The sequence below is a fragment of the Streptomyces sp. NPDC093544 genome, from assembly GCF_040683495.1.
GTDB lineage: Bacteria > Actinomycetota > Actinomycetes > Streptomycetales > Streptomycetaceae > Streptomyces.
Window position 1 is genome coordinate 1 of record NZ_JBFBEA010000027.1, and the last position, 56,178, is coordinate 56,178.

Annotated in this window: 53 protein-coding genes, 1 tRNA gene, 1 pseudogene and 1 riboswitch (1 of these 56 only partly in view); of the genes and pseudogenes, 26 read left to right on the forward strand and 29 right to left on the reverse strand. The window is 69.7% G+C overall.

From position 1 onward, the window contains the following. The 7 genes from AB0N66_RS33160 to AB0N66_RS33190 form a co-directional block, all read right to left on the reverse strand. The coding region (locus AB0N66_RS33160) for a response regulator transcription factor (protein ID WP_365442007.1) at positions 1–617 on the reverse strand (617 nt) is incomplete at its 3' end. Positions 618–878: 261 nt separating this feature from the next. Then, positions 879–2,153: a VWA-like domain-containing protein gene (locus tag AB0N66_RS33165; protein WP_365442009.1), complete on the reverse strand. Its 1,275-nt coding sequence runs from the start codon at positions 2,151–2,153 to the stop codon at positions 879–881. Then, a complete protein-coding gene (locus AB0N66_RS33170) occupies positions 2,150–3,523 on the reverse strand; it encodes an AAA family ATPase (RefSeq protein WP_365442011.1) in 1,374 nt (457 codons plus the stop codon). The genes AB0N66_RS33165 and AB0N66_RS33170 overlap by 4 nt, the downstream gene beginning before the upstream one ends. Positions 3,524–3,603: 80 nt before the next feature. Beyond that, positions 3,604–5,055 (reverse strand): hypothetical protein, encoded by a 1,452-nt coding sequence (locus AB0N66_RS33175; protein WP_365442013.1) that lies wholly within the window; start codon positions 5,053–5,055, stop codon positions 3,604–3,606. Positions 5,056–5,230: 175 nt separating this feature from the next. After that, complete coding sequence (locus AB0N66_RS33180; protein ID WP_365442015.1) at positions 5,231–5,986, reverse strand: LysM peptidoglycan-binding domain-containing protein; 756 nt, start codon at positions 5,984–5,986, stop codon at positions 5,231–5,233. Between the two features lie 4 nt (positions 5,987–5,990). After that, a riboswitch (cyclic di-AMP (ydaO/yuaA leader) is annotated at positions 5,991–6,141 on the reverse strand. A 324-nt stretch (positions 6,142–6,465) separates the two neighbouring features. Further along, the gene (locus AB0N66_RS33185) at positions 6,466–8,484 is read right to left on the reverse strand and encodes a CocE/NonD family hydrolase (RefSeq protein WP_365442017.1); all 2,019 of its coding nucleotides are present in this window, start codon (positions 8,482–8,484) and stop codon (positions 6,466–6,468) included. 17 nt (positions 8,485–8,501) lie between these two features. Next, a complete protein-coding gene (locus tag AB0N66_RS33190; RefSeq protein ID WP_365442019.1) occupies positions 8,502–10,010 on the reverse strand; it encodes a peptide MFS transporter in 1,509 nt (502 codons plus the stop codon). A gap of 356 nt (positions 10,011–10,366) precedes the next feature. Between AB0N66_RS33190 and AB0N66_RS33195 the strand changes: the two genes are divergently transcribed. The 4 genes from AB0N66_RS33195 (at position 10,367) to AB0N66_RS33210 (ending at position 15,014) form a co-directional block, all read left to right on the forward strand. Beyond that, positions 10,367–11,377 carry a polyprenyl synthetase family protein gene (locus AB0N66_RS33195; RefSeq protein ID WP_365442021.1) on the forward strand — a complete coding sequence of 337 codons (1,011 nt, stop codon included), beginning with the start codon at positions 10,367–10,369 and terminating at the stop codon, positions 11,375–11,377. A gap of 385 nt (positions 11,378–11,762) precedes the next feature. Beyond that, positions 11,763–12,986: a DUF2092 domain-containing protein gene (locus AB0N66_RS33200; RefSeq protein WP_365442023.1), complete on the forward strand. Its 1,224-nt coding sequence runs from the start codon at positions 11,763–11,765 to the stop codon at positions 12,984–12,986. Positions 12,987–13,030: 44 nt separating this feature from the next. Further along, a complete protein-coding gene (locus AB0N66_RS33205) occupies positions 13,031–14,131 on the forward strand; it encodes an ABC transporter ATP-binding protein (protein ID WP_365442025.1) in 1,101 nt (366 codons plus the stop codon). A gap of 4 nt (positions 14,132–14,135) precedes the next feature. After that, positions 14,136–15,014 (forward strand): ABC transporter permease, encoded by an 879-nt coding sequence (locus tag AB0N66_RS33210; protein WP_365442027.1) that lies wholly within the window; start codon positions 14,136–14,138, stop codon positions 15,012–15,014. A gap of 17 nt (positions 15,015–15,031) precedes the next feature. Here the strand turns inward: AB0N66_RS33210 and AB0N66_RS33215 are convergent, their stop codons facing one another. Beyond that, entirely contained in the window at positions 15,032–15,613 is a 582-nt protein-coding gene (locus AB0N66_RS33215; RefSeq protein WP_365442029.1) for an NAD(P)H-dependent oxidoreductase, read from the reverse strand. Positions 15,614–15,948: 335 nt separating this feature from the next. Here AB0N66_RS33215 and AB0N66_RS33220 point away from each other — a divergent pair, with 335 nt between their 5' ends. Beyond that, complete coding sequence (locus AB0N66_RS33220) at positions 15,949–17,271, forward strand: tetratricopeptide repeat protein (protein WP_365442031.1); 1,323 nt, start codon at positions 15,949–15,951, stop codon at positions 17,269–17,271. Between the two features lie 209 nt (positions 17,272–17,480). Here the strand turns inward: AB0N66_RS33220 and AB0N66_RS33225 are convergent, their stop codons facing one another. Next, positions 17,481–18,422 (reverse strand): M28 family metallopeptidase, encoded by a 942-nt coding sequence (locus AB0N66_RS33225; RefSeq protein WP_365442033.1) that lies wholly within the window; start codon positions 18,420–18,422, stop codon positions 17,481–17,483. A 156-nt stretch (positions 18,423–18,578) separates the two neighbouring features. Then, the gene (locus AB0N66_RS33230; protein WP_365442035.1) at positions 18,579–19,037 is read right to left on the reverse strand and encodes a VOC family protein; all 459 of its coding nucleotides are present in this window, start codon (positions 19,035–19,037) and stop codon (positions 18,579–18,581) included. A 37-nt stretch (positions 19,038–19,074) separates the two neighbouring features. Between AB0N66_RS33230 and AB0N66_RS33235 the strand changes: the two genes are divergently transcribed. After that, positions 19,075–19,668, forward strand: coding sequence for a CGNR zinc finger domain-containing protein (locus AB0N66_RS33235; protein WP_365442197.1), 594 nt, complete (start codon positions 19,075–19,077; stop codon positions 19,666–19,668). Positions 19,669–19,801: 133 nt separating this feature from the next. On the opposite strand, the gene AB0N66_RS33240 is transcribed toward AB0N66_RS33235, so the two are convergent. Beyond that, on the reverse strand, positions 19,802–20,242 hold the full coding sequence (locus tag AB0N66_RS33240) for a helix-turn-helix domain-containing protein (protein ID WP_365442037.1): 441 nt from the start codon (positions 20,240–20,242) through the stop codon (positions 19,802–19,804). 86 nt (positions 20,243–20,328) lie between these two features. On the opposite strand from AB0N66_RS33240, the gene AB0N66_RS33245 reads away from it, so the two are divergent. Next, positions 20,329–21,816 (forward strand): MFS transporter, encoded by a 1,488-nt coding sequence (locus AB0N66_RS33245; protein ID WP_365442039.1) that lies wholly within the window; start codon positions 20,329–20,331, stop codon positions 21,814–21,816. Here AB0N66_RS33245 and rarD read toward each other — a convergent pair. Next, positions 21,801–22,601: pseudogene (gene rarD / locus AB0N66_RS33250) on the reverse strand (EamA family transporter RarD); the annotation flags it as partial. The gene AB0N66_RS33245 and the pseudogene rarD overlap by 16 nt on opposite strands. Positions 22,602–22,741: 140 nt before the next feature. Beyond that, the gene (locus AB0N66_RS33255) at positions 22,742–23,596 is read right to left on the reverse strand and encodes an NmrA family NAD(P)-binding protein (protein ID WP_365442041.1); all 855 of its coding nucleotides are present in this window, start codon (positions 23,594–23,596) and stop codon (positions 22,742–22,744) included. A gap of 87 nt (positions 23,597–23,683) precedes the next feature. Here AB0N66_RS33255 and AB0N66_RS33260 point away from each other — a divergent pair, with 87 nt between their 5' ends. Beyond that, positions 23,684–24,055, forward strand: coding sequence for a helix-turn-helix domain-containing protein (locus AB0N66_RS33260; RefSeq protein WP_365442043.1), 372 nt, complete (start codon positions 23,684–23,686; stop codon positions 24,053–24,055). A gap of 68 nt (positions 24,056–24,123) precedes the next feature. On the opposite strand, the gene AB0N66_RS33265 is transcribed toward AB0N66_RS33260, so the two are convergent. From AB0N66_RS33265 to AB0N66_RS33275, 3 genes are all read right to left on the reverse strand, one after another. Then, positions 24,124–25,203, reverse strand: a complete 1,080-nt coding sequence (locus tag AB0N66_RS33265) for a 2-oxoacid:ferredoxin oxidoreductase subunit beta (RefSeq protein ID WP_365442045.1) — start codon at positions 25,201–25,203, stop codon at positions 24,124–24,126. Continuing rightward, on the reverse strand, positions 25,196–27,127 hold the full coding sequence (locus AB0N66_RS33270) for a 2-oxoacid:acceptor oxidoreductase subunit alpha (protein WP_365442047.1): 1,932 nt from the start codon (positions 27,125–27,127) through the stop codon (positions 25,196–25,198). Before AB0N66_RS33270 ends, AB0N66_RS33265 begins: the two co-directional genes overlap by 8 nt. A gap of 362 nt (positions 27,128–27,489) precedes the next feature. Further along, positions 27,490–28,149, reverse strand: coding sequence for a response regulator transcription factor (locus AB0N66_RS33275; RefSeq protein WP_365442199.1), 660 nt, complete (start codon positions 28,147–28,149; stop codon positions 27,490–27,492). Between the two features lie 290 nt (positions 28,150–28,439). Between AB0N66_RS33275 and AB0N66_RS33280 the strand changes: the two genes are divergently transcribed. Continuing rightward, on the forward strand, positions 28,440–29,513 hold the full coding sequence (locus tag AB0N66_RS33280) for a zinc-binding dehydrogenase (RefSeq protein ID WP_365442049.1): 1,074 nt from the start codon (positions 28,440–28,442) through the stop codon (positions 29,511–29,513). A gap of 222 nt (positions 29,514–29,735) precedes the next feature. Here the strand turns inward: AB0N66_RS33280 and AB0N66_RS33285 are convergent, their stop codons facing one another. Both AB0N66_RS33285 and AB0N66_RS33290 read right to left on the reverse strand, forming a co-directional pair. After that, entirely contained in the window at positions 29,736–31,091 is a 1,356-nt protein-coding gene (locus AB0N66_RS33285; RefSeq protein ID WP_365442050.1) for a sensor domain-containing protein, read from the reverse strand. A gap of 391 nt (positions 31,092–31,482) precedes the next feature. Next, entirely contained in the window at positions 31,483–32,757 is a 1,275-nt protein-coding gene (locus tag AB0N66_RS33290) for a sensor domain-containing protein (RefSeq protein WP_365442052.1), read from the reverse strand. Positions 32,758–33,125: 368 nt separating this feature from the next. On the opposite strand from AB0N66_RS33290, the gene AB0N66_RS33295 reads away from it, so the two are divergent. The 15 genes from AB0N66_RS33295 (at position 33,126) to AB0N66_RS33365 (ending at position 46,818) form a co-directional block, all read left to right on the forward strand. Beyond that, positions 33,126–33,554: an NADH-quinone oxidoreductase subunit A gene (locus AB0N66_RS33295; RefSeq protein ID WP_365442201.1), complete on the forward strand. Its 429-nt coding sequence runs from the start codon at positions 33,126–33,128 to the stop codon at positions 33,552–33,554. Positions 33,555–33,577: 23 nt separating this feature from the next. Next, positions 33,578–34,213, forward strand: coding sequence for an NADH-quinone oxidoreductase subunit B family protein (locus AB0N66_RS33300; RefSeq protein WP_365442203.1), 636 nt, complete (start codon positions 33,578–33,580; stop codon positions 34,211–34,213). Continuing rightward, entirely contained in the window at positions 34,210–35,685 is a 1,476-nt protein-coding gene (locus AB0N66_RS33305; protein WP_365442054.1) for an NADH-quinone oxidoreductase subunit C, read from the forward strand. Before AB0N66_RS33300 ends, AB0N66_RS33305 begins: the two co-directional genes overlap by 4 nt. Continuing rightward, positions 35,682–36,650, forward strand: a complete 969-nt coding sequence (locus tag AB0N66_RS33310; protein ID WP_365442056.1) for a complex I subunit 1 family protein — start codon at positions 35,682–35,684, stop codon at positions 36,648–36,650. The genes AB0N66_RS33305 and AB0N66_RS33310 overlap by 4 nt, the downstream gene beginning before the upstream one ends. 2 nt (positions 36,651–36,652) lie before the next feature. After that, the gene (locus AB0N66_RS33315; protein WP_365442058.1) at positions 36,653–37,303 is read left to right on the forward strand and encodes an NADH-quinone oxidoreductase subunit I; all 651 of its coding nucleotides are present in this window, start codon (positions 36,653–36,655) and stop codon (positions 37,301–37,303) included. Between the two features lie 14 nt (positions 37,304–37,317). Then, the gene (locus tag AB0N66_RS33320; protein ID WP_365442205.1) at positions 37,318–38,040 is read left to right on the forward strand and encodes an NADH-quinone oxidoreductase subunit J; all 723 of its coding nucleotides are present in this window, start codon (positions 37,318–37,320) and stop codon (positions 38,038–38,040) included. Beyond that, complete coding sequence (gene nuoK, locus AB0N66_RS33325) at positions 38,040–38,483, forward strand: NADH-quinone oxidoreductase subunit NuoK (RefSeq protein ID WP_365442060.1); 444 nt, start codon at positions 38,040–38,042, stop codon at positions 38,481–38,483. The genes AB0N66_RS33320 and nuoK overlap by 1 nt, the downstream gene beginning before the upstream one ends. Further along, positions 38,480–40,471, forward strand: a complete 1,992-nt coding sequence (locus AB0N66_RS33330) for an NADH-quinone oxidoreductase subunit L (RefSeq protein ID WP_365442062.1) — start codon at positions 38,480–38,482, stop codon at positions 40,469–40,471. The genes nuoK and AB0N66_RS33330 overlap by 4 nt, the downstream gene beginning before the upstream one ends. Before the next feature lie 6 nt (positions 40,472–40,477). Next, positions 40,478–42,055: an NADH-quinone oxidoreductase subunit M gene (locus AB0N66_RS33335; RefSeq protein ID WP_365442064.1), complete on the forward strand. Its 1,578-nt coding sequence runs from the start codon at positions 40,478–40,480 to the stop codon at positions 42,053–42,055. After that, positions 42,052–43,575 (forward strand): NADH-quinone oxidoreductase subunit N, encoded by a 1,524-nt coding sequence (locus AB0N66_RS33340; RefSeq protein WP_365442066.1) that lies wholly within the window; start codon positions 42,052–42,054, stop codon positions 43,573–43,575. Before AB0N66_RS33335 ends, AB0N66_RS33340 begins: the two co-directional genes overlap by 4 nt. A 179-nt stretch (positions 43,576–43,754) precedes the next feature. Further along, the gene (gene htpX / locus AB0N66_RS33345) at positions 43,755–44,618 is read left to right on the forward strand and encodes a zinc metalloprotease HtpX (RefSeq protein ID WP_365442068.1); all 864 of its coding nucleotides are present in this window, start codon (positions 43,755–43,757) and stop codon (positions 44,616–44,618) included. Beyond that, positions 44,615–45,007 carry a YccF domain-containing protein gene (locus AB0N66_RS33350; RefSeq protein WP_365442070.1) on the forward strand — a complete coding sequence of 131 codons (393 nt, stop codon included), beginning with the start codon at positions 44,615–44,617 and terminating at the stop codon, positions 45,005–45,007. Before htpX ends, AB0N66_RS33350 begins: the two co-directional genes overlap by 4 nt. Positions 45,008–45,022: 15 nt before the next feature. Continuing rightward, positions 45,023–45,760 carry a hypothetical protein gene (locus tag AB0N66_RS33355; RefSeq protein WP_365442072.1) on the forward strand — a complete coding sequence of 246 codons (738 nt, stop codon included), beginning with the start codon at positions 45,023–45,025 and terminating at the stop codon, positions 45,758–45,760. Positions 45,761–45,847: 87 nt separating this feature from the next. After that, the gene (locus tag AB0N66_RS33360; RefSeq protein ID WP_365442207.1) at positions 45,848–46,180 is read left to right on the forward strand and encodes a barstar family protein; all 333 of its coding nucleotides are present in this window, start codon (positions 45,848–45,850) and stop codon (positions 46,178–46,180) included. Positions 46,181–46,251: 71 nt separating this feature from the next. Continuing rightward, entirely contained in the window at positions 46,252–46,818 is a 567-nt protein-coding gene (locus tag AB0N66_RS33365; RefSeq protein ID WP_365442074.1) for an SMI1/KNR4 family protein, read from the forward strand. Between the two features lie 144 nt (positions 46,819–46,962). Here the strand turns inward: AB0N66_RS33365 and AB0N66_RS33370 are convergent, their stop codons facing one another. After that, entirely contained in the window at positions 46,963–48,264 is a 1,302-nt protein-coding gene (locus AB0N66_RS33370) for an APC family permease (protein ID WP_365442076.1), read from the reverse strand. Positions 48,265–48,459: 195 nt separating this feature from the next. Between AB0N66_RS33370 and AB0N66_RS33375 the strand changes: the two genes are divergently transcribed. Further along, positions 48,460–48,726, forward strand: coding sequence for a GlsB/YeaQ/YmgE family stress response membrane protein (locus AB0N66_RS33375; protein ID WP_365442078.1), 267 nt, complete (start codon positions 48,460–48,462; stop codon positions 48,724–48,726). A 155-nt stretch (positions 48,727–48,881) separates the two neighbouring features. Here AB0N66_RS33375 and AB0N66_RS33380 read toward each other — a convergent pair whose 3' ends face one another. After that, the gene (locus AB0N66_RS33380; protein ID WP_365442080.1) at positions 48,882–49,370 is read right to left on the reverse strand and encodes a YajQ family cyclic di-GMP-binding protein; all 489 of its coding nucleotides are present in this window, start codon (positions 49,368–49,370) and stop codon (positions 48,882–48,884) included. Between the two features lie 201 nt (positions 49,371–49,571). Between AB0N66_RS33380 and AB0N66_RS33385 the strand changes: the two genes are divergently transcribed. After that, positions 49,572–49,653, forward strand: a tRNA-Tyr gene (locus tag AB0N66_RS33385). Between the two features lie 174 nt (positions 49,654–49,827). Here AB0N66_RS33385 and AB0N66_RS33390 read toward each other — a convergent pair. The 9 genes from AB0N66_RS33390 to AB0N66_RS33430 all read right to left on the reverse strand — a co-directional run. After that, a complete protein-coding gene (locus AB0N66_RS33390) occupies positions 49,828–51,207 on the reverse strand; it encodes a tyrosine-type recombinase/integrase (protein WP_365442082.1) in 1,380 nt (459 codons plus the stop codon). 61 nt (positions 51,208–51,268) lie between these two features. After that, positions 51,269–51,460, reverse strand: a complete 192-nt coding sequence (locus AB0N66_RS33395) for a helix-turn-helix domain-containing protein (RefSeq protein WP_365442084.1) — start codon at positions 51,458–51,460, stop codon at positions 51,269–51,271. A gap of 182 nt (positions 51,461–51,642) precedes the next feature. Next, positions 51,643–52,890 (reverse strand): DUF3631 domain-containing protein, encoded by a 1,248-nt coding sequence (locus AB0N66_RS33400; RefSeq protein WP_365442086.1) that lies wholly within the window; start codon positions 52,888–52,890, stop codon positions 51,643–51,645. Beyond that, positions 52,887–53,240: a hypothetical protein gene (locus tag AB0N66_RS33405; protein WP_365442088.1), complete on the reverse strand. Its 354-nt coding sequence runs from the start codon at positions 53,238–53,240 to the stop codon at positions 52,887–52,889. Before AB0N66_RS33405 ends, AB0N66_RS33400 begins: the two co-directional genes overlap by 4 nt. Continuing rightward, complete coding sequence (locus AB0N66_RS33410; RefSeq protein ID WP_365442209.1) at positions 53,237–54,139, reverse strand: bifunctional DNA primase/polymerase; 903 nt, start codon at positions 54,137–54,139, stop codon at positions 53,237–53,239. Before AB0N66_RS33410 ends, AB0N66_RS33405 begins: the two co-directional genes overlap by 4 nt. A gap of 2 nt (positions 54,140–54,141) precedes the next feature. Next, entirely contained in the window at positions 54,142–54,723 is a 582-nt protein-coding gene (locus tag AB0N66_RS33415; RefSeq protein WP_365442090.1) for a DNA methylase, read from the reverse strand. 90 nt (positions 54,724–54,813) lie between these two features. Continuing rightward, complete coding sequence (locus AB0N66_RS33420) at positions 54,814–55,104, reverse strand: hypothetical protein (RefSeq protein ID WP_365442092.1); 291 nt, start codon at positions 55,102–55,104, stop codon at positions 54,814–54,816. A gap of 18 nt (positions 55,105–55,122) precedes the next feature. After that, positions 55,123–55,587 carry a hypothetical protein gene (locus tag AB0N66_RS33425; RefSeq protein WP_365442094.1) on the reverse strand — a complete coding sequence of 155 codons (465 nt, stop codon included), beginning with the start codon at positions 55,585–55,587 and terminating at the stop codon, positions 55,123–55,125. A 207-nt stretch (positions 55,588–55,794) separates the two neighbouring features. Beyond that, positions 55,795–56,178: the 3' end of an FtsK/SpoIIIE domain-containing protein gene (locus AB0N66_RS33430; RefSeq protein WP_365442096.1), read on the reverse strand. It continues 1,728 nt past the right edge of the window; only the last 384 of its 2,112 coding nucleotides appear in the window; its start codon lies beyond the right edge, outside the window; it ends in the stop codon at positions 55,795–55,797.

Sequence of the window (56,178 nt, forward strand, 5' to 3'; positions counted from 1 at the left end):
TTACGGGCCTTCAACTTGGCCTGGATACGCGCCAGATACGTCTTCACCGTCGACAACGACAAGAACAGCCCGTCGCAGATCTCCTGATTCGTACGCCCCACAGCCACCAGACGCACGATGTCCAGCTCGCGCTCACTGAGCCCGGCAGCCCCCGCGTCACCCGACGCCGAGCCCCGCTCGGTCTCCTCCAGCCGACGCAGCAGGCGGACCGTCACCGCCGGTGACACCAGAGCGTCCCCACGGGCCGCCGCCTGCACCGCCTCCACCAGCAGCCCCGGAGAGGCGTCCTTCAGCAGGAATCCGCACGCCCCGTTCCGCAGCCCGGTCCGTACGTAGTCGTCCTGGTCGAAGGTGGTGATCAACACGACGTTCATCGGATCGGCCACGCCCGGCCCGGCCAACTGCCGCACCACGTCGAGACCGTCCAACCGCGGCATTCGAATGTCGGTCAGCACCACATCCGGGCGCAGCCGGCGTGCCAGAGCGATGCACTCGACACCGTCAGCCGCTTCCCCGACCACGGTGATGCCCGGTTGCGCCCCCAGGATCAGGCTGAATCCGGTCCGCACCAACTGCTGGTCGTCAGCGATCACCACATTGATCCGCGTATCGGCCACTACCTGTTCCTACCACAGTGATCAGCCGCCATCTGTCCCTACCGGAGTGATCAGCCGGGCCGACCCGACTGACGGCGGCGCGGATCCCGCCGTCCCCACGGACGGCCGGTGCACCGTCCGCCCATGGTCGCTCGGGGCCGAGTCCCTCCGCGTCGCCCGCGCGTACCGGTTTCACGGGAACCTGTCGGTCATTCGGCCGACACACCGTTCTCCCGCTCCACCGCCATGGGCCCGTCGTCGGTTCGCGGGCCTGCCAGGCACTCAAGAGCGCATTGACGGAGCCGACCCGATGTCCACCACCCGTGCCCAATCCGGCGGCGAATCCGGTACGTAGTCGGGGTCGTCCTCGTCCCAGGACGGGGTTTCGTCTTGTCGGGGGAAGAGGCCCACGACCGTTCGGCAGGGTGGGCGCGTGGACGGCCAGGGGGTCTGGCCGTCGGTCAGGGCGACGACGACGTCCGGTCGGGGTCCGGTTCGCAGGGCCTTGGCGAAGCCTGTGCGGAGGTCCGTACCGCCGCCGCCCACCAGGGGGATCCCCTCGGCGCGGCACAGGGGGTGGGCGATCCGGGCCGCCGCGTCGCACGGGACCACGGTGATCAGGTCGCGGCGGCCGCCCAAGGCGCGGGAGATCGCGGCGACTTCGAGGAGCGCGCTGCCCAGTTCGGTGTCACTGACCGACGCGGAGGTGTCGATGACCACGGAAACCCGGGGCGGCCTGCGCCGGAGGCTCGGCAGCACGGCGCCGGGCACCCCGGCAGAGCGCCGTGAGGGTCGGCCGTAGGTGTAGTCCTCGCCCGCGCCGGAGCCGGAGACCGCCGAGCGGACCGCCGCTCCGAGCAACTCCCGCCACGGCTGCGGCGGATGGAACGCCTCCTCCGCCCACCGCTGCCAACCCTTGGGGGAGTGCCCAGGGCGCGCGGTGATGCCCTGCGCCACCCGGAACCGGACCGCGTCCTGTTCCTGCGCGCTGAGGCCGTGCGCACCGTCAGGACCCAGCTCCCACTCCCGTTCCAGTCCGTCGGCGCCGCTGCCGCAGTCCAGCCAGGCCAGGTGTTGGGTGAGCGGCCCGAGGCGGAACTGGCGCAGGTAGTCCTCCATGAGCTGCCCCTCGGGCAACCTCAAGGACAGCGGCTGGAGGGCGTCTTCGGGCCGGATCAGCCCGTCGCCGTACACGTCGTCGTTGATCTCGCAGTCCGCGGCGATGTTCATCCGCAGCCGTTCCGCCGGTCCGGTCAGGCCGTGCTGCCGCGCGAACCGGTCACTGCGCCCGTGATGGTCGCGCAGCAGGTGAGACACCTCATGCACCCATACCGCGGCCAGTTCCTCCACCGGTGTCCGGTCCACGAACGCCGATGAGACATAGCACCGCCAGTACCGGTCGACAGCCATCGTCGGTACCCGCCGTGACGGCACGGTGTGCAGGGCGAACAGCGCCGTCGCCAAGTAGGGCCGGACCCGGGCTGCGTGCAGTCGGGCGGCGAAGAGCTTGTCGCGATCGAGTGCGCCGCCGAGTGTTGCCGCTGCGTCCGGGGTCATCGTCCCGCCTTCGCGGCGCCCGCCGCACGGGAAGCGGACTGTGCCGCCGCCCGGTCCGCACGCCGGGACAGGGACACCGCGCCGGCGAGCCGCTCGATCGATGCCGGAACGTCCCAGTCCTCCTGGCGCAGTGTGGCGAGTGTGGTCGCGGGGACGACCACCAGGTCAGGGGCTCCGGTCTCCAACGCCCGGACCAGTAGGGCCCAGGCCGCGTCCCAGCGGGACTTCTCCGGGCGTCGGCGGACCGCCGCCACCACACCGTCGAGTACCGCTTGGCGCAGATCCCCCCGTTCGGGCAGGGTCGCCCCCGCCGGGTCGGCGAGAAGGACCTCGGGGTCGGGGAGGTCCATCCGGTCCAGGCTTGCCAGCAGTTCGAGCCCCGGGCCGTCCCCGACGGTGCCTCGTACCAGTAGGGAAAGCACCTCCCGGGAGGAGCCGGCCGCGGTCGCGAAGGCGATCAGGCACAGGGTCATCTCCCAGCTTCGGGGTGACGGCCAGGCGCCGCCCCGGCGGGTTTCGTTGCTGGGCAGTCGGTGTACGAGGGTGGGGCGGGCGGCGAGGAGTTCGCACACCGCACGGCGGGCGAACTCAACGGCCCCCGACAGCTTCTCCGGGTCGAGCCGTGGCAGCGTCGCCCGTGGCCAGGTCCCGCCGAGTCCTCGTACGACGACCTCGTGGTCGTGGGTCCACTGAAGATGGACGAACCGGTTGGCCAGCGGCGGGCTCAGCTCCCAGCCGTCGGCCGCCGAGGAACGCGGATTGGCGGCGGCCACGATCCGTACCCCGGGCGGCAGTTGGAGCGAACCGATCCGCCGCTCCAGCACGAGGCGGAGCAGGGCGGCTTGGACGGCCGGCGGTGCGGTGGACAACTCGTCCAGGAACAGCAGCCCTCGGCCGGCCCGTACCAGGCGTACTGCCCAGTCCGGCGGGGCCATCGGGACACCTTGCTCCGCGGGGTCGTCTCCGATGATGGGCAGCCCCGAGAAGTCGGACGGCTCGTGCACGCTGGCGATGACCGTGGTCAGCGGAAGATCCAGGGCCGCCGCGAGCTGTGTCAGGGCCGCGGTCTTGCCGATCCCCGGCTCACCCCACAGGAGTACGGGCAGGTCGGCCGCGACCGCGAGCGTCAGGGCCTCCAGCTGGGTGTCGGGGCGCGGTTCGGTACCGGCGTCGCGCAACAGGGTCAGCAACTCGCCTGCTACGTCGAGTTGTGAGGCGGGGGGAGAGGTGGAGAGGGCGTCGATGGCAGCGGTTGGGGAGGTGGAGAGAGTGTCGATGGCAGCGGTTGGGGAGGTGGAGAGAGTGTCGACGGCAGCGGTCGGGGAGGCGGAGAGAGTGTCGGTGGGGGCGGACAGGATGCGTGTGGGCATGTTTGATCACCTTTGGGTTCGTGGTGCAGCGAGTTGGTGCGAGGGCCGGAGGCTCTCGAGGCAGCGGGAGGTCCCGCAGGTCAGTGGGCGATCGCGTGGTGCGAATGGGCGCGGCCGCCACGCGGACGGTGGCAATCCGGGTGGAAGTGGACGCGGCCGGGGCCGGGTTCGATCAGGCCCGCCCGGAACAGTCCGTACGTGATCCGCCGCCGCGCGGCGGCCTCGAGCTCGTCCCGTAGAGCGCCGCCGCGCAGCACCGCGTCGGGGCCCAACAAGCCTTCGACGACGGCCAGCGCACCGGTGATGTCGCCGTGGACCAGGCGTTCGCGGACGCCGACGAGACAGTCCGGACGACGGTGCGCCTCATCGATGGCTTGTAGGCAGGGAAGCGGAGTGCCGGTCAGCGCGACCAGCAGTTCCTCCCGGCGGATCTCGGCCGGGTCGTGGTCCAGCGCCGCCAGTACCCCGTCGACCAGGCCGATCCGGTGCTCGGCTCCCCGGCACTCCACGAGTCGGGGCTGACCTGCGGACCGGTCCGGAACGGGGGAGGAACCTCCCCGGAGACCGGTCGGCGAACGACCCGGTACCAGTGCCGAGGCGACCAGCGGATGCAGCCGGTCGGGCTCCAACGCACCGGTGCGGAGCAGTTCCAGGTCGGGCAGCACCCAGGTCGCAGCGTCGGGCAGGATCGGCAGTGCGGAGGCGCTACAGCTGCCCGCCATGGGCGCCGCGGCGATCCGCATGGCGGGCGGCCCGGGGCCGTCTCCGTCCGCGATCAAGTCCAAGGTCAGCCGACGCCGGTCACCGAACCGCACCGCGACGGCACCGGTACCGCTCGCCCGCCCCTCGGCGCGGAGCAAGATCTCGGCCTCGGCCGCCCACCGCTCGACGGCACACTGCCGCCCCCGCGGCACCATCTCCAGCGGACCGGGGTCCACAGAAGGGCCGGGCGGCCGATCGGCCCCGGCCCGGACCCGCAGCTCATCGGCCCTGCGCGCGTCCCACAGATGACGGTGCAGATCGAGGCGGAACCGCCGGTTGGGACGGGGATGCGGATGTCGGCACGCCCCGGACTCGAAGCGGGGGCCGGGGCCGCCCCACAGCGCGAGGCTGATCCGCTGACCGGCGTCCGCCCAGGCAGGCGGAGTCCGCACTACCAGGTACACCGGGTCCGGGTGTTCTCCCTCGCGCTCCGCGTCGTCGTACTCGTACTCGTACCGGGCCAGCGCGATGGTCAGACCCGGGCGCAGCAACCCGTCGGGCGCGACCCTCGGCAGGTGCCAGCGCAGCAGGTCAGGGGCGAGATGGCGGAGATCGGCCCGGATGCGGGCGGCGAGTTCGTGGCCGTGACTGCGCGCCACGGAACGCGGATTGAGATCGACATCGATGCCTGCGGCGGCACACGCCCCCGCCCAGTCCCCGGCACGACGGCGGGCGGTCGCGGTCTCGATCATGGAGGGTGGCACGGCGAACTCGCGCACGCGCAACCAGAAGGAAAGGCGGGAGTCCTCGTTCGCGGTCTGAGTGAGCATCAGCACTCACCTTGCGCGGACGGGACCCCCGATCTGCCAGCAGATTGAGTCATCATCGCGGCGAGCATAGCGTCCCGACCGCCATCCGGCAGCTGCATTTTGGCGGGTGCGTCTGCCCGGCCGCCCGCGTGCCCGCGGCAGACCCCACCCACAGCCGTACGTCTGAACTGCCCCGTCAGTAAGCCCCGTTGACGTTGTCGATCGAGCCGTACTTCGCGGCGGCGTAGTTGCAGGCCGCCGTGATGTTCGCGACCGGGTCGTAGGGGTCCATCGAGGTGCCGGCCACGTGGTAGGCGGCGAAGGTCGGGTCGATGACCTGGAGAAGGCCCTTGGAGGGGGTGCCGGCGGCGGCGTTGGAGTCCCAGTTGTTGATGGCGGCGGGGTTGCCCGCGGACTCGCGGATGATGTTGCGGTAGATGCCGTCGTAGGTGCCCGGGATCCCGGACTGGGCCATGACGGCCAGGGATTCCTTGATCCAGCCGTCGAGATCGTTGGAGTAGGTCGCGGGGGTCACCGTGGACTTCGAGGTCGAGGCGGTCGACTCCGCGGACTTCGTGGATGTTTGGGTGGTTTTCGTGCCCACGGTCAGGGTGGTGCCCGGGCGAAGCAGTGTCGGGTCGGAGCCGATGACCGCGGCGTTGGCCTTGTAGAGGGCCTGCCAGCTGTCGTCCGTGGTGTGTTCCCGTGCGATCTTGGACAGGGTGTCGCCCGCGACGACCTTGTACGTGACGAGCTTGACGTCGGGGACGGCGGCCGGAGCGGCCTTCGTAGCCGCGGTTGCCTGGGCCGGAACGCCGGCGGTGGTGGCGGCGTGGGCGCCGGTCGCGCTCACCAGGGGGAGTGCGAGCGCGACTCCGCCCGTTCCGGCGGCGACCATGCCACGGGTGAGGTGGCTGGTCCTGGGGCGGCGGTGCTTGCCTCGTACGGGCATGACGAATTCCTCTCCGGCGCCTGCGAGGTGAGCTGTCGGGTTCGGGCGGGAGCTGCCCGGCCGCGTGGTGGGTGCGGCTTCACCCCTAGCCGAGCCGGTGTCCGGATCGGCGGCTTACCTGGGTCCCCCGCTCCTGCCGTGAGCGCGTGGATGGGTGGGGTTCCGGGCGGCGGCAGGATTCGGCGTTCCGCCTGGATCGACGTGAACGTATGCGAGAGCACATGTCTGGAACAAGGCCCGATTTGACGCCGTAGATCGCTTTCGCCTGCACACACAACAGGGGGAATCGCCCGATTGTGTCCGGAATATGAAACTCAACTTACCTTTCGCGAATGGGCAATTGCGAGGCATCGCGAGGCGGGTCGAGACGTCGATCTTGTCCGGACGTGACCCATTTCACGCGACCAAGCATGAACAAAGCGGCACCGTAGGCAATCAGGGTGCAATACGGGCAGCATGCGGTGGTTGCCGGCCGCCGCTCACCCCGCCGTCCGCGGGATCCTCTTCTCCCACGTCCGGTGGAAAACCACCTCGTCACCGTCCCGGCAGATCACCTCGTTCGAGGTGATGAACTCATCGGCGTCGCAGGAGATTTTGGACGTGGTCGAGACGCGCGCGTCCCACGGCAGGTCCGGGCGGTGGAGGCGGATCGACCATGTCGAGCGGGTGCGGGCCGACAGCGGATCCGACTCGTTGATCGTGTACGTCTCCAGCACGTCCTCCGTGAATTCGAGGCCGTCCGGATAGACGCGGGTGCCGCCGTAGCGGGGGTCGACTTCGAGGCGCCACTCGCCCTTGGCCACGTCGCGCACGACGAGGCGTTCGGGGCGGGGTTCGTCCAGGGTCGCCGGTACGACCACTCCCAGGGGTTCGGACTCCTCCGGTTCCTCGAAGGCGATCGGGAACGCCGACTGCCTTGCCCGTACGGGGAGTTCGAGGGCGCTGCCCGCCGGGTCCAGGTTGAAGCCCGACTCCGAACCCGGCTGGGGCCAGATCCAGGGCCAGTACGCGGAGGAGACCGCGAGGCGGATCCGGTGACCGGGCGGGAATGCGTAACCGATGCCGTTCAGCTCGAAAACCACGTCCTCCGTAGAGCCCGGCTTCCAGGGAACCGCCTGGTCACGGCCATGGCGCGCCGACAGGTTCAGTACGCCTCGGGTGACGAGTGTGGAGGAGCCGTCGGGGGCCACATCGCAGAGTCGGGCGATCACCTGGCCGCGCTCCGCCTCCGACGTCAGCCGCAACCGCACCTTCGGACGGCCCAACACCCATGTTTCCTCCGGGACTTCGAACTCGAAGCACGCCGACCGCCCGTCCTCCTCCCGCTGGTCCGGCGGCAGATCCGCGTCGTTCCCGAAGGGGAAGAAGCGGCCCGCGTCGACGCCCGTGTGCTGCGGTGAGCGGACCAGTACCGGTGCGCCCCGGAGGCCGTACGAGACCGGTGTCACGGAGGGGGACGGCCAGGTCTCGTCACCCACCCAGCGGCCCGGCAACACGTCGTACACCGTTGCCGGAGGGTGCGCGTCCATGACGTACGAGCGCAGCAGCGGCTCCGACATCACTCCTGTGTTCCCGTCCACCACTCCGGTGTCCCCGTCGCGCAGCCAGTGGTCCCACCAGCGCAGGGTCTCCTGGAGGAAGCCGATCGCGGGTCCCGGCGGCAGGCCCCGGTCGGGGTACTGGTGCGACCAGGGGCCGATGAGGCCTCGTACGCGATCCGGTGGCAGGTTCTCGACCAGGCGCAACACCGTGTCCCGGTACGGGTCGTGCCAGCCGCCCACCGCCAGGACGGCGGCCTGGATCGCGCCGTAGTCCTCGCAGACGCTGCCGTGCTTCCAGTACGAGTCCCGGGTCTGGTGCGACAGCCAGGTGTGGAGGTACGGCTCCACCGCCTCAAGGCGCTTCACCCACAGGTCGTGCCACATCACCTCGCCGACGTGTACCGGGTCCGGCGGGCGGGCGACGAAGGCGAGCATCGTGGCCGCCCAGGCGTGCATGTCGACGGCGAGGACGGAACCACCCATGTAGTGCACGTCGTTGTCATAACGGTCGTCCGCCGAGCAGACGGTGACGACCGCCTTGAGCGGCTCGGGCGCGAGGGCCGCGATCTGGAGGGAGTTGAAGCCGCCCCAGGAGATGCCGAACATGCCGACCTTGCCCGAGCACCAGGGCTGGGAAGCCAGCCAGTTGACCACCTCCACCCCGTCGGCCAGTTCCGTCTGCGAGTACTCGTCCGTCGGCATGCCCTCCGAGTTGCCGTGGCCGCGGACGTCCACGCGGACGGAGGCGTAGCCGTGACCGGCGTACCAGGGATGGCGTTGCCAGTCGCGCGGCGCCGTCCAGTCCGTGAGGCGGTACGGGAGGTATTCGAGGAGCGCCGGTACGGGCTCGTCGGTCAGGGGGCGCCAGACGCGTGCGTACAGACGTGTGCCGTCCGGGAGGGGGATGAGGACGTCCTCGTGAGCGGACTCGTAGGGGAAGGACGTACGGATGCGCATGCGTGATCCCGGTGGTTTCAGTGGACGGGGTACATGGTGCGGCGCAGCCAGGGGGCGAGTGCCATCACGGCGAGGCCCGCGGCCACCGCGATCGCGCCGTTGACGCCGAAGTAGGCCGGTTTGGAGACGTCGTCGTAGAGCTTCACGGTCTGGGCCTGGATGCCGTTGGCGAGCGCGAGGGACAGGAACCAGAGGGACATCGTCTGGCTGGAGAAGGCGATGGGGGCGAGCTTGGTGGTGGCGGACATGCCGGACGTCTCCAGGAGGATGTCGCCGAGGCCGAGGAGCAGGTACGAGCCGACGATCCACCAGGCCGACATCAGGTAGTCGTCACTGCTGTGTCCGCTCGTCGGCAGCACGATCAGCAGGAAGGACAGGCCGCCGAGTACGACCCCGATCGCGATCTTGTTGGAGGCGTGCGGCTGGTTGCGGCCCATCCGGACCCACAGCGCGGCGACCACGGGCGCGAGGGCGACCTCGAAGGCGCCGAGCGCGGAGGCGTACCAGCCGGCCGGGAAGTCGTAACCGAGGATCCTGCTCTCGGCGTTCGACGCGGCGAGCAGCATCATCGTCGAGTACGCCTGGAAGAGGATGAAGTTGAAGACGGTCGAGGCGAGGAAGAGGACGACGTACGGGCGCAGGTGGCCGCGTTCGGCGTCCGTCACGCGCGGGCTCCTGAACATCACCGCGAAGTAGACGACCGGCGCGATCACCGAGATGAGGGTGAGCAGGTCGACGAAGCGGCCCATCGTCAGATAGCCGGCCACGGCGAGGACGGTCGCGAGTACGGCCGCCGCGAGGAGGCCGAGGCCGATCAGCAGGACCGTCCGGCGCATCGCGTCGGGGGCGAGGGCGAATTCCGCCGCGCGCTTGCGTCCGGCCAGGTGACGGCGGCCCATGACGTACTGGATCAGGCCGAACGTCATGCCGACCGCCGCCGCGGAGAAACCCCAGTGCCAGCCCCGGTGGTCGCCGAGCCAGGCGGTGACGAGCGGGCCCGCGAAGGCGCCGATGTTGATCGACATGTAGTAGAGGGCGAACCCGGCGTCACGGCGCTCGTCCTCGGTGCGGTAGAGCTTGCCGACCATGGTGGCGACGTTGGGCTTGAGCAGGCCGGTGCCCGCGCTGATCAGGCCGAGGCCGACCCAGGTCAGGGTGCCCGTCGGGACCGCCATGGAGTAGTGGCCGCAGGCGATCAGGATGCCGCCCCACAGGACCGCGCGGTACGAGCCGAGCATCCGGTCGGCGAGCCAGCCACCGGCGACCGAGACCAGGTAGACGAGCGTTCCGTACGCGGCCGACACCGAGGCGGCGGTGCCCGACGACATGCCCATGCCGCCGTGGGCGACGGTGTCCGCGAAGTAGAGGACGAGGATCGCCTGCATGCCGAGGAACGAGAAACGTTCCCAGACCTCCAGGCCGGAGAGGGTGAGCAGGCCCCTGGGCTGGCCGAAGAAGGCGTGGTCGTCACCGGGAGGCGGAGGCGGCTCACTGCCTGGCTCGGATTCGACGGTGCTGCGGGACACGGCGGCCGGTCTCCTTACGGGGCGCTGACGCGACAGAGGGAAGCCTGGCAAGTGGGCGGATATCGGCTCGTATCAATTGATCAAGAACATACCGCTCGTGATGTCGCACCGCCGGGCGTGCAGCCGCCTTCCGTTCGGGTGGAGGTTTCCTTCTCCTTGGGGCTGTGGACTGTCCGTCCCGCCCGGGGGAACTCGTGAGGGAAGTCGGCTATGGGGACGGTGGGCGCTCGTGGTGATCGAAACGTGACCGGATACGCTGACTTGAGTGATGGCAGCGACACATCGACAAACCGCGTCACCGACCGAATGATCGACCGAGTTCGCCATGTGATCGTCAGCAGACAGGAGAACCTCTCGTGACCGTCGTCGGGCCGTTCGGGCTGAGCGTGCGGGACCAGGCTCTCGAAGCCGATGTCCAGGCCGGATTGGCGGCTGTCGAGGAGGGTTTGCTCGAAGCCACCAAGAGCGAGGTTCCGTTCATCACGGAGGCCGCGCAGCACCTGGTGCGGGCCGGCGGCAAACGTTTCCGGCCACTGCTCGTGACGCTCGCCGCGCAGTTCGGGGACCCCTACGCGCCGGGTGTCGTGCCCTCGGCCGTGGTCGTCGAGCTGACGCATCTCGCCACGCTGTACCACGACGACGTGATGGACGAGGCGGACGTACGGCGCGGAGTGCCCAGCGCGAACACCCGCTGGGACAACTCGGTGGCCGTCCTCACCGGCGACTTCCTCTTCGCGCGCGCGTCTTACATCCTGGCCGACCTCGGTCCCGACGCCGTCCGGATCCAGGCCGAGGCGTTCGAACGGCTCGTCACCGGACAGATCCTGGAGACCGCGGGTCCGCGCGACGGCCGTGACCCGGTCGACCACTATCTCGATGTGCTCAGCGGCAAGACCGGTTCCCTGGTCGCGGTCGCCTGCCGGTTCGGCGCGATGATGTCCGGGGCCGACGAGACCGTCGTGGATGTGCTGACGCAGTACGGGGAGCGGCTGGGTGTCGCCTTCCAGCTCGCGGACGACGTACTGGACATCGCGTCCGACTCGCGCGAGTCGGGCAAGACGCCGGGGACGGATCTCCGTGAGGGGATTCCGACGATGCCGGTGCTGCGGTTGCGGGAGCGGGTCGCCCGGCTCGGTCTCGCCGAGGACATCGCCCTGTGCGAGCTGCTGGACTCCGACATGACGGATGACGCCCGGCACGCCGAGGCGCTGGCCAGGCTGCGGGTGCACCCGGCTCTCGAGCAGGCCCGGCGGGACACCGTGCAGTACGCGGAGGACGCGCGGGCCGCGCTGGCTCCGCTGCCGGAGTGCGACGCGAAGGCGGCGCTGGTGGAGTTGTGCGACGCGGTGGTGCATCGGGCGGGGTGACCCGGCCCCGTAGGAACCCCGCCGGAGCAGTTGTGGCGTACGTCACATTCTTCGACCGAGTCCGGTCTCCAGTCTCCAGCCACCGGGAGGCCGGTCGCCGGACGGGCATGCCCGATCGCACGCGGCCGCACCCGATCGCACGCGACCGCAGCACGGTCACCGGCGCGGTGGTGTCTCCCGCCAACCCCTACGGGTTGCGGGAGACACCACCGCGTTACGTCATACCGCAGGAGTACGCGGAGTTGCGTCCGGGGTCTGACGCATCTCTCCCGCCGATTTGGTCAGATGGACAACACCACTCCTCACCGGTTCGGGTGAGAATGGCGGCTAAGAGTGGACCAGTGCAGTACGACGAGCCGCCGCCGACGACGGAGGTAAGGCACACATGGCACCGTACGAATCCGACCACAGCACGAACGCCGACGAGGCCGAGGACGTGCGCACCGGCCGGCGGAAGGCGGCGCGTTACGTCGTCCCGGTCGCGGTGATGGGGGTGGCGGCGGTAACCATCGGGCTCGTCCCCGCGCTCGCCGACTCCGGGGACCCCGACCTGCCCAAGATCAGCGCCCAGCAGCTCATCGAGAAGATCGCCAAGTCGGACGTCCAGCAGCTGTCCGGCACCGTCAAGATCAGCACCGATCTCGGGCTTCCCGACCTGGGTGGCCTGGAGAGCAGCTTCGCTTCCGGGGCCGTACAGGGCGGTGGCAGTGACGGTTCGTCCGCCGATCCGTCGTCCAAGCTCCTGGAGCTGGCCACCGGCACGCACACGCTGCGCGTCGCGGCCGACGGCCCGGACAAGTCCAAGGTCTCCCTGCTGGACAGCGCCGCCGAGTACAGCCTCATCCACAACGGCACGGACGTGTGGGGATACGACAGCAAGTCGAACGAGGTCTACCACTCGACCGCGCCCAAGTCCGGTACGGAGAAGGGTCAGACGGAGAAGGGTCAGGACGTCCCGGCCACTCCCCAGGAGCTCGCCGACGAGGCCCTCAAGGCCGTCGACGACACCACCTCCGTGACCGTCGACGGCACCGCGCAGGTCGCGGGCCGTGACGCGTACAAGCTGCTCATCAAGCCGAAGCAGTCCGGCTCCACGGTCGGCGCGATCACCATCGCGGTCGACTCGAAGACGGGGCTGCCGCTGAAGTTCACGCTGACCCCGGCGAGCGGCGGCGCGGCCGTCGTGGACGCGGGCTTCACCAAGGTCGACTTTTCCAAGCCGGCCGCTTCGACCTTCGACTTCACCCCGCCCAAGGGTGCGAAGGTCACCGAGGGCGACGACGTGAAGGCGCCGGAGTCCGCCAAGAAGTCCGACGAAGACCTGGGCGCTGGGCTCGACGGGCTCGAAGGGCTCAAGACGATCGGTGAGGGCTGGAACTCCATCGCCGAGTTCGACACGGGCGGCGAGGGCGTACCGTCCGGCTCCTCCGGCAACGGCGACGTCGACGGGTTCCTGAACTCCCTCGGCGACCAGGTCACCGGCAAGTTCGGCTCGGGCACGGTCTTCTCGACCCGCCTGGTCAACGCGCTGATCACAGACGACGGCAAGGTGTACGCCGGTGCCGTCACCAAGGACGCGCTGGTCAAGGCGGCCAACGCGGCTCAGTAGGTCTCGTACGGACAGGCCGGACCGCAGGACGAATTGAGGAGTCTATGGAGGAGCTGTCCGCCGCGGAGCCCGACCCGGTGGGCGACACGGGAGGGACGGTGAGCGCGGTCGCGGCGAAAACGGGCGCGGCGAAAACGGCCGCCGGGGGCCACGCGGCGAAAACGGCCGCAGGGTCCCCGGCCGCGGGGACCACGGTCGAGGTGATCCCGGTCGAGGACGCCGTGATCGTCACCCGTGCGCTCACCAAGCGCTTCCGCGGCGGACAGCTCGCCGTCGACGGCCTGGACCTGACCGTCCCGGCGGGCAGCGTCTTCGGCTTCCTCGGTCCGAACGGCTCGGGCAAGACCACCACCATCCGCATGCTGATGGGCCTGATCCAGCCGACCTCGGGCACGGCGCGTGTCCTGGGGCAGCCCATGCCCCGGGCCACCCGCGCCGTGCTCCCGCACGTGGGCGCCCTCATCGAGGGCCCCGCGCTGTACGGCTTCCTCTCCGGCCGCGACAACCTCCTCCGGTACGACGCCGCCGACCCGACCGCCGACCCGCGTACCCGGCGTACGCGCGTCGCGGCCGCCCTCGACCGGGTCGGGCTCGCCGCCGCGGCGGGCAAGAAGGCGAAAGCGTACTCACTCGGTATGAAGCAGCGGCTCGGGCTCGCGGCAGCGCTGCTCCAGCCCCGCCGCCTGCTCGTCCTGGACGAGCCGACCAATGGCCTCGATCCACAGGGCATGCGCGAGATCCGTTCCCTGGTAAGGGAGTTGGCCTCGGACGGTACGACCGTCTTCCTCTCCTCGCACCTGCTCGACGAGATCGAGCAGGTGTGTACGCACGCGGCCGTGATGGCGCAGGGCCGGCTCATCACCCAGGGCGCGGTGACCGATCTCGCGGCGGGTGCGCGTGGGCGTCTCGTGGTGACGACTCCCGATCCCGCGGACGCGGCGCGCGTACTGAAGGAACAAGGAGTCGGGGATCTCGTCGTGACGGACACCGGGGTGACCGCCGAGCCTCCCGATCGCGAACTCGCCGAGCTGAACGCCGCGTTGGTCACGGCGGGCGTCCGGGTCCGCGGTTTCGGGGTCGAACGGGCCTCGCTGGAGGACGCGTTCGTGGCGCTGACGGGGGAGGGGTTCGATGTCGCGGGCTGAGATCATGTCCCAGACTGAAGCCGTCCGTACGCGTGCGCCCGGCCCGCTGTGGACGTTCGGGCTGTTCCGCAGCGAGCTGGTCACCACCTTCCGACGGTGGCGGACCATCGCGCTGCTCGGCGTGCTCGCGGCGGTACCGGTCCTCATCGGTATCGCCATCAAGATCGAGACGAGCGACGGATCGGGGGGCGGCCCCGGCGGCGGAGGCGAAGGACCGGCGTTCATCTCGCAGATCACCAACAACGGCCTGTTCCTGGTGTTCACGGCGCTCGCCGCGACACTCCCCTTCTTCCTGCCGATGGCGATCGGCGTCATCGCGGGCGACGCGATCGCGGGCGAGGCGAACGCGGGAACCCTGCGCTACCTCCTGGTCGCGCCCGCAGGACGCACCCGCCTCCTCCTCACCAAGTACGCGACCACCATGACGTTCTGCCTGGTCGCGACCCTCGTGGTGGCGACCTCGGCGCTCGCGACGGGTGCGCTGCTGTTCCCACTGGGCGAGCTGACGACGATCTCCGGGACCCGGATCAGCTTCGCGGAGGGACTCGGCAGGGCCCTGCTCATCGCACTGGTCGTCGCCGCGTCACTGATCGGTGTCGCGGCGCTCGGCCTGTTCATCTCGACGCTGACAGGCAGCGGCATCGCGGCGATGGCGACGACCGTCGGGCTCCTCATCACCATCCAGATCCTCGACCAGATCCCCCAACTCCACGCGCTCCAGCCGTACTTCTTCTCCCACTACTGGCTGTCCTTCGCCGACCTCATGCGCGACCCGGTGTACTGGGACGACCTGGTCCACAACCTTGGCCTGCAAGCGCTGTACGCGGCGGTGTTCGGCTCGGCGGCGTGGGCACGGTTCACGACGAAGGACATCACGGCCTGAGGCCCGGGACCCGGTGCTCAGCTGTCGTAGGGGAAGCGAGCGAGCGGCGGCTCCTGCGCGAAGAACGTCTTCGCGCGGGCCAGCGCCTCGCTGTCGCTGAGTACGTCACCGGGCTTGCTGCCGTTGCCGAGCAGGACTCCGCCGAAGCGCATGTCCATGTACGCGGCCGAGTGGTTGAGGGTGCCGATCAGCGGATCGGCGACCTCCTGCTCCTCGTGTGCCAGCGCGGCGACCCCCCAGAGGGTGCGCCCCGCCATCGTGGCCTTGAAGTCGACACCGGGGGTGCGCAGCCACCCCGACCAGTAGTCGAGGTAGCGCTTGGTGGAGGCGGAGACCGAGTACCAGTACAGCGGCGACGCGATGACGATGTCCGTCGCGGCGAGCGTCGCGTCGAGGAGCAGGCCCGTGCTGCCCTCGGTCGGGCGGAGGTGGTCACTGTCGTGGCGCAGGTCCTCGAAGTCCGGCAGTGGATGCTCGGCGAGGTCCAGCCACCGCTGCTCGGCCTCCGCGGGCAGCTGTTCGGCGGCCTTACGGGCCAGCAGCTCGGTGTTGCCGTCGGAGCGGCTGCTGCCGAGCAGGAACAGGAAATGGCGGCTCATGGGTCCCCCTAGGGTGCGCGCGGCAAACGGCATCTGCCGCGACTACATGCGTGCACAATATATGCGTACGCATCTAGTCGTCCAGTGGGTTCTTGTTTCGGACCCCCGGCCGGTGCTGAAGTGAGGGGAGGGGCGAGGATGCGTACGAGGGTGACCGACACCGGTCGTCTCCGCTCCGGGCCCGTCGGCGTTGACGCACTGTGGTCTGCGGGACCAGGGTGGACGGGTGGACACACGCGCGGACATCCTCTTCCACGCCGTCCTCCCGTTCGTTCTCCCGGTCTTCGTTCTCCCTGTCCACCCTTCCTCCCCCGATCACCCCGAGTGAGGGCACGATGTCTCGACTCAGCCGCGAACAGAAGCGGGAACTCAAGCGGCGGCGCGCTGAGGAGGGTGCCGATTCCGGGGAGTACCTGGACCCCGCGGTCACACCGGTGGAGGTGCGGGTGCCCGCCTCGGCGGGGGACGCCGCTCCGATCGGCGGCGGGGCCACGGTCGGCGGCGTGCCGGTCTTCGCCGCCCCCGGCCAGACCGTCCAGGCCGCCGTCCTCGACCACCTCCACCGCCTCGCCCTCACCACCGGCCAACCCGTACTCGCCGCGATCCACGACGAACGCACCGGCTTCGTCGTACCGATTCAGGTGTACGTGGACGGGTCGAGCTCGTACGTGGGGGAGCCGCGCCGATTCCAGCCGCATCCGTATCCGCAGTCCCAGCCTCAGTCGTACTCGCACCCGCAGTCCGAGGCTCAGTCGTACCCGTACTCGCAGCCCCAGTCGTACCCGCAGTCGCAGTCGCCTGAGCCCGGACAGGTGCGGCAACCGCCGATGTCACCGCCGTCTCCGGTTCCGTCGGGCGGGACGCCCCCGGTGCCCCCCGCCCCGCCGGTCGACCCGGTATGGCCCCCGGCGCCCACCGACCCCGCGCCGAGCGTCCTCCCCCCGTCGGCCTTCGCTCTGCGGACGCTGCCGGAGCCGAAGGGGGATACGCCGCCCGGTGTCGCGGGACCCCCGACGGGCGAGTTCGGCCCGCCGCCGGACCTGACCCCCGCGCGGAAGGCCGCCAGGTCCCCGCTCGCCCTGAGCCTGGATCTGGAGCCGGCCCTCGAGCCGGAGCCGAAGCCCGCTCCCGTGCGAGGCTTCGACGCCGTCGCCGAAGCGGTACTGGCGCCGGTGCCGGAAGGAGTGGGCGAGGCGGCCTTCCTGTCGGAACCCGTGTCACGGATCAACGAAGCCGTGCAGGAGGGCAGGATCGAAGAGGCCACGGGCATGGCGGAACGGGCTGTCGCGGAGGGGACGCAGGCGCTGGGCCCGGAGCACCCGGAGGTGCTGCGGCTGGGCGAACTGACCGCGTACATCGCCTACTTGGCAGGAGACGCGCCCCGGTCCTTCCATCTGTCGCTCGACCTGGCCAGGGTCCACCGCCGGCACCGGGACCCGGATGCCGCGTACGGCAACGTACAGAGCGCGGCCACGGCCTGGCGCGCCGTCCGCGACCCGGCGCAGGGTCTGGAACTCGGACGTGACCTGATCGGCGTGTGGACCGAACTCACGGCCGACGGCGGCCCCGCCGCCGACGACATCGAACAACTCGAATCGGCCCACACCCGCATGTCCCGCCTGACCGAACGCGCCCGCGCCCAGGCCGACAACTCCTAGCCCCCTAGCCCCCTGGACCCCCTGGACCCAGAGCCCGCGCGCCCGTGGCCGGTGACCGCACGCCTCAAGTCGTTCGACCAGAGGAATGGCACCGACCACGGGGCAGGGCGACCGAACCGCCAAGGCCCCGTCACCGCACGGGGAACTGGGGGAACTGCCGCGGAACCACCGGGGAGTTAGAAGGACAACTACCGAGAACCACTGGGGAGTTAGAAGGACAGCTCCCACACCGCGTAAGCCAGGGCGTCCCCATTCCGGTTCAGCGCCGTGTCGTTGATGTTCGACGTCGTGTCGCAGGACGCGTGGTAGCAGCGGTCGAAGGCCAGGCCGGCCGTGCCGCCCCACTTGGCGGCCTGGGCCGCTGTCTTGATGTAGTCCGCGCCGCTGAACAGCCCGCCGACCGGGATGCCCGCGCTGTCGAACGGCGCGTGATCGGAGCGGCCGTCGCCCTCGGTCTCGATCTCCGTGGCTACGCCGATCCCCGCGAAGTAGGTCTGGAAGGTCTTCTCGATGGCGGGATCGTCGTCGTAGACGAAGTACCCCGGGTTCGGCGAGCCGATCATGTCGAAGTTCAGATAGCCGCTGATCCTCGACCGGTCGCCGGTGGCAAGGCTGTTGACGTAGTAGCGCGAGCCGACCATGCCCAGTTCCTCCGCGCCCCACCAGGCGAACCGCAGATGCTTTGTGGGCTGGTACTGCGCCCGGGAGACGGCGAGCGCGGTCTCCAGCACGGCCGCCGAACCCGACCCGTTGTCATTGATGCCGGGGCCCGCCGTCACGCTGTCGAGGTGGGACCCCGCCATGACGACCTGGCCGGTGTCCCCGCCGGGCCAGTCGGCGATCAGGTTGTACCCGGTACGGCCACCGGACGTGAACTGCTGGATGGTCGTGGTGAATCCGGCCGCGTCCAGCTTGGCCTTGATGTAGTCGAGCGAGGCCTTGTAGCCGGTGCGGCCGTGCGCGCGGTTGCCGCCGTTGGCGGTCGCGATGGACTGCAGCTGTGCGAGGTGGGCCTTGATGTTGGCCACGGGGAGATCGGGCGCGGCGGCCACTCGTGCGGGCGCCGCGCCGGCTATCGAGCCGGTGGTGAGGAGCGTGACGGCGGCGACGACAGCAGCCGCGGTGGCACGCCCGGTAACGGAGAGCTTCATGTGGGGGGCTCCGAATTCCGTGGGAATCCACAGGGATTCCACAGTGAATGGGGTGCCTGGATGGTGAAGCTGGGACTAACTTTCCGTCAAGAGCGCTATTTGGTCAGAGGAGTTCGCATAGCGGGGCAAGGTGCGACGAGGAGCCCGTACGACGTACTACTGCACGCAGAATTCGTTCCCCTCGGGGTCCGTCAGCACCACCCACTCGCCGCCCGGCTCCTTCACCTGTCGCAGCACCGCCGCCCCGAGTCCCTCCAGCCGGGCGACCTCGTCCGAACGCCGCTCGGCCCCCGCGTGCAGGTCGAGATGGAGGCGGTTCTTGACGGTCTTCGGCTCCGGTACGCGCTGGAAGAGCAGCCGTCGCCCGAGGCCGGTCCCGGTCTCCTCCTCGTACGGATCATCCGGATGCCGTACTGCGATCAGGTCCCGAAAGGCCCGGTGGCCGTGGGACTCGACGGTGGCCTCGGCCGGTAGGGCGCCGAGGCCCAGCAGCCGTTCGACGAGCGCGCTGTTGTCCTCGACCCGGTAGCCGAGGGCGGCGGCCCAGAAGTCCGCCTGGGCGTGCGGGTCGGCCGCGTCGATGACGAGCTTCCAGTGCAAGGGCGCGAGAGTCATGGTAACCACTTATAGTGGTTACGTGAGCGAGCGCGCAATGGAATCGCCGGGGTTGACCCTCGTGTCGTACGGCGGGAAGTCCTACCGTTTCGACCCGGGAGCGCTCTGCCTGGAACTGCTGACGACGGGCGGTCCGGGCGAGTTCGCCCGCTACGAGATGCTGCACGAGCCGTCGGACCTGGTGCGCTGGGCGGAACGGAGCCGACTGTCGCCGGGGCTCGAACTGTCCATAAGTGAACGGGAGTTGGACCACACTCGGACGGTGCGCGACGCCCTGTTCCTACTGACCGCCGACCGCGCCCACGGCCGTCCCCCGAGCCCCCGAGACCTGGCCGTCGTCAACGCGGCCGCGGCCGAACCACCACTCGTCGCCCGCATCGCACCGGACGGCACACACGCCTGGGCTCCCGGCGCCACGGGCACCCAGCTCCTCTCCACCGTCGCGCGCGACGCCGTCGACCTCTTCACCGGCCCGTACGCCGACCGCATCCGCGAGTGCGGGTCCCACAACTGCCACCTGCTCTTCGTCGACACATCCCGCCCAGGCCGCCGCCGCTGGTGCGCCATGGAGCACTGCGGCAACCTCCACAAGGCCCGCGCACACCGAGCCCGCCAGGCAGAGGCCTTTTAGCCCGTCCGGCGTTTGAGGACGAGCGCGTTCAGCGCGATGCGGGGGTCTGGGGGCGGAGCCCCCCAGGAACAAGGGACGAGTAGGGGCGGAGGGGGCGAAAAAAGCCCCCCGTCACCCCCGTCACCCCCTCCGGTCACCCACCCGCCACCGCTGACGCCCGCGAGTCGTAGTCCGCCCGGGCCGAAGCGATCTCCCCCTGGTGCCGCTCCGTCCACGTCACCAGCGACTGGATGGTGGCATGCAACGTCCCGCCGAGCGGCGTGAGTTCGTACTCCACCCGCGGCGGCACCACGGCATGAACCGTCCGCTTCACCAGCCCGTCCCGCTCAAGCTGCCGCAGCGTCACGGTGAGCATCCGCTGGCTGACCCCGTCGATCTCCCGCCGCAACTCCGTGAAACGGAGCACGCGCCGATCGAGCAGGGCGATCACGAGCAGGGACCACTTGCCGGCGACCCGGTCGAGGATCTGCCGCACCTCGCAGTCCTCCCGGGTGTCCCACTGGAAGGGATCGGCGTCCCCGTAGTCCACGGTGCCTTCGCAGTTACTCGGTGACTTCAAAGTGCCTTCTTCCATACCTGCCGATGCTGCCGCAGGCTGGCGACGGTTACAAGAGGGAACTGACCCTCAGTTGCGTAACCGCCCCTATCTGAGGAGTCCCGATGGGCACCCGTGCCTGGGCATTACTGCTGGTCCTCTGCGGCACGATCTTCCTGGAGGGCATCGACGTCGCGATGCTCGCGGTCGCGATCCCCTCCATCAGATCCGACCTCGACCTCTCCACGACCACCGCGGCCTGGGTGATGAGCTCCTACGTCCTCGGCTACGCCGGCTTCACCCTCCTCGGTGGACGCGCCGCCGACCTCCTGGGCCGCCGTCGGATGTTCCTCCTCTGGCTGACGGTCTTCCTCGCCTTCTCCGGACTCGGCGGCTTCGCCACAGAGGGCTGGATGCTGATCGTCGCCCGCTTCATCACGGGAGTCTCCGCCGCGTTCATGACGCCGGCCGCGCTGTCCCTGATCACGACGTCGTACGAGGAGGGCCCCCAGCGCAACAAGGCCCTGCTGGTCTTCGCGGGCACGGCGGCCGGCGGCTTCTCCCTCGGCCTCGTCATCGGCGGTCTGCTCACCGAACTCGGCTGGCGCTGGGTGTTCTTCGCGCCGGTACTGCTCGCGGGTGCGATCCTCGTCGCGGCGATCCGGCTGGTCCCCGTGCAGCAGGGGCGCCCCCGACCCCGTACGGCAGAAGCGCGGTTCGACCTCACCGGAGCCGTCACCGCCGCCGGAGCCATGCTGCTGGCCGCCTATGCCGTCATCCGTCTCGAACACGGCCTGCATCACTGGCAGTTGACGTCCGCGGCGGCGCTCGCGGCGCTGCTCCTCGCCACCGCCTTCGTCGCCGTCGAACGCCGCGCCGCCACCCCCCTCGTACGCCTCGGCCTCCTCCGTAAGGGCTCGGTGGTCCGTGCCGACCTGGGCGCGCTGCTCTTCGTGGGTGCCTTCTTCGGCTTCCAGTTCGTGCTGACGCTCTATCTGCAGGAGCTGCGCGGCTGGTCGGCGCTCCAGACGGCCATCGCCCTCATCGTGATGGGCTGCGACGCGGTCCTCGCGCCGACGCTCACCCCGAAGCTGGTCGAGCGGTACGGCCACGCCCGGGTGATCCTCGGCGGCTTCGTGCTCGCCGTCATCGCGTACGGACTGTTCCTGCCCGTCGGCGCCGACTGGTCGTACGCGGCGATGTTCCCGACGCTGATCATCGCGGGGACCGCCTTCGCGCTCGCCTACGGGCCGCTGACGATCGCGGCGACGGACGGGGTGGCCGAGTCGGAACAGGGGCTGGCGGGCGGGCTGTTGCACACGGCGACGCAGTTCGGCTCGGCGATCGGGATCTCGGCGGTGACCGCGGTCTACGGCTTGGCGTCGACGGGATCGGGGCCGGCTGCCGATGAGCCGGACGCGACGCTTTCGGCCTTCCGCGCGGCGCTGACCGTGCCGGTCGCGATGGTGGTCCTCGGGACCCTGGTCTCGGCCCTGAGCGTCCGTGCCGCCCGGCGCGCGGTGCGCAGCGCGTCGAAGGTGAGCAGCGACAGTGCGAGCCAGACGAGCGCGAACCCGGCCCAGCGCTCGGGCGGCATGGCCTCGTGGAAGTAGAGGATGCCGAGCAGGAACTGGAAGACCGGTGCGAGGTACTGGAGGAGCCCCAGCGTGGACAGCGGAACCCGGATCGCGGCCGCGCCGAAGCAGACCAGCGGAATCGCGGTCACCACACCCGTCGCCGCGAGCAGCGTCATGTGTCCCGCGCCCTCCGTGACGAAGGTCGCCTTCCCGTTCGACCCCAGCCACAGCAGAAAGGCCAGCGCGGGCAGGAACTGGACGGCCGTCTCGGCGGCGAGCGACTCGATGCCGCCGAGGTTGACCTTCTTCTTGACCAGCCCGTAGATGCCGAAGGAGAAGGCGAGGGTGAGGGAGATCCAGGGCGGGCTGCCGTATCCGAGGGTGAGGACGACCACCGCCGCGAAGGCGACGCCGACCGCCGTCCACTGCAGGGGCCGCATCCGCTCCTTGAGGATCAGCACACCCAGCGCGATGGAGACCAGCGGGTTGATGAAGTAACCGAGCGAGGCCTCGACCACGTGCCCCGAGTTCACGGACCAGATGTAGACGCCCCAGTTCACGGTGATGAGGGCCGCGGCCACCGTGATCAGTCCGAGTTTGCGCGGCTGCCGGATCAGCTCACCGGCCCAGGCCCAGCGCCGCATCACGACGAGCGCGATCCCGACGAAGGCCAGCGACCACACCATCCGGTGGGCGAGGATCTCGGCCGCCCCGGCGGGCTCCAGAAGCGGCCAGAACAGGGGGACGAGGCCCCATATGCCGTATGCGGCGATGCCGTTCAGCAGACCTATGTGCTGCTCGCCCCTGGCCTTCGCCGCCACCGCGTCCTCCTCGCCCCTGAGGCCGTGCCCGTACGGCCTTCAAGAAGGTAACGCCGGGCGCCCCCGCCTGTCATGCCCGTATCGCTATACGGTCGTGACAGGCGGGGGTCCGGAAATTGGTACAGCGGGCCCGAGGGGAGTCAGTTCTTCAGCGCCGCCGCGACCGACTCGGCGATCGGCGTGGTCGGACGGCCGGTCAGCCGGGACAGATCGCCGGTCGTGACCGAGAGCTCGCCCTTCTCGACGGACGCGTCCACGCCCACCATGATCGTGGCGAAGGCCTCGGGCAGCCCGGCGCCGGTCAGGATGCCGAGGTAGACGTCGGCGGGAACGGAGTTGTACGCGATCTCCTTGCCGGAGTGCTTCGCCACCTCGGCGGCGTACTCGGCGAAGCCGAACGTGGTGTCGCCGCTCAGCTCGTACGTCGTGTTCTCGTGGCCCTCGCCGGTCAGCACCGCCACGGCGGCAGCGGCGTAGTCGCCGCGCGTGGCACTGGCGATACGACCGTCACCGGCGGCCTGGACGACGGCGCCGTGCTCGAGTGCGGGGGCGAGGTTCTCGGTGTAGTTCTCGTTGTACATGCCGTTGCGCAGCAGGGAGTACGGCAGACCGGACGCGAGGATCGCCTCCTCCGTGGCCCGGTGGTCGTCGGCCAGGGCGGCCGTGAGGCTGCCGGGAGCGCTGGTGTACGCGAGGAGCGCGGCCCCGGCGGCCTTGGCGGCGTCGAGGACGACCTTGTGCTGGGCGACGCGGCCGAGGTGGAACTCGTTTCCGGAGATCAGCAACACCTTGTCGCCGGCGGAGAAGAGGCCGTCGAAGGTCTTGGGGGCGTTGTAGTCGGCGACCGCGATCTTCACCCCGCGGGCCGCGAACCCGGCGGCCTTCGCCTCGTCCCGCACGACAGCGGTGATCTGGTCGGCCGGGACCTTCTCCAGCAGTCCCTCGATGACGTGGCGGCCGAGGCTTCCGGTGGCTCCGGTGACAACGATGCTCATGTTTGCTCTCTCCTTGGGGGGCTTGGCACTAACCCTAGGAGCAGCACTAACTTCTCGAAAGTACCCACTTTGAAGTAAGGTACTGGCATGGCCGTAAGTAAGTGGACCGTCGAGGGCGAGGCCATGTGCCCGCACCGCCTCGTCCTGGAGCACGTCACCAGCCGCTGGGGCGTCCTCGTCCTGATCGAGCTCAACGAACGTTCGTACCGCTTCAGCGAGCTGCGCCGCGCGATCGGCCGCGTCAGCGAGAAGATGCTGACCCAGACCCTGCAGACCCTGGAGCGCGACGGTCTCGTCCATCGCGACGCCAAGCCCGTGATCCCGCCCCGGGTCGACTACTCCCTCACCGAGCTGGGCCGCGAGGCCGCCCGGCTGGTGAGCGCGCTGGGGACCTGGACGGAAGAGCGGATGGACGACGTGGTGAAGTCGCGCGAGGTGTACGACAGGGCCCGGACCTGATGGCCCGGGCCCTGTAGGACGTACGGAGCCGGACCTGATGGCCCGGGCCTGTAAGACGTACGGAGCGATCAGCCCACGACCGTCCAGGTGTCGCCGCCCGCGAGCAGTGCGGCGAGGTCGCCCTTGCCGTTCTGTTCGATGGCGGCGTCGAGCTGGTCGGACATCTGGGTGTCGTAGACCGGCCGTTCGACGGAACGCAGGACACCGATCGGGGTGTGGTGCAGGGTGTCCGGGTCGGCGAGGCGGGACAAGGCGAACGCGGTCGTGGGCGAGGCCGCGTGCGTGTCGTGGATGAGGATCTGCGCCTCGTTCTGCGCGGTGACGTCGACGACCTTGAGGTCGCCGGTGGCCGGGTCTCGTACGACGCCCTTGGCCAGGCCGGTGCCGAAGCGGATGGGCTGCCCGTGCTCCAGGCGGATCACCGCTTCCTCGGCCTGCTGCCTGTCCTTGAGTACCTCGAAGGCGCCGTCGTTGAAGATGTTGCAGTTCTGGTAGATCTCCACCAGGGCGGTGCCGGGGTGGGCGGCGGCCTGGCGCAGGACGTCGGTGAGGTGTTTGCGGTCGGAGTCGACGGTGCGGGCCACGAAGGAGGCCTCGGCGCCGATCGCCAGTGACACCGGGTTGAAGGGTGCGTCCAGGGAGCCCATAGGCGTGGACTTGGTGATCTTGCCGATCTCCGAAGTCGGGCTGTACTGGCCCTTGGTGAGGCCGTAGATCCGGTTGTTGAAGAGCAGGATCTTCAGGTTCACATTGCGGCGCAGGGCGTGGATGAGGTGGTTGCCGCCGATGGACAGTGCGTCGCCGTCACCGGTGACCACCCACACGCTCAAGTCCCGTCTGCTGGAGGCGAGTCCGGTGGCGATGGCGGGGGCGCGGCCGTGGATGGAGTGCATCCCGTAGGTGTTCATGTAGTACGGGAAGCGGGACGAGCAGCCGATGCCCGAGACGAAGACGATGTTCTCCTTCGCGAGGCCCAGTTCGGGCATGAAGCCCTGTACGGCGGCGAGGACCGCGTAGTCACCGCAGCCGGGGCACCAGCGCACTTCCTGATCGGACTTGAAGTCCTTCATGGACTGCCTGGCCTCGGCCTTGGGGACGAGAGAAAGCGCCTCGATCGTGCCCGTGCCTTCCGTGGGCGTCTCAGCCATCGATGGCCTCCTTGAGAGCCGTGGCGAGCTGCTCAGCCTTGAACGGCATGCCGTTGACCTGGTTGTAGGAGTGGGCGTCCACCAGGTACTTCGCCCGGATGAGCGTGGCGAGCTGCCCGAGGTTCATCTCGGGAATCACCACCTTGTCGTAACGCTTCAACACCGCGCCCAGATTCCGCGGGAAGGGGTTGAGGTGGCGCAGATGGGCCTGCGCGATGGACTCCCCGGCCGCGCGCAGCCGCCGTACCGCCGCGGTGATGGGTCCGTAGGTCGAACCCCAGCCCAGGACAAGGGTGTTGGCCGCCCCGGACGGGTCATCGACATCCACGTCCGGGACGTCGATTCCGTCGATCTTGGCCTGCCGGGTACGGACCATGAAGTCGTGGTTGGCGGGATCGTAGGAGATGTTGCCCGTGCCGTCCTGCTTCTCGATGCCGCCGATCCGGTGCTCAAGACCCGGCGTGCCCGGAATCGCCCAGGGCCGGGCGAGGGTCTGCGGGTCACGCTTGTACGGCCAGAACACCTCGGAGCCGTCGTCCAGTGTGTGGTTGGGCCCCTGGGCGAACTGGACGCGGAGGTCGGGGAGTTCGTCCGTGTCCGGGACCCGCCACGGCTCACTGCCATTGGCCAGATAACCATCACTCAAAAGGAACACCGGCGTGCGGTAGGTGACAGCGATACGGGCCGCTTCGATCGCGGCGTCGAAACAGTCGGCCGGCGTCTTGGGAGCCACGATCGGGACCGGCGCCTCGCCGTTGCGGCCGAACATCGCCTGGAGCAGATCCGCCTGCTCCGTCTTCGTCGGCAGACCGGTCGAGGGTCCGCCGCGCTGGATGTCGATGACCAGCAATGGCAGTTCCAACGACACCGCGAGGCCGATGGTCTCCGACTTCAGCGCCACACCGGGGCCGGAGGTCGTGGTCACCGCGAGGGATCCGCCGAAAGCCGCGCCGAGCGCGGCGCCGATCCCGGCGATCTCGTCCTCCGCCTGGAAGGTGCGGACACCGAAATTCTTGTGCTTGCTGAGCTCGTGCAGGATGTCCGAGGCCGGCGTGATCGGGTACGAGCCCAGATACAGCGGCAGGTCCGCCTGCTTCGACGCCGCGATCAGACCGTACGACAGAGCCAGGTTCCCCGAGATATTGCGGTACGTGCCCGTCGGGAACGCGGTGGTCGCCGGGGCGACCTCGTAGGAGACCGCGAAATCCTCCGTCGTCTCACCGAAGTTCCAACCCGCCCTGAAAGCCGCGATGTTGGCAGCCGCGATCTCCGGCTTCTTCGCGAACTTGGCGTTCAGGAACTTCTCCGTGCCCTCGGTGGGCCGGTGATACATCCACGACAGCAGACCCAGCGCGAACATGTTCTTGCTGCGCTCGGCCTCCTTGCGGGAGAGGTCGAACTCCTTGAGCGCCTCGACCGTCATCGTGGTCAGGGGCACCGGGTGGACGCTGAAGCCGTCCAGCGAGCCGTCTTCCAGTGGATTCGTGGCGTAGCCGACCTTCGACATCGCCCGTTTGGTGAACTCGTCCGTGTTGACGATGATCTCCGCGCCGCGCGGCACGTCGGCGATGTTCGCCCGCAGGGCCGCCGGATTCATCGCGACCAGGACGTTGGGCGCGTCGCCGGGCGTGAGGATGTCGTGGTCGGCGAAGTGCAGCTGAAAAGACGAAACGCCCGGCAGGGTGCCTGCGGGCGCTCGGATCTCGGCGGGGAAGTTCGGAAGGGTCGAGAGGTCGTTGCCGAACGACGCCGTCTCGGAGGTGAAGCGGTCGCCGGTGAGCTGCATCCCGTCACCCGAGTCACCCGCGAACCGGATGATCACCCGGTCCAGCCGACGGAGCTCTTTCGCCCCTGCCGGTTTGCGCTGTTCTCCTACGACGGCTCCATCGGCCTGTTCCGCTGCGCTACTGACCTGGCTGGTCACTGAACTGGACCTCCCTCGAGGCGGCTGTCTGGGAGCGGCCTTCCCGCAGGCCATCCCAGGATCAACCCTACGTCTGTAAGGGTCGCCTTCCCGGGGTCATTCGCACAGTGGACACCATTTTGAGACTGCTTGACGGCCAGACTTGTCATGACTTACCCGCCCCCCGACGCTTCCCTTGAAGACGCTCCCGCTCATCCTTCGGTTCTCGTGTCGCTCGGCCGGCTCTCGTTCCGCCGGTACTTCAACGACCATCTGACACAGTGTCAGATGGTCGGTGGTTCAGGTAGCTACGGTCGGTGTTTCAGGTAGGTACTACGGTTTCAGGTAGCTACTGCGGTCAGGACTTCAGGTAGCTACTACGGTCAGGACTTCAGGTAGGTGAGGACCGCCAGAACACGTCGGTGGTCCCCGTCGCTCGGGGACAGCCCCAGCTTCAGGAAGATGTTGCTGACGTGCTTCTCGACGGCGCCGTCGCTCACGACGAGCTGCCGGGCGACGGCGGAATTGGTCCGGCCCTCGGCCATCAGTCCCAGGACCTCCCGTTCCCTCGGGGTGAGCCCCGCGAGCACGTCCTGCTTGCGGCTGCGCCCGAGCAGCTGCGCGACCACCTCCGGGTCCAGCGCCGTACCCCCCTTGGCCACCCGCACCACCGCGTCCACGAACTCCCGCACCTCGGCCACCCGGTCCTTGAGCAGATAACCGACGCCACGGCTCGAACCGGCCAGCAGTTCGGTGGCGTACTGCTCCTCCACGTACTGCGACAGCACGAGCACACCGAGTTCGGGATGCGCCTTGCGCAGCTGTACGGCGGCCCTGACCCCCTCGTCGGTGTGCGTCGGCGGCATCCGGACGTCGGCGACGACGACGTCCGGCAGCGCGTCTTGGGCCGCGAACTCGGTGATCGTCTTGATCAGCGCTTCCCCGTCCCCGACCCCCGCCACGACGTCATGTCCGCGATCGGTCAACAACCGGGTCAGGCCCTCCCTGAGCAGCACTGAATCCTCGGCGATGACGACCCGCACCCTGTCCTCCACGATTTTCGGCCCCCCAGAGCCCTGGTCCCGGCCCGCGCCGACTGTCACCCGGCCCGCACCGGGTCCGCTCCCGGCCAGCGCCGGGTTAGTCCCCACTCGTACGACAGACCCCAGCATTCCAGCATTGGGACCGGTGTGCGCCCGAGCAGCGGGGAATTGCGCTCGGGCAACGGCCAATGACGGGGAATAGGGCTGTGCGGGTCGGGGGTTTCGGCCGTCACAACGGTCGAAAACGATCACGGGCGCCCCGGCTGGGCGTCCGCGGAGGGGGCAACGAAATGCGTGCGATCGCTTTCACGGAAACCGGCGGACCCGAGGTGCTGCGCCTCGTCGACCTCCCGACCCCCCAGCCAGGCCCCGGCGAGGTCCTGATCCGTGTCGCGTACGCCGGGATCAACTACGGCGAGGTCCAGCACCGGCTCGGCGACTTCGGAGCGCCGGAGGGGGAGACGGTCACGGGGCTGGAAGTCTCGGGGCGGGTCGTGGCCACGGGGGCGGAAGTCCCAGGGCGGGGCGAGGTCACGGGGTCGGAAGTCCCCGGGCGGGGCGAGGGAGTCCCTGGGCGGGGCGCGGTCTCGGCTGAGGGCGCGGATGGCCTCGCGGTGGGTGACCTGGTGGCCGCGTATCTCCCCGACGGTGGTGGTTACGCCGAGTACGCCGTCGCCCCCGCCCCCTTCGTCTTCCCGCTCGGCGGACTCGACCTGCGGACGGGCGGGGGAGCGGCCCTGATCCTGACGACGGCGTACGGAGTCCTTGCGGGCGCGGCGCGGATCGGCGCCGGGGACACCGTGCTGATCCACGCGGCGGCCGGCGGCGTCGGTTCGGTGGCCGCGCAGCTGGCCCGGGCGCTGGGGGCCTCCGCCGTGTACGGCACAGTCAGCACCCCGGAGAAGGCCGAGTACGCCAAGCGCTTCGGCTACGACGCGGTGTTCGTCCGCGACGGTTTCGTGGACGCGGTGCACGAAGCCACCGGCGGCCGGGGCGTCGGCATCGTCCTCGACCCGGTCGGCGGCCCCACCCGGCTCGCGAGCTTCGACGCCCTCGCCCCCTTCGGCCGCGTGGCCGTCTACGGCGAGGCGGGCCGCCACCCCGACCTCCACCTCCCGGTCCTCCCCGTCTGGAAGAACAACCGCACCCTGACCGGCTACAACATCGGCGACCTCTCCCGCAGAGCCCCCGCCCTCCTGCGCACCCACGCCCTCGCGGCCCTGTCCCTGGCCGCCTCCGGCGACGTACGCATCGACATCACGGACGAGTACGAACCGGCGCGGGCGCCGGAGGCACACCGAGTGCTGGAGGCGGGGGCGAACAAGGGGAAGGCGGTGCTCGCCTTCAGCCTGTCCGGTGTTTGAGGACGAGGCCGTCCAGGCCGATAGCGGGGGTCTGGGGGCGCGGCCCCCAGGTACGGGATGGGTAGGGGCGGCGGGGGCGAAAAACACCCCACGCCGCCCCACGTCGCTCTGGGCCCGGCTCGGGCCCGGCTCGGGCTTGGCTCTGGCTTGGCTCGGGCTCGGGCTCGGGCTCGGCTCGGGCCCGGCTCGGGCTTGGCAGGGCTCGGGCTCGGCCCCGGACGGTCACCCCCGCCAGGGCAGCTCCGCGGTGATCCGGGTGGGCCCGCCCGGCGGCGAATCCACCACCAGAATCCCGTCCACCGCCCCGAGCCGCTCCGCGAGCCCCGCCAGCCCGGACCCGCCGGAGTCATCGGCGCCGCCCACCCCGTTGTCCACGACCTGAAGCATCAGCCGGTTCTCGACGCGCCACACATCCACCGTGGCGCGCGTGGCCCGGGAGTGCTTGCTGATGTTCTGTAGCAGCTCGGAGACCGTGAAGTACGCGATCCCCTCGATCGCGGGCGCGGGCCGGGCCGGCAGATCCACATCGACCTGCACCGGCACGGTGCACCTCGACGACACCGCGGACAGTGCGGCGTCCAGGCCGCGGTCGGTGAGGACCGCCGGGTGGATACCGCGGGCCAGATCCCGCAGCTCCTGCAACGCCGTCTTCACCTCACCGTGCGCCTCGCCCACCATCCGCGCGGCCGCCTCCGGGTCCTCCGTCAGCTTCTCCTTGGCCAGCCCCAGGCCCATCGCCAGGGCGACCAGCCGGGCCTGCGCCCCGTCGTGCAGATCCCGCTCGATGCGCCGCAGATCGGCGGCGGCGGTGTCGACCACGACCCCCCGGTCCGATTCCAGCTCGACCACTCGCGTCGCCAGCCGCGACGGCCCGAGCAGCCCGCGCACCATCAGCCCGTCCACCGTCGTCAGCCCGCGCACGATCCAGGGCGTGGCCATGGTGAACAGCAGCCCCACCATCGCGGTCACGGTGATCTCGAAGGGGTTGTTGACGTAAACGCTGTGTGTGTCGTCGCCGTAGAGCTGGAGCCCGTCCTGCCCCCCGTACATCGGGAAGATCCAGAACCACAGCGGATACGTCAGCAGCGCCCACCCGCACGCCCAGAAGTTCAGCGCCACCACGAACGAGAACACCGACCACGGGAACTGCACCACCGCGTACAGCAGATGCCGCCAGGACGCACCGCTCTTGAGTACGGCACCCATCCACGCCATCGCCCCGTGCTTCCGCACCCGCAGCGGCTCGGGCGCGGCCACCTCGACCCCGAGCAGCGCCCGCGCCCGCGCCCGCTCCAGCGAGCCGAACCCCCGGCAGCCGGCCAGGGCGCCGGCGAGCACCGGGATTCCGAGGAAGGTGATCAGGAGGCCCGCGCCGAGCGAGAACATCGTGACCGCGTACGTGAACATGAGGATGCCGAGCGGCAGGCTCAGCATCACATAGCCGAACTCACGCCAGCTGCGGGCCTCGATCGGCGCCCGCAGCGGCGCCGGAAGACGCAGCCGCCGCTCCCCGGCACCCGCCCCGTGGGATCCGGGCCCACTGTGCTGCCCGTACCCCTGTCCGTAATCCGTGGCCATCGGTCCCGTCCGTTCTGCTCGTCCTGCTCGTCGGCTCGTAGCCCAACCTTGCTGCGCACGACGCCCACCGACCATGGAGCGGGTCGGCGTCTTGGGGCGGGGGTTTTCCCTACCTCAGGGGATGGGGCGACGGCTGGGTGACGGCTGTACGGGTACGTGCCGGATCCGGCCGTGCGTGCGGGGCCGGGGTCGGGGCCGGGGCCGGGGCCGTATGGGTACGTGCCGAGTCCGGTGGCCGCACGTGCGGGTCCGAGGCCGTACGTGCGGGTTCGAGGCCGTACGTGCGGGTTCGAGGCCGTACGTGCGGGTTCGAGGCCGTACGCGCACGCGGTCGATACGTGTCGTGATGGGCCTCGGCTGCACGCACGGCCAGCGACTGTGACCGCTACCGCTACCGCGACGGCCACCGCGCGGGCTCGTCCCGCCGGTCCTGGTCCCGGTCACGGGCCTGATCCCGGGCCTGATCCCGGTCTCGATCTCGGTCCCGCCAAGGCAGCTCCGCCGTGATGACGGTCGGACCGCCGGGCGGCGAATCGATGACGAACAGGCCGTCGACCGCGCCGAGCCGGTCGGCGAGCCCCGCCATCCCGGTGCCGCCGTCGAGGCTGGCCCCGCCGTTCCCGTCGTCCCAGACCTGGATGAGCAGCCGCTCGTCCGTCCGCCACACGTCGACGGACGCGGACCGCGCACCGCTGTGCTTGCTCACGTTCTGCAGGAGCTCGGAGACGGTGAAGTACGCGATGCCCTCGATCGCGGCGGCCGGCCGCGACTCAAGGTCGGCCGTCACCTTCACCGGCACGGTGCAGCGTGAGGCGATCGCGGACAGCGCGGCGTCGAGGCCGCGGTCGGTGAGGACCGCCGGGTGGATGCCGCGGGCCAGGTCGCGCAGTTCCTGCAACGCGAGCTTCACCTCGCCGTGCGCCTCGTCGACCATCGCCGCGACGGTGTCGTCGGCCTGGCCCTCCAGGAGCTTCTCCTTGGCCAGCCCGAGCCCCATCGCCAGATTGACCAGCCGGGCCTGCGCCCCGTCGTGCAGATCGCGCTCGATGCGCCGCAGGTCGGCGGCGGCCGTGTCCACCACGACCCCCCGGTCCGACTCCAGCTCCGCGATACGCCGCTCCAGGTCCTCGGAGGGCGACAACAGCCCGCGCACCATGGCCCGGTCGGCGTTGGCCAGTCCGCGCGCGATGAACGGAAGTACCGGCCACAGCACGAACAACGAGGTCAACGTGATGGTGAAGGTGACGATGCCCCACGGCAGCCGCATGAACTCGTACAACACCGTCCGCCAGCCGACCGGATCCTTGAGGGCCATCCACAGTTGTGCGAAGAACCCGCCCCGGCCGCGCAGCGGCAGCGGACTCGGCTCGTCCACCCGCACCCCGAGCAGCGCCCTGGCCCGGCCCCGCTCCAGTCTGCCCAACACCCGCGCGCCCATCAGCCCGGCCGCGAGCAACGGGAGACCGATCACCGTCACCGTCAGCCCGGCACCGATGGACATCACCGTCATCACGTACGTGAAGCCGACCACCGACACCGGCAGGTTGGCCAGGAGATGCGCGATCTCCTTCCAGGTGTGCCGGTCGTAGGCGAAGCGCGCGGGTGGCGGCCGGTCACCGTCGGACGTACTGTCCGGCGGTCCGGTGAGCGAGATGCGTTCGGTCATATCCGCTAGCGTGCCCGGCGGCGAGCCTCGGCGCCATGAGGTGGACCGCCGGGATCCACTGGGGAAAACCCCACCCCTGGGGCGCACCCGTGCGGCAACTCCGCTCATGCCCAGGCGCGACGGGCTGCTTACCGTTCCTTTAGCAGGCCCTAGACTCCCGTCCGTACAGATCGTCGAACGAGGCGCAGCACAGAGTGCGCGACGCCAACGAGGCCAAGGAGTGAGGGGCTGACGTGCCGGAACCGACCGTTCTCACGGCGACCGGAGCCGGGGCCGGGCCGCCCGTCGTCGCGACGGACCACTTTGCGACGGACCATTTCGCAGCGAATTACGTAGCGGTGGACCATTTCGCGGGGAACTACTTCGCGGTGGACCATTTCGCAGGGAACTACTTCGCGACGGACCACTTCGCAGCGAACTACCTTGCGGCGGACTACTTCCAGTCGTACTCGGTCGTCGGACTTCTCGCCGTCGTCGGCGTGCTGTTCGTCGCCGTCGCCTTCGGGGCGGGACGCCTGTTGCGGCCGATCGTCCCCACCCCCGAGAAACTCCTGACGTACGAGTGCGGCGTCGACCCCGTCGGCGAGGGCTGGGCTCACACGCAGGTCCGCTACTACGTCTACGCCTTCCTCTACGTGATCTTCGCCGTCGACTCGATCTTCCTCTTCCCCTGGGCGACCGTCTTCGCCGCACCCGGCTACGGCGCGGCGACGCTCGTGGAGATGTTCATCTTCCTCGGCTTCCTGGCCGTGGGCCTGCTGTACGCCTACAAGAAGGGCGTCCTGGAATGGACGTGACCCCCGAGACCTCCGGGCAGCCGATGACCTCAGGGCAGCCAGTGATCTCCGGAGAGCCGGTGACCTCCGGGCAGCCGGTCTTCGTACCGGAGCCCCAGCGCCTCGGCGCGCTCTCCCGCCTGGCTCCCGAGCCGATGAAGGTGGTCCTCAACTGGGGCCGCCGTTACTCGCTCTGGGTCTTCAACTTCGGCCTCGCCTGCTGCGCCATCGAGTTCATCGCAGCGTCCATGGCCCGGCACGACTTCATCCGGCTCGGCGTGATCCCCTTCGCGCCCGGCCCGCGCCAGGCCGACCTGATGGTCGTGTCGGGCACGGTCACGGACAAGATGGCGCCGGCGGTGAAGCGCCTCTACGAGCAGATGCCGGAACCGAAGTACGTCATCTCCTTCGGCGCCTGCTCCAACTGCGGCGGCCCGTACTGGGATTCGTACTCCGTCACCAAGGGCGTCGACCAGATCATCCCGGTGGACGTCTACGTACCGGGCTGCCCGCCCCGCCCTGAGGCCCTCCTCCAGGGCATCCTGAAACTCCAGGAGAAGATCGCGCGCGAGTCGCTGGGCGAGCGGTACGGGTCGGCGTCGCGACCGTCGCCCGCCGCCCTCCAGAGCGGTCTGGTCCAGCCCCCGGCCCCGGCCCTGGCTCCGGGAGACGCCCGATGACCGGCTGGCTCCCCGCTCCTGTCGAGGAACTGTTCGGCCCCGAGGCCACGGCCGAGGAGTCGTACGAGGTCCTGACGGTCGACGTCCCGCCGGCCTCCTGGACCGCTGCCCTGGAGACCTCGCGCGAGGTGCTGGGCTGCACCTACTTCGACTGGCTGAGCGCCGTGGACGAACCGGGCACTGGCTTCCGCGTCATGGCGCATGTGGCGGCGCTCGCTCCGCTGCGGCGCCTCCTCGTCCGTACGACCGTCCCGCACTCCACGCCCGCCCTCCCGTCGGCGGTATCCGTGTACGCCGGCGCCGGCTGGCACGAGCGCGAGACCCACGAGATGTTCGGCGTCACCTTCGAAGGCCACCCGGGCCTGGACCACCTGCTGCTGCCGGAGAGCTTCGAAGGCCACCCTCTCCGCAAGGACTTCGTTCTCGCCGCACGCGTCGCCAAGGCCTGGCCCGGCGCGAAGGAGCCCGGGGAGTCAGAACACGGCGGCCCCAAGCGCCGCCAGATGCTCCCACCCGGCGTCCCCGACCCCAACGAGTGGGGCCCCCTCAAGGGCCAACTCCCCCCGGCCCCGGCCCGCCCGGCCCGCGGCACAGCCCGCCCGCCCGGCGACCGCCCGGTACGCCGGGCGCGCACGGCGGGGGAGGGGTCGGCCAGCCAGGGGACGGGGGCGGGTTCCGTGAGTGGGGGTTCCGTGGAGGCGGGTTCTGCGGATACGGGTTCTGCGAGTACGGGTTCCGCGAATACGGGGCCGGTGGGCGCAGGCTCTGCTGGTGCTGGTGCTGGTGCTGGTGCCGGGGCCGGGGCTTCGGGGGCGCCGCGTCGGGCTCGGAGCGCGAGCCAGGGCTCGGCCAGCCAGCAGGCGGCCGCGGCTCCTGCCTCCTCCGACGAGCAGGGGGCGACATCTGCCCCGGAGGCTGCGGCAGCTGCGGCAGCTCCGGCGGATCTGGTGGCTCGGGCGGATGCAGGGGCTCGGGCTCCGGAGGCTCCGGCAATTCCGGACGCCCCGGCGGCCACTGAACCGACGGCTCCTGCCGGTCCACGCCGAGCACGCAGCGCGAGCCAGGGCTCGGCGACCCAACGTGCGGAGGGCACCGAACCGACGGCCCCCGCCGCGCCCTCAAGCCCCGTGACGCCTCCAAGCCCCGCCGCGCAACGCAGCTCGGACGCCCCTTGGCACCACGCGCGCCCTGCTTTCGACGAGCAGGAGCAGGAGCCGACGCCGGATCAAGAGCCGGAGCAGACGCCGAAGCCGAAGCAGGAGCAGACGCCGAAGCCGAAGCAGGAGCAGACGCCGGATCAGGAGCGACGACCGGAGGCTGCACCGGAACCGGAGTCCACCCCCGAGCCGACGGCTGCCCCGGATCGCGAGGCCCCCGCCCCGCAGACCGAACCCTCCCCAGAACCCGAAGCTCCCCCGAAACGGCCGGCCACACCCCCCGACCCCGACGACCCCTCCGGAGGCACGCAGTGAACGACGCTCTCGACGTCGCCCTGCGACTCCTCGTCGTCTTCGTCGTGTTCCTGACGTTCCCTCTGATCGTCGGTCAGGCCGAGCACAAGGTGATGGCCCACATGCAGGGCCGCCTGGGCCCGATGTACGCGGGCGGCTTCCACGGCTGGGCCCAACTCGTCGCGGACGGGGTCAAGTTCGCGCAGAAGGAAGACATCGTCCCGGCAGGGGCGGACCGTCGTATCTTCCAACTCGCCCCCGCCGTGGCCCTCCTCCCGTACCTCCTGGTCCTCCTCGCGATCCCCATCGGCCCGGGCGAGGGCGCCGTCGGCGAGGTCGTCGACGCGGGCATCTTCTTCGTACTCGCCGTCATGGGCGTAGGTGTCCTCGGCTCGCTCATGGCGGGCTGGGCCTCGGCCAACAAGTTCTCCCTCCTCGGCGGCCTCCGCACCGCCGCCCAACTCCTCGCGTACGAACTCCCGATGCTCCTCACCGCCGCCTCGGTGGCGATGGCGGCAGGCACTGTCTCCCTTCCGGGCATCGTGGACGCCTTCGAGTGGTGGTGGCTGCCCTGGCAGATCGTCGGCGCGATCGTCTTCTTCGTGGCCGGCCTCGCGGAGTTGCAACGACCCCCCTTCGACATGCCCGTCGCCGACTCGGAGATCATCTTCGGTGCGTACACCGAGTACACCGGCCTCCGCTTCGCCCTGTTCCTCCTCGCCGAGTACGCCGGAATCGTTGTCCTGTGCGGCCTGACCACTGTTCTCTTCCTGGGCGGCTGGCACGGCCCCTGGGGTGCCGACGGCCTCGGCTGGGTCTGGACCCTCCTCAAGGCAGCAGTCCTGGCCTTCATCGTCATCTGGCTGCGCGTCACCTACCCCCGCCTCCGCGAGGACCAGCTCCAGAAACTCGCCTGGACCCTCCTCGTCCCCCTCGCCCTCGCTCAGATCGCCCTCACCGGCATCGTCAAGGTGGTGATCTCCTAACCGTGGCTCCTATTCCTGGCTCCGGCCTCGCCAAGGGCCTGGCCGTCACCCTCCGCACGATGACGAAGAAGACCGTCACCGCGCAGTACCCGGACGCCCAGCCCGAACTCCCGCCCCGCACCCGCGGCGTCATCGGCCTCTTCGAGGAGAACTGCACGGTCTGCATGCTCTGCGCCCGCGAGTGCCCGGACTGGTGCATCTACATCGACTCCCACAAGGAGACGGTCCCGCCCGCCGCCCCGGGCGGCCGTGAGCGCAGCCGCAACGTCCTCGACCGCTTCGCCATCGACTTCGCCCTGTGCATGTACTGCGGTATCTGCATCGAGGTCTGCCCTTTCGACGCGCTGTTCTGGTCCCCGGAGTTCGAGTACGCGGAGACCGACATCCACGAACTCACCCACGAACGCGACAAGCTCCGCGAGTGGATGTGGACGGTTCCCGCACCGCCCGCCCTGGACCCCGCCGCAGAGGAGCCGAAGGAACTGGCCGCCGCCCGCAAAGCGGCCGAGAAACTCGCGGCAGCCCAGCCCGCCCCGTCGCTCCCCGCCGAGCCGTCGCCTCCGGCTGACCCGTCGCGTCCGGCCGAACCGCCCGCCGCGGCCGAACCCTCGGCCCAGCCCGACTCCGCCAATCCGCAGGAGGGCGAGTCGTGAGCGTCGCAGCAGCCATGGCCACGGCAGCGCACGCTGTGACCACCACCGCCATCACTGCAACAACCACCGCTACCACGGCCGCCGCCGAAACCCACGGCTTCCTCTCCCCGACCGGCGTCGAGATCGCCTTCCTCCTCGTTGGCCTGGTCACCCTCGGCGCCGCGATCGTCACCGTCACCACCAAGCAGCTGGTGCATGCCGCCCTGTGGCTGGTGGTGGCGCTCGGCGGCCTCGCCGTCGAATACCTCCTGCTCACCGCGGAGTTCATCGCCTGGGTGCAGGTCCTCATCTACGTCGGTTCCGTCGTCGTCCTCCTCCTGTTCGGTCTGATGCTCACCAAGGCCCCCATCGGCCGCTCCCCGGACGCCGATTCCGGCAACCGCTGGGCCGCCCTGACCGTGGCCGTCGTCGCCGCGGCCGCCCTGGTCTGGGTAGTCGTCGACGCCTTCCGCACGACCTGGATGGACCTGGACGGCGCAGCCGCCGGCTCCACGGAGGTGACCGGCAAGGCCCTCTTCCAGAACTGGGTCCTCCCCTTCGAGGCCCTCTCCGTCCTTCTCCTCGCCGCCCTGGTCGGCGCGATCGTCCTCTCCCGCAAGGCGAAGGAGGACGCAGCGACGACAACCGGCGCTCCGCGCCCCAGGAGCATCCCGACCACCGGGACCGCCCCCACCGCCCCGCCGGCCCGGAGCAAGACGCCTCCGACCCCCCGGAGCGAGAAGGAAGGCACCCGCTGATGCACCTCGCCTACCCCGCCGTGCTCTCCGCCCTCCTCTTCTGCACCGGCCTGTACGGAGTCCTCGCGCGCCGCAACGCGATCCTGGTCCTGATGTCCGTCGAGCTGATGCTCAACGCCGTCAACCTCAACCTCGTCGCCTTCGACGTATGGCTCAGCAAGACCGCCCAGGACACCCTGCACTCCGGCCAGGCCCTGACCCTGTTCACCATCGCCATCGCCGCCGCCGAGATCGGCATCGGCCTGGCGATCGTCCTCGCCGTCTACCGCAACCGCGGCACCTCGGACATCGACAAGCTCCGCGACACCGCCGAGGGCCCGGACACCAGTGGCCCCGACAGCGGAGGCTCCGACGGTGACGGCCCCGACGGCGATGTCTCCGACGGCGACGGCCCTGAAGCAGCCGCCGTCACGGCGGACGAGAAGGCTGAGGCCACCGCGTGACCACGACCACCCTCGCCGTCCTCGTCCCCCTCCTCCCGTTCCTGGGCGCCGTGGCCGGCCTCCTCCTCGGCCGTACTGCGCCCGGTTTCGTACGCCCCCTCGCCGTACTCCCCACTCTCGCGGCGCTCGTCCTCGCCGTACTGGTCGCCGTACGACAGGGCGGCGACCAGGCCATCGACGCCGCCACCGAGCTGACACCCACCGGCTCCGTCCCCATCGAACTCGCCCTGCACATCGACGGATTCGCCGCCCTCGTCGCGGTCCTGGTCGGCCTGGTCGCCTCCTGCGTGCAGATCTACTCGACGGGCTACCTGCGCGACGACCCGCGCTACCCCTCGTACGCCGCCCTCGTCTCCCTCTTCACCTCCGCGATGCTGCTCGTCGTCTACTCCGGCGACCTGATCGTGCTCCTGGTCGGCTGGGAGATCATGGGCATCTGCTCGTACTTCCTGGTCGGCCACTACTGGGAGACCCCCGAGGCCCGCGCCGCCTCGATCAAGGCCTTCCTGGTCACCAAGCTCGGCGATGTCCCCTTCCTGATCGGCCTGTTCGCCCTCGCCACCGACGCCGGGTCCTTCCGCATCACCAAGGTCCTCGGCGCCGTCGCCAGCGGCAGCCTCGACCATCCGACGCTGATCGCCCTGCTCCTCCTCGCCGGTGTGGCGGGCAAGTCGGCGCAGTTCCCGCTGCACACCTGGCTGCCCGACGCGATGGCGGGCCCAACTCCCGTCTCCGCGCTGATCCACGCCGCGACGATGGTCACCGCCGGTGTCTACTTCATCGCCCGGCTCCTTCCCGTCTTCCAGGCCTCCTCGGCCGCGATGGTGGTCCTCGCCGTCATGGCCGCCGTCACGATGGCCGGTTCGGGGCTCGCAGCGCTCGCCCAGGACGACATCAAGCGGGTCCTCGCCTACTCGACGATCGGCCAGCTCGGCTACATGACCGGCGCACTCGCCGTCGGCGACCGCGGCGCCGCCGTCTTCCACCTCCTGTCCCACGGCGCCTTCAAGGCGCTGCTGTTCCTCGCCGCCGGCGTGATCATCCACGCCTCCGGCACCAACTCGCTCGCCGCCATGTCCCGTATGAAGGACCTGCGCGCCCGAGTCCCCGACGCCTACTGGACGATGACCGTGGCGCTGCTCGCACTCATCGCGATCCCGCCGTTCAGCGGCTTCTTCTCCAAGGAAGCCGTCCTCGGAGCCGCCGAGCACGTCGCCACCGGCCACACCGAACACGCCCCCGGCGTCGCGGGCTGGATCGTCCTCGTCGCCGGCCTGGTCAGCGCCGTACTCACAGCCGCGTACGCCACTCGGCTGTGGTTGCTCGCCTTCCGCGGCCGGGGCGTCGAGGCCCCCGATCACGGAAGGCAGCCGTTCACCATGACCGCCGTACTGTGGGTGCTCGCTGTCCCGTCGCTCGCCCTCGGTCTGGCGTACGGCCCGCTGCCCGACTGGTTCGACGGCCGCGACCTCACGCCGGTCCTCACCACCTCCGTCCTCGGCACAGGGCTCGCCCTCGTCGGCGTGATCATCACCTACGGCGCCTGGCAGCACACCAGCACGCTGGCTGCCCACATCCCGATGGGTGCGGTCGCCGCCCACCCCGACGGCGATGCCGGACTGGTCGAAGCCGAGGCGATCGCAAGTCACGCGCCCGCCTACGGAGACGTGGCCTACACCCCCGACCCGGCGGACCCGGGCCGGTTGCTCCTAGGCCCACTGCACCGCCACGCGGCCGTCGGCTTCCACCTCGACGCCGTGTACACGGCACTGTTCGTCCGCCCGGTCCTGGCCGGAGCCGCGCTCGTCCGGTTCCTCGACCGCGAGGTCGTCGACACCTACGTACGCGGCGCGGCCGCCCTGCCCCGCTGGCTCGGCGAGGCTGTCCGGCGCGCCCAGACCGGCAATGTGCAGACCTATGTGAGCGCGCTGCTCGCCGGCACCGTCGTCCTGGTGGTCGCCGCCCTCCTAGTCGCCACGGGAGCGTGAGCAGGCGTGATCGATATCAGTGAATCCGTGATGCAGATCCTTCTGGCATTCATCGTCGTCGGCCCGCTCGCCGGCGCCGCCGCGGCTCTTCTGCCTGCCCCGCCCGGACTGAAGGGAAAGTCGCCCGAGCAGGCAGTGCTGCGGCACGGTGTGATCGTCACCGGCGCGGTGCTCATCGCCGCGATCGTCCTCACGCTCGGCTTCGACCACGACCACCCGTCAAGGATGCAGGCCACGACGGACATCAGCTGGATCCCCGCACTCGATGTGCGGATCCACCTCGGCATCGACGGCATTTCCCTCCCCCTTCTCGTCCTCACCGCGCTGCTGACCTTCCTCTGCGCGCTGTACAGCTACTTCAAGATGCCCGCGGGCCCGACCCCGAAGGCCTTCGTCGCACTCGTCCTCGTTCTCGAGTCCGGCACCCTCGCCACCTTCGCCGTCCTCGATCTCCTGCTGTTCTTCCTCGCGTTCGAGATGGTGCTCATCCCGATGTACTTCCTCATCGCCCGCTGGGGCGGTGAGCAACGGACCCAGGCCGCTTGGAAGTTCATCCTCTACACACTGCTCGGCTCCGTCGTCATGCTGCTGGGCCTGCTCCTGATCGGAATCAAGTCCGGCACATTCGACATGGTGGCACTCGCCACTGACAACGGCCGGTCGCTGACCACATCCGTGCAGGTCATCGCCGTTTTGGCGATCGGAATCGGGCTCGCGGTCAAGACGCCGATGTGGCCGCTGCACAGCTGGCTGCCCGACGCCCACACCGCCGCGCCCACCGTCGGCTCGGTCCTGCTGGCCGGCGTCATGCTGAAGATGGGTACGTACGGATTCGTCCGCATTCTGCTGCCGATCGCGCCCGAAGGCATGCACACCTTCGCCCCGTACCTCGCCGCGTTCGCCGTCGTGGGGATCATCTACGGATCCCTGGCCTGCCTCGCCCTCGCCAGACAGGGCGCGAAGGGCGATCTCAAACGGCTCATCGCGTATTCGTCCGTCGGCCACATGGGCTTCGTACTGCTCGGCATCGCCACGATGACCCCGACCGGCGTGAACGGCGCGCTGTTCGCCAACATCGCCCACGGCCTCATCACCGGCCTTCTCTTCTTCCTGGTCGGCGCGCTCAAGGACCGTACGGGCACCACCGACCTCGACGCCCTCGCCGAGGAGACCGGAGCCGCGCTCTACGGCAAGGCCCCCCGATTCGGCGGCCTCCTCGCCTTCGCCGCGGTCGCCTCGCTCGGACTGCCGGGCCTCGCCGGATTCTGGGGCGAGATGCTGGCACTGTTCGGCGCGTTCAAGCCCGCCGACGACCTCAGCCGCCCCGTGTTCCTGACGTTCATGGCGATCGCCGCCTTCGGCACACTGCTCACCGCCGCGTACATGCTCGCCGTCGTACGCCGCGTCTGCATGGGCGCCACCCCACAGCCGGAGAGCCCGAAACTCGCCGACATCAAGAGCTACGAGTTCGCCGCCTGGGCCCCGCTCGTCGCCCTCACCGTCGTCGCCGGACTCTGGCCCAAGGCCCTCCTCGGCCTGACCGACCCGGCCGTACAGCAGCTCTTCGCAGGAGGCACCCGATGAGCTCCCTGGCCCAGCCCGCGGCTGAGTCCGTCGTCCAGTCCGTCGACTGGCTCGCGATCGCGCCCCCCACCATCGCCGCGGTCGTCGGACTCGTCGTGCTCATCGCCGACCTCTTCCTCGGCGACACCAAGAAGGCGATGCTCGGCTGGGTGTCGGTCGCGGGACTCGCCGCGGCCGCGCTCATGCTGCTGCCCCTCCTGGACGGCGACCGCGCCACCTTCTGCCTGACCGGCGACCGCGACGTCTGTAGCTACACGGCGGACCGCTTCACGCTCGTCATCCAGCTCCTCGTCCTCGGCGGCGCCCTCCTGACGGCACTGCTCTCGGTCACGGCCCTGAAGGATGCCAACAGGGAACTCCCTGAAGGGGAGTACTGGTTCCTGTTGCTCTCCTCCGCCGCGGGCGCCGCCCTGCTCCCTGCCTCACGCGACCTCGCGACCCTCATCGTCGCCCTGGAAGTCGCCTCCCTGCCCGCCTTCGCCCTCGTCGGCATCAAGCGCGGCGACAAGAAGTCCTCCGAAGCGGCCCTGAAGTTCTTCCTGTCCTCCGTCACCGCGACCGCCGTGAGTCTGCTGGGCGTCAGCTTCGTCTACGCCACGACCGGCACCCTCTACCTCACCGAGATCGCCGACAAGATCCAGCAGGTCGACGCCCAGTTCCACACGCTCGCCCAGGCGGGGGTCGCCCTCACCCTCGTCGGTTTCGCCTTCAAGACGGCCGCCGTGCCCTTCCACTTCTGGGTACCCGACACCTACGTAGGGGCGCCTTTGCCGATCGCCGCCTACTTGTCGGTCGTCGGCAAGGCGGTCGGCTTCTCCGGGCTGATCCTCGTCACCGTCGTCGCCTTCCCGTCGTACGCGGACGTCTGGGGCCCGGCGCTCGCCGGACTGGCAGCCCTCACCATGACTGTCGGCAACGTCGGCGCCCTGCGGCAGCAGGCCACGCGCGCGTACAGCGCGGTACGGCTGCTCGCCTGGTCCTCCGTCGGTCAGGCCGGCTACCTCCTGGTGCCGATCGCGGCCGCCGCCTACTCCAAGGACGCGCAGAAGGCCATCGGCTCCACCGTCGCGTACGCCCTGATGTACGCCGCCGTGAACCTCGGCGCCTTCGCCGTGGCCGCCCTCGTCGCCCGTACGAGCCCCCTCAACCGCGTCAGCGACTACCGGGGCCTGTACGCGGCCAGCCCCCTGTCGGCGCTGCTCCTCGGCTTCTTCCTGCTCTGCCTCGCGGGCCTGCCGCCCGGCATCATCGGCCTCTTCGCCAAGGTGACCGTCTTCTCGGCGGCCGTCGACGCCGGCCTCGGCTGGCTGGCCGTGGTCATGGCCGTCAACGTGGTGATCGCGCTCTTCTACTACCTGCAATGGACGACGCTGCTGTTCCGCGCCCCCGAAGGCGAACCCGGCAAACACCGTGTCCCTGCCCCGCTCACGGCGGCCATCGCCCTGGCCGCCGTTCTCGGCATCGCCCTCTCGGGAGCACCACAGCTGGCTCTGCGCTTCTCGGCAACCGCCCTTTTCTGACGTCCACCGGGCACGCGCGCGTGGACCGTCACCCGGACGGACCACGCCCGCAGGTGCGCGCACAAGGGAACTAGTGCTCCTCGTCTGGCGTTGACCAGTACGGGAGGGTCCACTGAAGAGTGGAAGCAGAGCATCAGTAGGCAAAGGGTTCCCCTGCGGCACCATTTGGAGGGCGTACCGTGCACCGCCGGCACAACGGGCTCAGGACCGCCGTACTCCTCGGGGGACTGTCCGCACTCATCATCGTCATCGGCAGCTTCTTCGGCCGTACCGGCCTAGTGATCGCGCTCTTCATCGCGATCGGCACGAACGCGTATGCGTACTGGAACAGCGACAAACTTGCTCTACGCGCGATGCGCGCGCGCCCGGTGAGCGAATTCGAGGCCCCGGAGCTGTACCGCATAGTCCGCGACCTCTCCACGCAAGCCCGCCAGCCCATGCCGCGCCTGTACATCTCGCCGACGGAGGCACCGAACGCGTTCGCCACAGGCCGCAACCCGCGCAACGCGGCCGTGTGCTGCACCGAAGGCATCCTGCGCATCCTCGACGAGCGGGAACTGCGCGGCGTCATCGGCCACGAACTCAGCCACGTCTACAACCGCGACATTCTCATCTCGTCGGTCGCCGGCGCCCTCGCCTCCGTGATCATGTTCCTGGTCAACTTCGCCTGGCTGATCCCGATCGGCCGCTCGAACGACGATGACGGACCCGGCATCCTGGGCATGCTGATGATTATGATCCTGGGCCCGCTCGCCGCGACCCTCATCCAGCTCGCCATCAGCCGCTCCAGGGAGTACGAGGCGGACGCGTCCGGCGCCCAGCTCACCGGCGACCCCCTCGCCCTCGCCAGCGCCCTGCGCAAGCTCGACGCGGGCACGAAGCAACTGCCGCTGCCCCCCGAGCCGCGCATCGAGACCGCAAGCCACATGATGATCGCGAACCCTTTCCGCCCCGGACAGGGAATGTCGAAGATGTTCTCCACACACCCGCCCATGGCGGAGCGCATCGCCCGGCTCGAGAAGATGGCAGGTCGCCACCAGTGAAGACAATCCTGAACGTCATCTGGCTCGTCCTGAGCGGCTTCTGGCTGTTCCTCGGATACCTGTTCGCGGGCGCGCTGCTGTGCATCACCATCATCGGCATCCCGTTCGGCATCGCCGCGTTCCGTATCGGCGTCTACGCCCTGTGGCCCTTCGGCTATACGACGGTGGAGAAACGCGACGCGGGCGCGCCGTCCTGCATCGGCAACGTCCTGTGGCTGGTGCTCGCGGGCTGGTGGCTCGCCCTCGCCCACATCGTCACCGGCATCGTCCTGTGCGTCACGATCATCGGCATCCCGTTCGGCATCGCCAACTTCAAGCTCATCCCCGTATCGCTGCTCCCCCTGGGACGCGAAATTGTGCGCACGGACCAGCCGTTCGCGACGCGCTAGCGGGCGGGCCCGGGGGTGGAGTCGCCCAAGTACCTACTGCTCTCCTACGACGCCGAAGCCGAGTTCACCGGCGAGGACGGGTACGCGGAGACATGGGCGTCGTGCGCGGAGGCCGAGGGTCTCTTCAGCGATCCGCCCCGTCCGGAGCGAGGGACGTACGAACTGCTCGGATGCGCCCTGGAAGGCGGGTTGCGGACCGCTCTCACGCGCGCGCGTGCCGACGGTTCGGCGCCGCTCGGCCTTCTCGTCCTGGAAGTCCTGGACAAGAAAGGCGAGTGCGTCGTCGAGTGGGAGCTGGACGACGCGCGTGTCATCGACGACCGCCCGTGCGCGCGTGACCTGGCGCTCCGCGACATCACCGTGGAGGCGTCGGAGTCCGTCGACAACGCGTCCGACTATCCGCAGTGCCCACCGCTCTCCCCGGGCTACCGGTTGTTCGGCGCGGAGAACCGCCCCTGGGGCACCTGCAAGGACCTGGCGCACGTCCGCAATGGACCGCCCGAGCCCCTGGAGCCGTCACTGCGGCTGCTCGGCTGCTCCCCGAGCGGAGCACTGCGCGCGGCGCTGGACGCGGGCGAGGAGGACCTGGGACACGCCAAGGTGCTGCGCCTCGACACGCACGGCCGCACCGTGCAGCCGGCCGTCGAGGGTGAAATCACCGCATGGATCCCGTCGGCGCGCGGCCGAGGCCTGATCGACCTCACCCTCGAACCCTGGTCGGAGCGTCCGCCGACCGCGGCCCCCGAGGTCTAGGACCTGTGGTGGTCCGGACGCCCGTCCGAGCCCAACCTGTGGGCGCGATGCAGTGCTGAAGGCCGCGAGTTCTGGCTCCGCACAGCCCTGACGAACCACACATACGGCGAGCCTGCCAGACCGCCCGGCACCACCTGTCACCTCGACGGCCGCCACATCACGGACGCGCGCGGATTCTTCTGCGCACTCGGCGAAGCCGTGAACGGACCCGGCGGATACTTCGGCTGGGGCCTCGACGCCCTCAACGACTGCCTCCGCGGACGCTGGGGCGCCGCTACGCCCTTCACTCTCGTCTGGCACGACGCGGACGTCGCCCGCACCTGCCTAGGCGTCACCCCGCACACCGGCCACCGCCCGGTGACCTTCGAAGAACTGCTCGTCTTCCTCGCCGAAAGGCACATCGACGTCCGTCTCGACTGACCGCGCCAAGCGGCGGCCGACGGTTATCCACAGGCTGCCCGATTGTCAGTGCCGCGCTGCATCATGAACCCATGACCGAAATCGAGCAGTTGCTGGAGAAGGTGGCGGAAGGGGCCCGCAACACCCGCCCGTGGGGCTGGCCTTCGCTTCCGGAGCCCGTGGACACCGCCGCGGTCGCCCGCGCCGAGGCCACCCTGGGCTTCCCACTGCCCGCGCTGCTCGCCGCGCTCTACCTGCGTATAGGGGACGGCGGATTCGGCCCGGAGTACGGCCTGCTGCCCCTGCTTGAGGGCGCCGCGTCCGGTGAACCTGCCGCCGTCCCGCAGTACCTCGCCAACAGAAAGAGCGGACGCAAGGACCCCGACTGGCCCTGGCCCGAGGGCGTCCTGCCGATATCCCACTGGGGCTGCGGAATGTACGCGTGCGTGGACTGCCAGAACCCGGACGGCACGGTCCTGTTCTACGAGCCGAACGCGGACGAGGCCGACCACGCCTGGTACGTGGACGCGCCCGACCTGGCGACCTGGCTGCGCACCTGGCTCGACGGCGCCGGTTGGTACGAGGAGTCCACCGACGATACGGACATGGCCCCATGGCCCGAATTCCGCATACGCACGGCGGCGCCACGAGGCTCGTAGCGCCGCTCGCGGAACTGCGGTTGGCCATGCCCCGCCGCCTGCGTCACTGGGCGACCGCGCCGCCTCCGACCGGGCCCGTCGCGCCAACTGCGCCCGCCGCCCTCGGGCAGTTGCCCGCCGCCCGTTGGCAGCTCGCTGCCGCCGCTACTGCTGTTGCTGCGAACCGCCCCGCCATCGCCGTACGCCGTAGGCCGCCGCCCCCACCACCAGCACAGCCGCACCCGACACCACGGAAACCCCAGGCAGCGCGAACGCCAGCGTCACGCATCCGACGAGCCCGACCACCGGCGCCACCCGGGACACCGGAGCCGAACTCAACGTCCAGGCCGAGGCGTTCGCCACCGCGTAGTACGCCAGCACACCGAAGGAGGAGAAGCCGATCGCACCCCGTACATCCACCGTCGCGGCCAGCACGATAACCACCGCGCCCACAGCCAGCTCTGCCCGGTGCGGTACCTGGAAGCGCGGATGTACGGCGGCCAGGGCGCCCGGCAGATGACGGTCACGGGCCATGGCCAGCGTCGTCCGCGAGACGCCCAGGATCAGGGCGAGGAGTGAGCCGAGCGCGGCCACGGCGGCACCCACCCGCACCACCGGCACGAGCCCTGGCACACCGGCCGCCCGCACCGCGTCGGTCAGCGGCGCCGAGGCGTGCCCGAGCCCACCCGACCCCAGCACGGAAAGGACAGCGACCGCCACCGCCGCGTACACCACGAGCGCGATACCCAGAGCCACTGGGATCGCGCGCGGGATGGTGCGCGCAGGATCCCGCACCTCCTCACCGAGCGTCGCGATCCGCGCGTACCCGGCGAACGCGAAGAACAGCAGCCCGGCCGCCTGAAGTACCCCGCCCGCGCCGGCGGAGAGCCCCACGTCCAGCCGCGCGGCATCGGAGATGCCAGAGCCGAGGCACACGACCACCACGGAAGCGAGGACCGCGAGGACCACCGCCACGATCGCCCGCGTCAGCCAGGCCGACTTCTGGACGCCGCCGTAGTTCACCGCAGTGAGGGCCACCACGGCCGCGACCGCCACCGCGTGCGCCTGTCCCGGCCAGACGTACGCGCCCACGGTGAGCGCCATCGCAGCACAGGAGGCCGTCTTGCCGACGATGAACGACCAGCCCGCCAGGTACCCCCAGAAGTCCCCGAGTCGCTCACGCCCGTACACATATGTTCCGCCCGAGGCGGGATACAGAGCGGCGAGCCGAGCCGAGGACATCGCGTTGCAGTAGGCGACCACGGCGGCGACCGCGAGTCCGAGCAACAGTCCGGACCCGGCTGCCCGCGCCGCGGGACCCAGCGCCGCGAAGATCCCGGCGCCGACCATCGACCCGAGGCCGATGACAACCGCGTCCCCGACACCGAGCGTCCGGCGAAGCTCCGCACCGGCCTGCGAGCCGTTGCTCTTCTGCCCGCCCGGCCGTCTCGCACCGGAATGTGTCATGCGCCGCACCCTACTGACCAGTGCAACCGAGCAGCGTCAACAAGGCGTCCTCCCCGGCAACAAGCCACCAACACATGTGCGACCAGCGGCTTGAGGGCGTGGAAGGCTCAAGGCGTCGCGGCATCAGGGTATGAGCACAGCCTGGCCGGAGCAGGAGTACAGCGCAGGCACAGTACGGAGAGGCAGGTTCAGGGCATGGGCATCATCAGCTGGATCATTCTGGGGCTGTTGGCCGGAGCCATCGCCAAATTCCTGCTGCCGGGCCGCGACCCGGGCGGCTTCTTCGGAACGACGGTCATCGGCGTCGCGGGCGCCTTCATAGGCGGCTGGATCTCCGCGCGCTGGCTGGACCACCCCATCACCAAGCAGTTCTACGACGGTGCCACCTGGGCCGCCGCGATCGGCGGCTCGCTCGTTCTGCTGGTTCTCTACCGCGTTCTGTTCGGCGACTCGCGCCGCTGAGCGCGTACACCCCGAGGCCGCAGCCAGCAGGCGAGAAGGGTGGGCACCCAGGACTCCGGGTGCCCACCCTTTCTCGTACAGGCAACAAACCGACCACTGCCGTCAGTCGACGAAGCAACCGCAACTGCTGGTTGGCACAGCATGGGCGGCGAGGGCTACCGGTAGTTCACGAACTGCAGGGCGAAGTCGAAGTCCTTGCCCTTGAGCAGTGCCTGGATGGCCTGCAGGTCGTCACGGCTCTTCGAGCTGACGCGCAGTTCCTCGCCCTGCACCTGAGCCTTGACGCCCTTGGGGCCCTCGTCACGAATGATCTTCGCCACCTTCTTCGCGTTGTCCTGGGAGATGCCCTCCTCGATCGACGCGAAGATCTTGTACTCCTTGCCGGAGAGCTGCGGCTCACCGGCGTCCAGCGACTTCAGCGAGATACCGCGCTTGATCAGCTTGGTCTCGAACACATCGAGGATGGCTTTGACCCGCTCCTCGGAGTTCGCCTCCATGAGGATCTTCTCGCCGGACCAGGAGATGGAGGCGCCCACGTTCTTGAAGTCGTAGCGCTGCGAGATCTCCTTGGCGGTCTGGTTGAGGGCGTTGTCGACCTCCTGCCGCTCGACCTTCGAGACGATGTCGAAACTGGAGTCGGCCATGTCCTGTGGCTCCTTGTATCGGGGTGCGTAGGGGCGGCCGTCGAGCCCGGCATGGTCCCCGGCCGCATCCGCATAAGCCTAGCCACCCCCTCCCCTTCGAGTGCCGATCAATCGGGTGGCGAACCACCCCCGAGCATCGGGTATCGTTTACGTCGTTGCCACAGAGCACCGCCGAAGAGCGGTCCTCACGGCATCAACCCTGGCGGTGTGCCCGAGCGGCCAAAGGGAGCAGACTGTAAATCTGCCGGCTTAGCCTTCCGTGGTTCGAATCCACGCGCCGCCACAGTGGGGAAAACCCCCTCCGACCAGCCATTATGGCTGGTCGGAGGGGGTTTCTTCGTTCCTGCTCCCGTTCGATTCAGCGTGGACGGGGAGTGGACGTGTCTCACCTCGTACCGCCTGTATCCCACCTCTGATCAGTGTGTGTCCCCCAGGTGTCCCCCGGGGGAGAGCATGATCACTCTGGTTCGTTCCACTCCCGAAGGGCTGCGTCGATCTGGCCGTTCGCCCGCTCGCGCGTCTGGTCAAGCACCTTGGCGTACACCTTGTGCAGGACCGCGATGCTGTGGCCGGCCCTACTGGCGCACTCCATCGCGTCGACCCCGGAGCTGAGCCAGAACGAGACGCCAGCGTGCCGAAGGTCGTAGGGGCGACGGGCTAGCAGCGAAGCTGTTTCCGTCTCGCTGAGCACGTCTTTTCGGGCCTTTGCCCACACCTCCCCATAGCCCGTCTCCTGTAGCAGGCCGTCGCGGTTCGTTCGGAAGAGCCGGCCGTCGGTCGCCGTGCCGTGAGTGGCGATGTGCTGCCGTAGCAGCCGGACGAAGTGCGGCGGAATCGGCACTGCGCGGGAGTCCTTCTTGGCGCGGGCTTTGAGGTGTCGCATCTCATGCGCCGTCCCGTCGTTGGTCCAGTTCCGTCCGGCCCGAACGACCCCCTGCCGCAAGGTGAGCATCCCCCACCCTGCCTCTGGAAGGTGACAGTGGCTCACCCGCAGTGCAGCGGCCTCGGCGGGGCGCATGGCCGCGTAGTACAGACACCCGAAGAACGCTTCCAGATGCCGACCACGCGGGCCCTGCTCACGAACCGCAACCAGCAGTGCGCGGACCTGGCGGGGGTTGGCGACGCTCTCAGGATCCACTGTTTCCACCGACTTCGGGGCGGTCCACTTCACGGCCGAAATCGGGTTCACCTGCATGGTGAAGTACTGCTCTTCCACGGCGAGTCCGAGAGCGTCGCTCAGGCAGGCCCGCTTGCGCTTCGCGGTGCGTGGTGATGCCTCCTTCCCGTCCAGCCGTAGGGACAGTGCGTCCAGGGCCAGGCGTACGGTCGACGGGTCTTCCAGCGCGGATACCGGCATCGAGTGTTTGGAGATCCAGGCGAGGGCTCGGGCCACATCGTCCGGCGGGGTCTCGTCGCGGCGGTTCCGGTTGTAGGCCCACCCGTACAGCGCGCGCCGCATAAGCGCGGTGTCGGGCATTCCCGCCTTCGACTTCACGAGCGCGGGTGTGATGGTGGCCAGCGCATCGGCGTAGTTCTTCCGCGACTTCGCCGGCGCCAAGGCCCACTTGCGGTCGACGTACGCGCGGCTGTGTTCGTACCAAGTGATGGAGCCCTGTTTGGCGCGCAGTTCAGATACGGGCAGGCCCGTTTCCTCGTCAAACTGATCGCCGCGCCGTACGGCAGACATGAGCTCCGAGCGGCGCCCCTCAGCCTGCACCTTCAGGGTGTAGCTCTTGGAGTGCTTGCGCACCCCGACCAGCCAGCGCAGGCGGTAGGGCTTCGGACGATCCTTGCGGACCTCAATGGAGTAGAGGCGAACGTCGTAGGTCAGTGCCATATGAACTCCAGAGGGGCCCGCCGGAAGCGGGCCCCTCGTGTCTCGTGTATGTGGGAGGTGGTCAGGCGGCGGTGCGCTCTCCGCAGTTCTCCCACCAGGCGTCGAGGTCGGTGCGGTTGACGCGGAGCTGGCCGTTGGGGAGCGTGTGGATGCGGGGGGCTTTGCCACGGGCGCGCATGCGGTAGAACGCCGCGCGGCTCATCTTGATCTCTGCGAGGACTTCAGCGAGCTTGAGCTTCTCGGGGCGGGCCATGGTGAAACTCCTTGGAGAAGTGCCGTGTTGGGGCTCGGGGCCCCCTTCCCAGGGGTCCGCCACGTCCGCCACGCCGCCACATCGCAGGTCAGAGCCTTGATCGTGTGGCGGATAGCGGTTGTGTGGCGGATAGGTGCCGCCACGCCCGGACGGTGTGGCGGCACCGGAGTGAGCCGGTTCGGTCAGCCGGTGCGGGCGGGCTGTGTGGCGGTTTCCGTGGACGTGTGGCGGATGGCGGTGGCGGTATCCGCCACGGATGCACCCCCACTGACCTGCGGTGTGGCGGACGTGGCGGACGTGGCGGATTCTCCGGGGGAGGGAGGGCAGTACCGCGACCAGGCGTCTGCGAGGTCTTCCGCGTAGTAGCCCTTGGGGAAGCCCGAAGCGGTCCGGATACCGCGCGGCTTGATCGGCCTGATGTGCGGGGTGACGTACTGACCGAGCAGCCGGGCGAGGGTCCGGGAGTTGATCGGCTTGTCGTCCAGGTCGCCCCACGGAGCGTCGTCCATGCGCAGCAGGCATTCGATGATCGCGGCGGTGGGCATCCGGTCCTCACCGCAGAACACCTTGTCGCGCAGGTCGGTCAACAGCCGCACGCCCATGGAGGCTTCGTCGTTGTCGTGGCCTGCGTTGATCAGTTCGAGGCAGGCGGCGCGGGCCCGTGCGGGCCAGTCTCCGCCGGCCGCGTCCGCCACGGCGAGGAGGGGTTCCCAGACGTCGGCGGGGCGGTCGGTGACGCCTTCGGGCATGGCGGGCCAGGCGCCGGCGACCTGGTCGCTGACGGTCTTGGCCCACTTCGCGAGGCGGTCACGGATGGCGTGGCCCTGCTGATCGTGGATGCGCTGCCGGTAGCTCTCCACCTTCTCGTTGGGGGCACGCTTGCGCATGCGGATGATGACGGAGCGGGTCAGGACTGTGTCGGGCAGGGAGCCGAGTCCGGCCATGGCGACGGCGCAGTACGAGCCGAAGACCTGCGCGTTCTGGTTGGAGCCTTCGCCAACGCACCGCAGGGCGCCGCCGATGCGCCGGTATCCGGCGTTCAGGAATCCGCGTAGTGCTTCGTCCGCGCCGGCCTTGGGTCCGAAGATCGTGTCCACCTCGTCGAACAGAACGGTGGGCAGGCCATCGGCTGAGTCGACCAGCCGGTACAGGGCGTTCGCGGACGCGGACACGGTGGCGACCGGGCGGGGGGTCAGGAGTTCCACGATCTCCAGCGCCCGTGACTTCCCCGAGCCGGGCTCCGGGGAGAGGAACGCGATCCGGGGTGTGGTCTCGAAGCAGTCGATCAGGTGGGCGTGTGCGTCCCACAGCGCGACGGCGACGTAACCGGATTCGGTGGGAAAGACGTTGAAGCGACGGTGGAAGGCTTCCACCTCGTTCAGCAGCGCGGCCCCGTCGATGGTGGGCGGGGTGGGGGTTGGGTTGGTCATGCGGCGGCCCTTCCTTCCGGGGTGGTGCGGAGCGGGCAGGTGTCGCGGTGGGCGGTGTGGTCGTCGATCAGGGCGAGCACCCGGGCTTTGCCCACAGCGCTGCGGTCACGGCCGCACAGGCACTTCGAGGTGGCCGTAGGTACCGCGCTCCGGGGCGCGGTGATGGACAACCACGCGATGGGATACCGGCCGTCGCCACGGCGCGGGTCAGGGAGGACAGCAGTGGGGACGCCTTCGGCGACGCCCTTCGGGTCGCCCAACGCCGCCTGTGGCATGGGCTGTTCGGCGTCGTGACGGTTGCTCGGGGTGTGGGTGATGCTCTTCAGTCGGGGGCGGGGTGGGGTGCTCATGCCGTGTCCCGGCGTCGCTGGTTGTGGGTGATGGACCAGTTGAGGGCGCTGCGCAGGGTGGCGCGGCACTGGGACGGCGGCAGTCCTACCGACTCGCCCGCCTCCTGAAGAGCCTGCTCGACCACACTGCGGGGGAGGTCGCCCCACGCGATGAACCGTCCCAGGGCTCGCGCTGCCCGGAACAACTTGGCCTCGCGTTCCCCGAGTTGGGCCTCGCTGACGTTGCGGGCTTCACTGCCGAGTGCAATGTCAGCGTATCGACGTGATTGCCCCGCTACGGCCATTGAGGGGGTCTGGGACGGCTTGGGGGCCGGTTTCAGGATGCTCAGCAGCCAGGAGGGCAGTGGGGCCGCCACAGAGCCGCCTACGGCTTCGTAGGCTCCGGCGGGGGTGGTGCTGCCGGCGGCGACGACATAGCCGCCCCACGCTCGGGTGTCGACCAACGGAGCGATGGTTCCGGCCGTGTTGGGCAGTCGGATGCCGGGCGGGGCGGTGAAGTAGAGGTGTTGTCCGCCGCTCGCGGTCCGGACCCGGTAGGTGTCGGGGACGGCGTGCCCGGTGCGCTCGCAGAGCGCTGCGAAGTTTGCCGCGCCGTCAGGCGTGTCCGAACTGCCCTTGCAGCTCTTGTCTTTGGGCATGTCGAGGTCGACGACGACCAGCCCGGACGGTCCGGTCGCGAGGGCGACGTTCGCCGCGCTGGTCTCCCAGCACAGGCGGATGCGCTCGGGGTCGGTGCTTGCGCGCTGTTCCCACTTCCGGTGCCCGTGGGTGCAGTCGCCTGTCTGGCGGCAGCGGTCGGCGCCGTGCAGTCCGGGTTGCTTGCTGTTGGGACGGAGCGGGAAGACGTGCCAGCCGCGTCCGGCCGCGTCCAACGCGGCGTGCAGGAGGGTCTGTTGCAGGCTCACGCGGCCACCCCCAGCGCGTCCGTGGCCAGGAAGGCGCGGCCGATGAACTCGGTGTAGCCGCGTACGCGGCCCCGGTGCGGGAGGTGTGTCGGCTGCTCGATGGTCCAGCCGCCCAATTCGAAGTTGCGGTGGCGGATGACTCCGAGTCCGAACATCTCGCCGCACAGCGTGAGGTCTTTGCGCAGGTCCGCGCGCCCGTTGGGCTGCTCGATCACGAAGGGCAGACCTGTCAGTTCGAGCAGGGCGCGGGTGGGGGCGACCAGGTCCACGTGGGTGCCGCCCCACCCCTGCGAGGCGTTCGTACCCACGGTCAGGGCGCATCCGTGCTGGCACGGCGGGGAGGCGTGCACGAACGTGTACCGGTAGATCTCCCCGGTGCCGATCAGGTGGGCGAGGTACTTGAGCGCTTCGCCCCGGTGGTATGGGAACGGGTAGTTCGGGCGATCGGCGATGTCACAGCCGTCCACGTCGAACCCTGCTCGTTGAAGGCCGGTTCCGGCGCCGCCGGCGCACGAGTACAGATCCAGCGCACGCGGCCGTAAGCCGCGTACTCGCCGGATGTCGGTGGGTTGCGTCATGCTGGGTGACCTCCAACAGGTCTGTTGTGGACTGGTTGGCAAGGGCGGCCCCGGATCTTTGGCGAGACGAGGGGGCCGCCCTTGGCGCAGCTAGAAGGGCGGTTTGTTGCTGTAGCCGTCGGTGGCCCACGGGTCGCGGCCACGGTCGCGCTGGCGCAGCCAGCGGGGCAGGCGCGGGAGGGGCAGCAGGCGCCAGCGGTGGTTCTCGTTCCAGCACCCGCAGGACTCCCAGTTGCTGCCGGCGTACTCGCCGTTGTCGTCCCCGTAAGGGTGCTCGATACCGCCGTCTCCCTCGCAGTGGGGGCAGTCGGGGCGCGGTGTGTCGGTCAGGACCAGCCACCGCCCGAGTCGGTGGGAGACCTGGATACGCAGTCGGATCACGGGTGTTGGCCTTCCTGGTCAGCCGTGGAAGTGGTTGCGCTTGAAGATCGCCTTGCGGATGTTGACCGTGCTGCCGCCGCTGTGGCCGCGCGTGCTGAAGACCTGCACGGCGATCCATCCGCCGAAGATGACGGCGGCGAGGGTGATGAGCTGGGTAATGAGCGCGGTCAGCGCCGTGATGAACGCGGTCAGCATCAGCAGTCCGCCGCACACGGCGAGGAAGCCGACGCCCCCGAGCGCGATGTTTACCGCCCCGCGGGAGACGGGCGGCTTGGCCACGACCGGTTCCGGCTGCACGGGGCTGATGGCGTAGCCGGTGACGATCCGTCCGTCCGGCAGGACGATGCTCGCCACGGCGGGGATGGTGCCCGGCTGGACGGGAACGAGTGGCGCCGGCGCCACGGTGGCAGGGGTGATCGGGGTGGGCTGGTGGATGGTCACGGCCCGTTCGGCGGGCGCGTGGCGGGCAGGTTCGGGGTACATGCGGAATCCCTTCCGGCAGTGGGTTGGGGAGGTAGACGCACCCCCTTCGGGGTGGGCGGTGGAGGAGGTTTCAGGGGTGCTGACCTGCGTGCCTCCCCGCCTCCCCGAAACGATGTTCCCGCTGATCACAGCGGGGGAGACGGGGCGGGGAGGCGGTTGGGGAGTTCTCCCCGCCTCCCCGGCGCGGGCCGGTGCGCCTCCCCGCGATCAGGAGGCGGAAGCGGAACCATCCGTGTCGCGTTCGGCGAGGGCGCGGGTGATGTCGTCGCGGCGTACGACCATGCGCCCGTGGGACTTATAGGGCTCGATGCCGTAGGACTCCAGCACGCGGCTGAGGTCACCGAACGACCATGCGCCGTAGGCGTCCTCGTTCAGTGCGGACAGCCGCTTGATGATGTCCTGCGTGAATGCGCGCTTCCCGTCACCGGCCACGGCGTCGATGTCGGTGAGCGGGTCATGCTCCTCGCCCCGGTCGATGGCGTGCAGGGTGGTGACCCCGTCGCGCAGGGCCCGGGCACGGTCGGCGATTTCGACGGCGGGTTCGTCGTCGATGAAGTGGGTGCGGACCGTGATGGACGACTGCCCCTTGGG

Excerpts from the sequence above, each read along its gene's own strand:
- AB0N66_RS33165 (WP_365442009.1), bottom strand. The coding sequence starts at position 2,153 with ATGACCCCGGACGCAGCGGCAACACTCGGCGGCGCACTCGATCGCGAC.
- AB0N66_RS33170 (WP_365442011.1), bottom strand. The coding sequence starts at position 3,523 with ATGCCCACACGCATCCTGTCCGCCCCCACCGACACTCTCTCCGCCTCC.
- AB0N66_RS33175 (WP_365442013.1), bottom strand. The coding sequence starts at position 5,055 with ATGCTCACTCAGACCGCGAACGAGGACTCCCGCCTTTCCTTCTGGTTG.
- AB0N66_RS33180 (WP_365442015.1), bottom strand. The coding sequence starts at position 5,986 with ATGCCCGTACGAGGCAAGCACCGCCGCCCCAGGACCAGCCACCTCACC.
- AB0N66_RS33185 (WP_365442017.1), bottom strand. The coding sequence starts at position 8,484 with ATGCGCATCCGTACGTCCTTCCCCTACGAGTCCGCTCACGAGGACGTC.
- AB0N66_RS33200 (WP_365442023.1), top strand. The coding sequence starts at position 11,763 with ATGGCACCGTACGAATCCGACCACAGCACGAACGCCGACGAGGCCGAG.
- AB0N66_RS33205 (WP_365442025.1), top strand. The coding sequence starts at position 13,031 with ATGGAGGAGCTGTCCGCCGCGGAGCCCGACCCGGTGGGCGACACGGGA.
- AB0N66_RS33210 (WP_365442027.1), top strand. The coding sequence starts at position 14,136 with ATGTCCCAGACTGAAGCCGTCCGTACGCGTGCGCCCGGCCCGCTGTGG.
- AB0N66_RS33215 (WP_365442029.1), bottom strand. The coding sequence starts at position 15,613 with ATGAGCCGCCATTTCCTGTTCCTGCTCGGCAGCAGCCGCTCCGACGGC.
- AB0N66_RS33220 (WP_365442031.1), top strand. The coding sequence starts at position 15,949 with ATGTCTCGACTCAGCCGCGAACAGAAGCGGGAACTCAAGCGGCGGCGC.
- AB0N66_RS33225 (WP_365442033.1), bottom strand. The coding sequence starts at position 18,422 with ATGAAGCTCTCCGTTACCGGGCGTGCCACCGCGGCTGCTGTCGTCGCC.
- AB0N66_RS33230 (WP_365442035.1), bottom strand. The coding sequence starts at position 19,037 with ATGACTCTCGCGCCCTTGCACTGGAAGCTCGTCATCGACGCGGCCGAC.
- AB0N66_RS33235 (WP_365442197.1), top strand. The coding sequence starts at position 19,075 with ATGGAATCGCCGGGGTTGACCCTCGTGTCGTACGGCGGGAAGTCCTAC.
- AB0N66_RS33240 (WP_365442037.1), bottom strand. The coding sequence starts at position 20,242 with ATGGAAGAAGGCACTTTGAAGTCACCGAGTAACTGCGAAGGCACCGTG.
- AB0N66_RS33245 (WP_365442039.1), top strand. The coding sequence starts at position 20,329 with ATGGGCACCCGTGCCTGGGCATTACTGCTGGTCCTCTGCGGCACGATC.
- AB0N66_RS33255 (WP_365442041.1), bottom strand. The coding sequence starts at position 23,596 with ATGAGCATCGTTGTCACCGGAGCCACCGGAAGCCTCGGCCGCCACGTC.
- AB0N66_RS33260 (WP_365442043.1), top strand. The coding sequence starts at position 23,684 with ATGGCCGTAAGTAAGTGGACCGTCGAGGGCGAGGCCATGTGCCCGCAC.
- AB0N66_RS33265 (WP_365442045.1), bottom strand. The coding sequence starts at position 25,203 with ATGGCTGAGACGCCCACGGAAGGCACGGGCACGATCGAGGCGCTTTCT.
- AB0N66_RS33280 (WP_365442049.1), top strand. The coding sequence starts at position 28,440 with ATGCGTGCGATCGCTTTCACGGAAACCGGCGGACCCGAGGTGCTGCGC.
- AB0N66_RS33285 (WP_365442050.1), bottom strand. The coding sequence starts at position 31,091 with ATGGCCACGGATTACGGACAGGGGTACGGGCAGCACAGTGGGCCCGGA.
- AB0N66_RS33290 (WP_365442052.1), bottom strand. The coding sequence starts at position 32,757 with ATGACCGAACGCATCTCGCTCACCGGACCGCCGGACAGTACGTCCGAC.
- AB0N66_RS33300 (WP_365442203.1), top strand. The coding sequence starts at position 33,578 with ATGACCTCAGGGCAGCCAGTGATCTCCGGAGAGCCGGTGACCTCCGGG.
- AB0N66_RS33305 (WP_365442054.1), top strand. The coding sequence starts at position 34,210 with ATGACCGGCTGGCTCCCCGCTCCTGTCGAGGAACTGTTCGGCCCCGAG.
- AB0N66_RS33320 (WP_365442205.1), top strand. The coding sequence starts at position 37,318 with ATGGCCACGGCAGCGCACGCTGTGACCACCACCGCCATCACTGCAACA.
- nuoK (WP_365442060.1), top strand. The coding sequence starts at position 38,040 with ATGCACCTCGCCTACCCCGCCGTGCTCTCCGCCCTCCTCTTCTGCACC.
- AB0N66_RS33340 (WP_365442066.1), top strand. The coding sequence starts at position 42,052 with ATGAGCTCCCTGGCCCAGCCCGCGGCTGAGTCCGTCGTCCAGTCCGTC.
- AB0N66_RS33365 (WP_365442074.1), top strand. The coding sequence starts at position 46,252 with ATGACCGAAATCGAGCAGTTGCTGGAGAAGGTGGCGGAAGGGGCCCGC.
- AB0N66_RS33370 (WP_365442076.1), bottom strand. The coding sequence starts at position 48,264 with ATGACACATTCCGGTGCGAGACGGCCGGGCGGGCAGAAGAGCAACGGC.
- AB0N66_RS33375 (WP_365442078.1), top strand. The coding sequence starts at position 48,460 with ATGGGCATCATCAGCTGGATCATTCTGGGGCTGTTGGCCGGAGCCATC.
- AB0N66_RS33380 (WP_365442080.1), bottom strand. The coding sequence starts at position 49,370 with ATGGCCGACTCCAGTTTCGACATCGTCTCGAAGGTCGAGCGGCAGGAG.
- AB0N66_RS33390 (WP_365442082.1), bottom strand. The coding sequence starts at position 51,207 with ATGGCACTGACCTACGACGTTCGCCTCTACTCCATTGAGGTCCGCAAG.
- AB0N66_RS33395 (WP_365442084.1), bottom strand. The coding sequence starts at position 51,460 with ATGGCCCGCCCCGAGAAGCTCAAGCTCGCTGAAGTCCTCGCAGAGATC.
- AB0N66_RS33400 (WP_365442086.1), bottom strand. The coding sequence starts at position 52,890 with ATGACCAACCCAACCCCCACCCCGCCCACCATCGACGGGGCCGCGCTG.
- AB0N66_RS33405 (WP_365442088.1), bottom strand. The coding sequence starts at position 53,240 with ATGAGCACCCCACCCCGCCCCCGACTGAAGAGCATCACCCACACCCCG.
- AB0N66_RS33415 (WP_365442090.1), bottom strand. The coding sequence starts at position 54,723 with ATGACGCAACCCACCGACATCCGGCGAGTACGCGGCTTACGGCCGCGT.
- AB0N66_RS33425 (WP_365442094.1), bottom strand. The coding sequence starts at position 55,587 with ATGTACCCCGAACCTGCCCGCCACGCGCCCGCCGAACGGGCCGTGACC.